Genomic DNA, 56,364 nt, shown 5'->3' on the forward strand with positions numbered 1-56,364 from the left:
GCCGTAGGTGTAGCTGCTTTTGTCCAGCCAGCGCCGCTCGCGCATGGCGGCTACATTCGGGAACACCACCGTCGACGCCTTGTGCACCGCGGGCTGCAGCGCCACGAAATCGGCGGGTGGCTGATAGGGATGGTGAATGAGGTGCGTGGTCAGGTCGGGCGCGGCTTGGTTCATGGGGCTATGGTAGCGCCCCACGGGTGCGGCGCCAACGAGAACAGCGCTGTGCGGGCGCGTATCAGTGCAGCGGCTGCCACCATGTGCAGCGCCCCTTGCCTCGGGCAATGGGGCTCGGCCGGACAGGCCCGGCCGCGTCCCACCACCCCTTATCTCACGGAGCCTTGACGGTCAGCAGGTTGTTGACTGCCACCACGCCCTTGACGGCCTTGGCGATGTCTTCGGCGCGGGCCTTGGCCTGCTCGCTGGGAGCCACGCCATTGAGCGTCACGGTCGAGCCCTTGGTGTCGACGTTGATCTGCAGCGCGCTCAGGTCCTTGTCCTTGACCAGGCCGGCCTTGATTTCGGCGGTGATGGCTGCATCGCCAGCCACATCCATCGCGGAGCTGGCCACATTGCTGGCCGCATCACCGACTTTGGCGGCTTCCTGCTCGATCTTGGCGCCAGCCGATTTGGCGGCTTCTTCCGCGCGCATCTTGGCGTCTGCAGCGGCCTGCTCGGTCTGCGAAACCGCGGCATCCAGCTTCTGGCCCGCGGTTTTCTCTTCGTTCTTGTTGCAAGCGGCCAAGCCCAGCGCCAGAGCGCTCACTGCCAAGACCTGAAGAATTCGTTGAGGTAGCTGGATCATTCTGATTTCTCCTTGTCGCAGGGAATGCCCTGCGTGTTAGTCGTAGTCAAAATGTAAATGGCACATGTACCGCGTCCCCGTAGGACAAGCGCCCAAGCGTTCCACGGCTGTTGCACGGCCTCACAATATGCGGATGCTCTCTTTAAGCCGTTGGTTTCCTTTTCTCGCCTGGCCTCGCCCCTCCCGTGAGCTGCTCCAAGGCGAGCTATGGGCAGGCATGACGGTCGGCCTGATGCTGCTGCCCCAAGGCGTGGCCTACGCCGCGCTGGCCGGCATGCCCCTGGTCACCGGGATTTACGCTTCGCTGGTTCCGGCCCTGGTCGCCGTGCTGTGGAGTGCCTCGCCGCGCCTGGGCGTGGGCCCGACGGCGCTCACCAGCCTGCTGATCGGGACTTCGCTGCTGGGCCTGGCAGAACCCGGCAGCGCCCACTGGGTCGGTCTGGCGGTCTGGATCGCGCTGCTGTCCGGCCTGCTGCAATGGAGCCTGGGCGCCTTGCGCGCCGGCTGGCTGCTCAATCTGGTCACGTCGCCCGTGCTCAACGGCTTCACCCAGGCCGCAGCGCTGCTGATCCTGGCCTCGCAGCTGCCCGCGCTGCTGGGCCTGCGCACCACCTGGAATGCGGTCTTCAGCGCGCCATCGGTACACCATTTCGACCTGCGCGCAGCCGCCATAGGCCTGGGCAGCGTGGCCCTGCTGATGGCATTCAAGCGCTGGCGCTCGGGCTTTCCCTCGGCCATCGTCGTCGCCAGCCTGGCCGGCGTGCTGAGCTGGGCCACGGGCTTCGCCGACAGCGGCGGCAGCGTGATCGGCAACCTGCCGGCCGGCCTGCCCATGCTGCACTGGCCGGGCTGGCTCTCGGGCGACGAGTTTTCCGCCCTGATCATGCCGGTGCTGGTGATTTCGCTGGTGAGTTTTCTCGAAACCGCCTCCAGCGCCCAGGTCGAGCACCGGCTCGCCGGCACGCGCTGGAACGAAAACCAGGACCTGATCGCCCAGGGCATGGCCAAGGTCACCGCCGGGCTGTTCGGCAGCTTCGCCACCAGCGCCTCGTTTTCGCGCTCGGCCGTGAACCTGATGGCCGGCGCGCGCACCGGCTGGGCCACGATTTTTGCGGTGGGCCTGGTGTTTCTGGTGCTGCTGTGGCTCACGCCGGCGCTCTACCATGTGCCGCAATCGGCCCTGGCGGCGATCGTGGTCACGGCCGTGCTCAACCTCATCAAGCCACAGACCATGTTCAGCCTGTGGCGCATTTCACGCACCGAAGCCTGCATAGGCCTGTCCACGTTTGCGCTCACGCTGGCGACCGCGCCACGCCTGTACTGGGGCGTGCTGGCCGGCATCGTGATGGGCCTGTGCCATTTTCTGTACCAGCGCCTGCACCCCCGCATCATTGAAGTCGGCCTGCACCCGGACGGCAGCCTGCGCGACCGCCACCTGTGGCAGTTGAACCACTGGGCCGACGGCGTCGTGGTGCTGCGCATGGATGCCGAGCTGGACTTTGCTTCGGCCTCCGCGCTGGAGCGGCGCATCGCCGACCACTTGGCCGAGCACCCCGAAGTACGGCATCTGTGCCTGCTGGCCCAGCCCATCAACCGCGTCGACGTCACCGGCGTGGAAACTTTCGTCCGCGTCCGCGCCCTGCTGCGCCAGCGCGGTGGCACACTGCACCTGAGCGGACTCAAGCTGCCGGTCGAGGATTGCCTGCGCCGCGCCCGCGCCCTGGACGCGGGGCCGGATCTGGTCCTCTACCGCACCGATGCCGAAGCACTGGCCGCACTGCGGGAACTTTGCGCAGCTTCCGTAACCCCACTCAATCCAGCCCACCCTGGCGCTGATACACTCTGACCACACTGTTTTGCAATTTGTGACTGGTTCCCCGGCCCATCAATCTGTCTTCTTGCGCGACTTGCGCCTGTCTACGGCCCACACCCTGGTAACCCAGTCTGGTGCGCCGGGACTGGTGCTGCCCAACGAGACCCCAACCCACTACCTTCAGGCAGTGATTGATGGCCTGTGCGAGCTTTCTTTGCGCGATCCGCTGACTGGCCTGGCGAATCGCCGGCATTTCCGCACCGTGCTGGAACGCGAAATAGACCGCATGGCGCGCTCGGGCGAAGCCGCCCTGCTGCTCATGCTCGACATTGACCATTTCAAGAAAATCAACGATACGCATGGCCATATCGCCGGCGACATCGTGCTGCAATCGGTGGCCAGAACCCTGCACAGCTGCGTGCGTCCCATGGACACCCTCGCGCGCTACGGCGGCGAGGAGTTCGCCATCGTCCTGCCCTCCTGCCAGGCGGCTTTTGGCCGCTCGATCGCCGAGCGCATACGCGAGGCTGTCGAGTCCACCGTGGTCCGGGTCTCCCCCGCGCTGGACCTGCATGTGTCCGTGAGCATTGGTGGCGCCTATGCATTGCAATGGATTCGCAGCACCACCCAACTATGGATCGAACGTGCCGACAACCAGCTCTACCAAGCCAAATCCGCCGGCCGCAACCGCATCAGCATCGAAGAACAACCCGACAGCACCGTGAGTGCAGAAGAAAAAAGCATGTTGTTTGGTTCCTCGTACCCCCCCCTCCATGGGGAAGACCCGTCGGCTGTGACTGGCGGCAAGTCCGTAGGTCCGAGCAACGGCCTGTGAAAGCCATGCGATGAGCAACGCCGTGCTGCCCCCCCATCCCTCCATTTCGACCCATATTCCCCTGGGCGACGCGGTGCGCGCGCGCCCACAGCACAGAGCCCAGATCATTGCCGTGACCAGTGGCAAAGGCGGCGTCGGCAAGACATTTGTCTCGGCCAACCTCGCCGCCGCGCTGACCCGCCATGGACTCAAGGTACTGGTTCTGGACGCCGACCTGGGCCTGGCCAATCTGGACGTGGTGCTCAATCTTTTCCCCAAGATCACGCTGCACGATGTGTTCACGGGCAAGGCTTCGCTCGAAGACGCGGTGCTGCCCGCGCCCGGCGGCTTCTCGGTGATCCTGGCCGGCTCCGGCATGATCGAGTATTCGCACCTCACGCCGGAAGTGCGCAGCAAGTTCCTCGAAGTCGTGGAAACCATGGCGCCGCGCTTCGACGTGGTGCTGCTGGACACCGGCGCGGGCATTTCCGATGTGGTGCTGTTCTCCGTGTCCATGGCCAATGAAGTGATGATCGTGGCCACGCCCGAGCCCACTTCGCTGACCGACGCCTATGCCGCCATCAAGGTCCTCACCACCCAGCAAAAGCGCCAGCACATGCGCCTGGTCATCAACCAGGCCGTGCGCCCCGGCGACGGGCGGGCGATCACGGGGCAGTTGCAGCAGGTGCTCAACCGCTTCGTGACCACCGAAAGCGGCCAGCCCATGCGGCTGATCCACATGGGCGACATCCCTGCCGACCCGGCCGTGCGCGAGTCCGTCATGCGCCGGCAATTGCTTCTACAATCGACGCCCGGCTGCGCCGCCGCGCTCGCCGTGGCGCAGCTGGCCAACAAGATCAAAGCTATGCTGGTGGCGTGAGAGGCTCTGCCCCTGCGCTGCCTGCCCCAGGCGTTTTCCCGTGACCGATATTCTCAACATTTCCTGCTACAAGTTCGTGGCGCTGCCGGATGCGCAGGCGCTGCGCGAGCTGCTGCTGGCGCGCGCGCTGGCTGAAGACCTCAAGGGCACCATCCTGCTCGCCGAAGAAGGCATCAACTTCTTCCTCGCCGGCCCGGCCGAGCGCGTGCACGCCTTTGTCGATGCGCTGCGCTGCGATGCGCGCTTTGCCGACCTCGCGCCCAAGGAGAGCTGGTCGAGCACCGTGCCGTTTCGCAAGATGCTGGTCAAGGTCAAGCGTGAAATCATCCGCATGGACCACCCGGCCATACAGCCCGCCGCCGGCCGCGCGCCATCGGTCAGCCCGGCCCGGCTGCGCCAGTGGCTGGAGCAAGGCCATGACGACGAAGGCCGGCCCGTGGTCACGCTCGACACGCGCAACGACTTCGAAGTCGACGCCGGCGCATTCGACTCGGCCCTGGACTGGCGCATCAGCAAGTTCACCGAGTTTCCCGCGGCCCTGCAAGCCCACCAGCAAGAGTTGGCCGGCAAGACCGTGGTCAGCTACTGCACGGGCGGCATACGCTGCGAAAAAGCCGCCATCCTGATGCATGAGCAGGGCATTGAGCATGTCTACCAGCTCGAAGGCGGCATCCTCAAGTACTTCGAGGAGACCGACGGCGCCCACTACCACGGCGGCTGCTTTGTGTTCGACGAACGCCGCGTGTTGGACCCTGCGCTGGATACGGTCCCGACCAGCGAGTTGCCCCCTTCGGCGGGCTGACCGCCTCCTCCAGCGCAGGATGAGAGGGGAAGCCGCGGGGGGCGGCCCCCGACGCCAAGCGGCTTTGAGGCTGCTTTATTTCATTCTGCGCGCATCCACGCTCAGGCCGCCTGGGCCGAAGGCCGCAAACGCCAGCAAGCCGCCGACCACGGCGATGTTCTTGTAGAACAGCAACTGCTGCATGAACGCTTGCTCAGCAGGCACGCCCCAGAAGTTGTGGAAGAAGACGCTTGCCACCAGGGTGAAGAAAGCCAGGGCCAAGGCTGCCCAGCGCGTACCCCAACCCAGCAGCAGGGCCACACCACCGACAAGTTCAATCAGCAAGGCAATGGCCGTCGCCACTTCCGGCATGGGAATGCCGCCCGATGCCGTATAGGCCACGTTGCCGGCAAAGCCGGTGAGCTTGCCCACGCCGGTAGGAATGAACAGCAGCGCCAGCAGGATACGGCCCACGAGCGCCAACGGATTTTGCAAAGAAGTCCACATATAAATACCTCCTAGGTGAAGTCCAAAGGGGAAATTTCCCGTTCACGCCGCCAGATCGAATACCAGCACTTCGGCGCCGACACCCGCGTCCAGTGTCAGATGAGGCTCATTCTCCAGAAGCGCCGCATCTCCGCTTGTAAGCGTTGTTCCATTAATTTGCAAACTGCCGCGCACCAGGTGCACGTAGCATTTGCGCCCCGCGGGCAGGGCCGCGTGGTGGCGCTCGTCCCCATCGAACAGGCCGGCCCACAGGCGCGCATCGGCATGGACCTGGACCGAGCCTTGGGCGCCGTCGGGCGACAGCACCAGGCACAGCCGCCCGCGCTTGTCGGCGTCTTCGAATCGCTTTTGCGCATAGCCGGGCGCAATGCCGGAGCGTGAGGGCAGCAGCCAGATCTGGAAGAAATGCGTCTCCTGTCCGGGCGCCTGGTTGCGCTCGCTGTGCACCACGCCGGTGCCCGCACTCATGCGCTGCACGTCGCCGGGAACGATGCGCGCCACGTTGCCCATGTCGTCCTCGTGGGACAGCTCGCCGCTGAGCACATAGCTGATGATTTCCATGTCGCGGTGGCCATGCGCGCCAAAGCCCGTGCCGGCGGCGATGCGGTCTTCGTTGATCACGCGCAGGTTGCCAAAGCCCATGTGCGCCGGGTCGTGGTAGCCGGCAAACGAAAAGCTGTGAAAGGACTTCAGCCAGCCGTGGTCGGCATAGCCACGGTCGCCGGATTTGCGCAGGGTCAGCATGGGGAAACTCCTTGATATCTCTATGCTTTCACTGTAGCGCCGACCGCCTGCGGGCGGTTGCAGCCAGATTGATGGCATCATTCAAACCCTTTGAACCTTCGCCGCCTCCACCACCCATGTCCAGCCCCCGCGACGCACTGACTCCCGACAGCCTGGCCATGCTGCAGGTGATTGCCGACACCGGCAGCTTTGCCGCCGCCGCCCGTTCGCTGGGCCTGGTGCCCAGCGCCCTGACCTACCGCGTGCGGCAAATGGAAGATGCGCTGGATGTGCTGCTGTTCGACCGGCGTTCGCGCCAGGCCCAGCCCACCGAAGCCGGCATGGAATTGCTGCGCGAAGGCGCCCGGCTGCTGCAGGACATCGACAGCCTGGCGCACCGCGTGCGCCGCGTCGCCACGGGCTGGGAGCCGCAGCTGACCATCGTCACCGACGGCGTACTGGCGCGCGGGCCGCTGTTCGATCTGGTCGAGGCCTTTTACGCCATCGCCCCGCCCACGCGCCTGAAGCTGCGCGAGGGCATTCTCAATGGCACGCTCGAGCCGCTGACCAACGGCCGCGCCGATCTGGCCATAGGCGTAGCCGTCAACGCCAGCAACGTGGCCGGCATTCAGCTGCAGGACCTGGGGGACCTGGCCTTCATTCTGGCCGTGGCCCCCCACCACCCGCTGGCCCAGGAAGTCGAGCCCATCAGCGACGCCACCCTGCTCCAGCACCGGGCGATTGCCGTGGCCGACTCGGGGCTGCGCGACACCACCAGCGTGGGCCTGCTCGACGGCCAGCAGGTGCTCACGGTGGACAGCATGGCCGCCAAGATCGAAGCCCAGGTGCGCGGACTGGGCTACGGCTTCCTGCCCCAAGGCATGGTCCGAGCCTATGAGCAGGCCGGCAAGCTGGTCGTGCGCCAGGTCGTGCGCCCCGCGCGCAGCCTGCGCGTGCACTATGCCTGGACCACATCGGGCCATGCCAGCCCCGGACGGGCATTGCAGTGGTGGCTGGAAAAGTTGTCCAGCCCCACGACGCGGGCGGCTTTGCTGGAAAACCATCAGGACTGTTGATGCAAGCTTCGCCCGCCAAGCTGCCGCGCGGGTGTAGAGTCAGTGCAGGCCGCCGTCCAGGCTGTGGCTGTGCGAGAACCCCGAATCTGCTCCCCCGCTTTCCGAAAGGCATGCCATGACTGCTACACGCACGCTCCGCACCCCTGCCCCCTCACCCATGACCGCACTCCATCCGCGCCGCGCGCGCCATCGACCCCAGACCATTGCCGTGATCGGTGCCGGCATCGCCGGCCTGGCCTGTGCCCGCACGCTGATGCAGGCCGGCCACCATGTCACGGTGTTCGAGCAGGCCAGCGATGTCGGCGGCCGCATGGCCTCGCACAACACATTGCACGGCAGCTTCGACTCCGGGGCGCAATATTTCACCGTGCGCGATCCGCGCTTCAAGCAGGTGCTGGACATGCACCCGCAGCTGTGCCGCCCCTGGAGCGCCACCACCATCCGCGTGCTCGACAGCGCCGGGCGCATCGCCAGCGCCGCGCCGCCACCGCGTGAATCCCACTGGGTGGCCACACCCCATATGCAAAGCCTGCCGGCCGCCTGGGCCCAGCCACTGGCCGATGTCGGCCGTCTGCTGACCCAGACCCGCGTCAGCGCCCTGCAGCGCGACCGGCTCGACCCCACGCTGTGGCAGCTGCAAACCGAGAACACGCTGGACCCTTCCCAGCAAACAGTGCATGCCGGCTTTGACACGGTGCTTGTGGCCCTGCCCGCGCCGTTGGCCCGCGCCCTGCTCTCGCCCACCGGCTGCGCCGACCTGCATTGCCACGCCCTGGACAACATCGACATCGCGCCCTGCTGGACGCTGCACCTGACCTACGCCAATGCACCGCACCCCGGGCTGATCTCGCTGGGGCCGAACTGGAATGCGGCGCGCAGCACCCACCACCGCGTCGCCTGGTTGGCACGCGAATCGTCCAAGCCCGGGCGCGCGGCGCTGGAACGCTGGACCGTGCAGGCCAGCCCGGCCTGGTCGCAGGAGCACCGCAACGACGATGCGGCGCGCATCGAGGCCAAGCTGCAAAAAGCTTTCGCCGAAATCACCGGCATCCGCGCCACGCCCACCTACACCAGCAGCCGCTTCTGGCCGCATGCGCAAACCATGCACCCCCTGGGCCATCCCTTCCTGTGGAACCGCAAGACCGGTCTGGGCGCCTGTGGCGACTGGTGCCTGGGCGCGCGCGTGGAAGACGCTTTTGTCTCCGGACTGGAGTTGGCGTTGAAAGTGGCATGAGCGGTTTGCAGCGGACTCCTTCCTCTTATGTCGGGCGCTTTGCGCCCTCTCCCACGGGCCCGCTGCATGCGGGCTCGCTGGTTGCTGCCCTGGCCAGTTGGCTCGACGCGCGCGCCCACCACGGGCGCTGGCTGGTACGCATCGAAGACATAGACCCGCCGCGCTGCATGCCCGGTGCCGACGAACTGATCCTGCAGCAGCTCGCCGCCTGCGGCCTGCTGCCCGACGAAACGCCGCTGTGGCAATCCGCGCGCAGCGATTTTTACGCACAAGCCTTGCAGCTGCTGCTGGAGCGGCAGCTCGCCTACCCCTGCGCCTGCACACGACGGGACATCGAAGCCGCCTGGCAGGCCCAGGGCCTGGCGCGCGAGCGCCATGTCGAGCGCCCCTACCCCGGCACCTGCCGCGCGGGCCTGCAGGGCCGCCCGGCCCGCGCCTGGCGCTTTGCGACCGACAAGATGGCCCATCTTGCGCGCAGCTTCGACGGCCCGGGCGCCCCCACCTGGGATACGGCCAGCGGCCTGCTGCTGTGGCAGGATCGCCGGCTGGGCGCCCAATCGCAGGACGTGGCGGGCAGCGTGGGCGACTTCGTGCTGCGCCGCGCCGACGGCCTCTGGGCCTACCAGTTGGCCGTGGTGGTCGACGACGGTGCACAGCAGGTCAGCCATGTCGTGCGCGGCGCGGACCTGACCGACAACACGCCGCGCCAGATGCTGCTGCAGCAGGCCCTGGGCCTGCCCACGCCGGCCTATCTGCACACGCCGCTGGTGCTGCGCGCCGACGGCGAAAAACTCTCCAAGCAGCACGGCGCGCGCGCCGTCGATGTCTCCACATCCCAGGCCTGCCGCGCCGCGCTGGACGCCGCCGCGGCCGCCCTGGGCCTTCCCGCCGCCGATTGCACCCACAAATCCCTGGCCGATGCACTGGCCCTGTGGGTCGCAGCCTGGCGGGCAAATTACAATCTGCCCCGTGACTGAACACCAAACCCATGATGCGGCCGCTCCCGGCCCTGACGCCCCCCAAGACGCAACGCCCGGCACAGCAGCCCCCGCCGGCGTGGCTTATCCCAAAACCATCAAAAGCTATGTGCTCCGCGCAGGCCGCACCACGACCGGTCAGGCCAAGGCCTTTGCCGAAGTCGGCCCCCAGTTCCTGCTGAACTACCAGGCGGCCCCGCTGGATGCAAATGCCGCGTACGGACGCAGCGCCCCGCTGATCCTGGAAATCGGTTTCGGCATGGGCGAAGCCACGGCGCATATCGCGCGCGTGCGCCCCGACGACAACTTCCTGTGCTGCGAAGTGCACGAACCTGGCGTCGGCGCGCTGCTCAAGCGCATCAGCGAGCAGGACATCCAGAACATCCGCATCCTGCGGCACGATGCCGTGGAAGTCATTGACAACATGCTGCCCGAAGCCAGCATCGATGGCGTGCACATCTTCTTTCCCGACCCCTGGCACAAGAAGAAGCACAACAAGCGCCGCCTGGTGCAGGCGCCGCTGATCGCCAAGCTGGCCTCACGCCTCAAGCCCGGCGGCTACCTGCATTGCGCGACCGACTGGGAGCCCTATGCCGTGCAGATGCTGGAAGTGCTGTCGGCCGAGCCGCTGCTGGAAAATACGGCCCAGGCCTATGCACCCCAGCCCGACTACCGTCCGCTGACCAAGTTCGAGAACCGCGGCATCAAGCTGGGCCACGGCGTCTGGGATCTGGTGTTCCGCCGCAAGGCCTGAACCTACCAAGCGGCTTTCGCCGCTTGACTAGCGCCCCCGCTTACTGCACGGACTTCTTGCCCGCGCCGCGGTAGCGTTCCAGCCAATGCGCGTAAGGCGCGGGCAGCGTCCAGTCAGGGCGCGCCTGTTTGAGCGCCTGCGCCAGCACATAGGGATAGTGGGGGTTGGCCAGCATCGCGCGGCCAATCATCACCAGCGACATCTGCTGCTCGGCGACCGCGCGTTCCGCGATCTCGGCGTCATCGATGCCCCAGCTCGACGCGACCGGCAGGCCGGCCTCGCGCGCCACGCGCTGGGCGATGGGCGCGAGAAAAGCCGGCGTGCCCCAGGGAATCTGCACGTCGGGAATCACGAAATTGACGCTGACATTGAGCAGGTCCAGGCCGCCTTGGCGCATCTGCTTGACCAGCTTGATCGACTCGGCCAGCGTCTCCTCGTCCTTGCCGTCGTACTCGATCACACCGAAGCGCGCCGTCAGCGGCAGGTTCTGCGGCCAGACTTCGCGCACCGCCGCCAGCGTTTCCAGCAGAAAGCGCGCGCGGTTGTCGAAGCTGCCGCCGTAGGCATCGGTGCGCTGATTCGAGTGCGCCGAGAAAAAGCTCTGCGCGAGATAGCCGTGAGCGAAGTGCAGCTCCAGCCACTGGAAGCCCGCGTCGCGCGCGCGGCGTGCTGCGGCGACGAAGTCGGCCTTGACGCGCACGATGTCGGCCAGCGTCATTTCGGTCGGAACGCGCGGCAGGCCACCACCGAAAGCAATCGCCGACGGCGCGATAGGCTGCCAGCCACGCGCGTCGCCCGCGGGAATATGGTCGTCGCCTTCCCAGGGACGGTTGGCACTGGCCTTGCGGCCCGCATGGCCGATCTGGATGCCGGGCACCGCGCCTTCGGCCTTGATGGCCGCCGCGATGCGCGCCAGGCCTTGGGCCTGGGTGTCGTTCCACAGGCCCAGACAGGCCGGGGTGATGCGGCCTTCAGGCGAAACCGCCGTGGCTTCGACGATCACCAGCCCGGCGCCGCCGCGCGCGATCGACGGATAGTGGACCTGGTGCCAATCGGTACTGAGGCCGTCGACGGCGCTGTACTGGCACATGGGCGGCACGGCGATGCGATTGCGCAGCGTGACATCTTTGAGGGTGAACGGGGAAAACAATGCGGACATGTTGATTTTCTTGCTGGCAAAAAAGGAAAGAAAGCGGCGCCAACGACGAGCGCCTGGGACCCACCTCAGCAGATGGTGATGCTCGTGGAATAAATCAAATGCTATAAATTTATGATTTACATCACCTGAATTGATATCAGCGGCAATGCACCGCCGGCTATCTGCGGTCGGCGCAAGTCTTGAACAACAGCTCGCGCAGCCAGCGGTGCGCGGGGTCATGGTGGGTGCGCTCATGCCAGACGGCGGTCTTGCTGAAGCCGGGCACTTCGAGCGGCGGCGCCGAGACCACCAAACCTTCCATGCCCGCGACCAGCCGGCTGGGCAGGATGGCCACCATGTCGCTGGCCCGCAGAATATCGGGCAGGATCAGAAACGATTTGACCGACACCGTGACTTCGCGCCGCATGCCGAGCTTTTCCAGCGCCTCGTCGGTGACGCCGTGAAAGCCGCCGCCCTCATAGGAAGCCAGCGCATGGTCGAGCGCGCAGAACTGCTTGAGCGTGAGCTTGCGCCCCTTGGCCACGGGGTGGCCTTCGCGCAGCACGCAGACATAGCGCTCGCGAAACAGCTCGCGCGCATGCAGATCGGGCGGCGTGTTTTCCGGGCTCAGCAAAGCCAGGCTGATCTGGCCGCGTTCCAACTGGGCCTGCACCTGTCCGTTCTTGACGGGGACCAGCGCCACGCGGATATGCGGGGCCAGCGGCTTGAGCGCCGACAGAAAGGGCACGGCAATCGCGTGCAGCGCGTAGTCGGTGGAGGCGATGGTGAAGGTCAGACGCGCGGTCGTGGGATCGAACACCGGCGGCTGCAGCAGCGCGTCGATCTCGGCCAGCACCTGCTTGATCGGCAAGCCCAGGTCCAGGGCGCGCTGCGTGGGCACCATGCCGCGCTGGGCGCGCGCGAACAGCGGATCGCCAAAGCTCTCGCGCAAGCGCGTCAACATGCCGCTCATCGCCGGCTGGGTCAGCCCCAGGCGTGTCGCAGCCCGGGTCACATTGCACTCGTCCAGCAAGGCGTCAAGCGCCTTGAGCAGGTTGAGGTCCATGCTCCTGATATCTTTCATTCTTATCACTACCTCGCTACAAACCAACTTGGTTTATATCGCAATCGCGCCCGGAATGAAGGCGGTCGGGGAAGCGGCCCGCTTCAGGCCAACCAGCTGGCCAGCAGCACCAGCAGCAGCGAAGTGACCGAGGCCATGGAGGTCACCATGGTCAGCGTTTTCAGCGTGCCTTTGGTGGACAAACCCATCAGCCCCTTGAACATCCAGAAGAAGTTGCTGTTGACCTGCACGGCAAACAGTGAACCCGAGGCAATCGCCAGCCCGATGATGACCGGCGAGGTGGAAAGCTGCGCGGCGACGGGGCCGATGATGCTGGCGGCAGTCAGGGCCGCCACCGACACCGAACCGATGGCCACATGCAGCACCGCGGCGACAAACCACGCCAGCACAATGCTCAGCAAGACAGGGGCACTGGCATCGGCGGAAAACAGCTTGCCCAGCTCCGCCCCCATTCCGGAAGCGGTGATGATGGCGCCCAGCGAGCCCCCCACCCCGGTGATCAAGAGGATTTCGCCGCTGGTCTTGAAACCATCGGTCAAGGCCTCGCCGGTACGCTCTGTGCCAATCCAGTGCCGCGCCATCAGATAGGCGCCGAGCAAGCCAACGAACAAGGCCAGATTGGCATTGCCGATGAAGCTGATCACGTCGTTGGAGATGCCGGCGAGCTTGGCAAAGGCGCCAAACGCAATCATCAGCAATGGCACGACGATGGGCGCGCTGGCGAGCAGCAGTCCCGGCCCTGCATCGGCCGCCGGCGCCTGCGCGTCGCTGGCTTCGGTCTCCAGCATGGCTTCGCTCGCTTCCTCGTCGGTCTCGGGCTTCCAGTAGTTCGTGCGCAGCAACCGGCTGAACAGGAACGTGGTCAGCAGCGCCGTGAGCAGGCCGATGCACAGGCCGCCGATCAGCCACGACCCCAGGCTCACATTCATCTGCCCGGCAATCAGAATCACGGCCAGACCGGGAACGACAAACACGTAGCCCGAGAAGATGCCGGTGCCGATGGCGCCCGCGAGCAGCGGCAGACCGTTGCGCAGCAGCAGCGGCGCTGCGGAACGCGCCACGGGCGCGCCCAGCACCACCTGCACATCGACATAAATGGAAGGAAAGATGGTCGACATGGCCCCTGCCATCGCATAGGGCAGGCGCTTGGCGCCCACCGCCGAGACCAGGGCCTGCACCATGCGCCCGAACGCGCCGGTCGCATGCAGCAGCGAGCCGATCACCACGCCGAAGCCGATGAGCAGACCCACCTTGCCCATGATTTCACCAAAGCCACCGGTGATGGCCGTGAGCGTACCGACAAAGCCCACGCCGCTGGCGAGGCCCAGATAGAGAGAGCCTAGCACCAGGGAGATGACCGGCTCCACGCGCAACCAGATGATCAGGCCAATAACCAGCACGATGGCCACAGCGGTGTGCAGAACGACCATGTCGCCTCCTTGGGGAGTCAAGTTTCTCTTCTCGAATCCAGGTGCGCCCACGGGAGGCGCACCTGTGGAGAGCGTTCGCTCAGAGGCGTTCAGTCACCCAGGCCTGGACCGAGGCCAGTGCCGCGGGCAAGGCCGCTGCATCCGTGCCGCCGGCCATGGCCATGTCGGGCTTGCCGCCGCCCTTGCCGCCCACTTGCAAGGCCACATGGTTGACCAGCTCGCCGGCCTTGAGCTTGGCAATGCAGTCCTTGGTCACGCCCGCTGCCAGCTGCACCTTGTCGCCGTCGACCGCGGCCAGCACGATCACCGCACTGCCCAGCTTGTCCTTGAGCTTGTCCATGGTGTCGCGCAAGGTCTTGGCATCGGCGCCTTCGAGCTTCGCGGACAGCACTTTCACGCCCTTGATCTCGACGGCCTGGGTCAGCAGTTCGTCGCCCTGGCTCGATGCCAGCTTGCCCTTGAGCGCGGCAACTTCCTTTTCCAGCGTCTTGATCTGTTCCAGCGCCTGGCCGATGCGGCCGGTGAGTTCAGCCGTCGGGGCCTTGAACGCGCCTGCGGCCTGGGACACGGTGTCTTCCAGCGACTGCAGATAGGCCAGCGCGTTGACACCCGTCACCGCTTCGATGCGACGCACGCCCGCGGCCACGCCGCTTTCGCCCACGACCTTGAACAGGCCGATGTCGCCCGTGCGCTGCACATGGGTGCCGCCGCACAGTTCACGGCTGCTGCCGATGTCCAGCACGCGCACGGTTTCGCCGTACTTCTCGCCGAACAGCATGGCGGCGCCGGTCTTCTGCGCGCTCTCGATGTCCATCACCCGGGCTTGCGTGGTGCTGTTGGCCAGGATCTCGGCGTTCACGCGGCGCTCGATCTCGCGGATCTGGGCGTCGGTGACCGGGGCGTTGTGCGTGAAGTCAAAGCGCGTACGGTCGGCGTTGACCAGGCTGCCCTTTTGCTGCACGTGATCGCCCAGCACTTCGTGCAAGGCCTTGTGCATGATGTGCGTCACCGAGTGGTTGCGCATGGTCGCGGCGCGCACATCGGTGTTGACGGCCGCAGACACGGCATCGCCCACTTTCAGGCTGCCGGTTTCCAGCGCGCCGTGGTGGCCGAACACGTCGGCCTTGATCTTTTGCGTGTCCTGCACGGCAAAGCGCACGCCATCGGCCGTGATCAGGCCTTCGTCGCCCACCTGGCCGCCCGACTCGGCGTAGAACGGCGTGCGGTCCAGCACCACGACACCGTTCTGGCCGGCGGCCAGCGACTGCACGCTGGTGCCGTCGGCATACAACGCGACCACGGTCGCTGGCGTGGCCAGTTGCTCATAGCCGGTGAAGGCATTGGCCGCGCCGCTGTATTCCAGCGCACGGTCCATCTTGAACTTGCCGGCCGCGCGGGCCTTGTTCTTCTGCTCTTCCATGGCCGCACGGAAACCCGCCTCGTCCACACTCAGGCCGCGCTCGCGCGCCACGTCGTTGGACAGGTCCAACGGGAAGCCATAGGTGTCGTGCAGCTTGAAGGCCACGTCGCCCGGCAGCACCTTGACGTCACCGGCGAGGGCGCTGTCCAGGATTTCCATGCCGTTGGCCAGGGTCTCGAAGAAACGCTCTTCCTCGGCCTTGAGCACTTCGGTGATGCGCGCTTCCTGGATGCGCAGCTGGGGATAGGCGTCGCCCATCACGGCGACCAGGTCCTTGACCAGCTTGTGGAAGAACGGCGTCTTCTGGCCCAGCTTGTAGCCGTGGCGAATGGCGCGGCGCACGATGCGGCGCTGCACATAGCCCCGGCCTTCGTTGGAAGGAATCACGCCGTCGCTGACCAGGAAGGCAGTGGCGCGGATGTGGTCGGCGATCACCTTGAGCGAAGGCGTGCTCAGGTCTTCGATATGGGTCTCACGGCCCGCGGCCTTGATCAAGGCCGCGAACAGGTCGATTTCGTAGTTGCTGTGCACATGCTGCAGGATGGCCGCCAGGCGCTCCAGGCCCATGCCGGTATCCACGCAAGGCGCGGGCAGCTTGGTCAAACGGCCCTGCTCGTCCATGTCGAACTGCATGAACACGTTGTTCCAGATCTCGATGAAGCGATCGCCGTCTTCGTCCGGGCTGCCCGGAGGGCCGCCGGGAATATGGTCGCCGTGGTCGTAGAAGATTTCCGAGCAGGGGCCGCAAGGGCCGGTGTCGGCCATCATCCAGAAATTGTCGGACTTGTAGCGGCCGCCCTTGTTGTCGCCGATGCGGATCACGCGCTCGGGTGGCAGGCCGATTTCCTTGGTCCAGATGTCGTAGGCCTCGTCATCCTCGGCGTAGACGGTGGCCAGCAGGCGTTCCTTGGGCAGCTTGTAGACTTCGGTCAACAGCTCCCAGGCCCACTTCAGCGACTCGCGCTTGAAATAGTCGCCGAACGACCAGTTGCCCAGCATTTCGAAGAAAGTGTGGTGGCGGGCGGTATAGCCCACGTTTTCCAGGTCGTTGTGCTTGCCGCCGGCACGCAGGCAGGCCTGCACCGACGTGGCACGCGTATAGGGGCGCTTGTCCGTGCCCAGGAACACGTCCTTGAACTGCACCATGCCCGAATTGGTGAACATCAGCGTCGGGTCGTTGCCCGGCACCAGCGAACTCGACGGCACGATGGTGTGGCCTTTGGAGGCGAAAAAGTCCAGAAACGACTTCCGGATCTCGGCAACGGAAAAAGTGGGTTGGCTCATGGCGTATATGTTGGAAGTGCGCAGCGCCTGCACGCTCGCATCAAAAGGCGCGCCGCCGTGCAGCGGACAATCTTCCATTATAGATTTGCGCAGCGCATTTTTTACGCCGCCAGGGTTTGGCGCAGCTCTGGAAAGGAAAGCAGCCCTTCGGCAAGCTCATGGTGAACGGTCTTTGGCACAGTTCACTGCGCTTGAAACCGGCGCGACCCAGCAAGGAGACACCGAGCAAGGGCCGCCCCGCAGCGATGGTGTCGTCCCTGGCCGGGCGCCCCCCTCCACCGAAGGATGAGAGGGGAAAGCGGCGGCCCGCGCAGGGGGGCCGGCCATCCGGCGTCAGCCGCTCAGGGGGTGCCTATAGGTCATCCCGGGTTTCAATAGCCCGATTGATAGCCAGTGCCGCCAGCGTGCACAGACCGCCCGACAGCAGGTAAAAGCCCAGACCGGCCAGGCCGAAGCGCGCCGACACGGACAGCGCCACCAGCGGTGCGAAGGCCGCGCCCACCAGCCAGGCCATGTCCGCCGACAGGGCAGCGCCCGTGTAGCGAAAATGCGGCGTGAAGTTCGCGGTCACCGTGCCCGAGGACTGACCGTAGGACAGGCCCAGCAGGATGAAGCCAATGATCAGGAAGGCGTTATTGCCCGCCTGGCCGTTGCCCAGCATCCACGGGCTGACCAGGCTGAACACGCAGATCAATGCCGCCATCGTTCCCAGCGTATTGCGCCGGCCAAACCGGTCCGCCAGCCAGCCGGAGGCCACCATGGCGATACAGGCCAGCACCGCGCCCAGCATCTGCACGCGCAGCACATTCGTCACCGGCTGATCGGAATAGATCTCGATGTAGGACAGCGGGAAGATGGTCACGAGGTGGAACAGCGCGAAGCTGGCCAGCGCCGCAAAGGCACCAATGATGACGTTGCGCCCTTCGGAGCCCATGACTTCCGAGGCCTTGACCGGCTCGAGCTCGTTCTGGTGCAACAGGTGCGAGTACGACTGGCCCACGACCAGCCGCAGCCGGGCGAACAAGGCCACGACGTTGATCGCGAACGCGACGAAGAAGGGATAGCGCCAGCCCCAGGCCATGAACTCCTCGGGCGTCGACTGGTCATGCACGAAGGCGAACAGGCCCGCCGCCATCAAAAAGCCCACCGGCGCGCCCAGCTGGCCCAGCATGGAGTACCAGCCACGACGCCCAGGCGGAGCGGAGATGGCCAGCAGCGAGGGCAAGCCGTCCCAGGATCCACCCAAGGCCAGGCCCTGACCTATGCGCAGCACGGCAAACAGAACTATGGCCCAGATACCCAGGCTCTGGTAGCCGGGCAGGAAGGCCATGCCCACCGTGCACGAGCCCAACAGGAACAGGGCAATGGTCAGCTTGGTCGCTCGACCCCAGCGCCGCTGCACGGCCATGGAGATCGCCGTGCCGAAGGGGCGCGCGATGAAGGCCAGCGAAAAGATCGCAAACGAGGCCAGGGTACCGTCAAGTCGGGAAAGCGAAGGAAACAGCAATGCGGGGAAAACCAACACGCAAGCGATGCCAAAAACAAAAAAATCGAAGTATTCCGACGATCGACCAATCACCACGCCGACCGCGATATCTCCAGGAGTGACCTCTTCGTCCGTGTCCGCGCGGGACAGTGCTTCCGGACTTTCCAAGCCGCCAGCAGGCAATGCTGTGTAACCGGTTCCGCTCATAAGAGATGGCTCCCATTTCTGTTGACTAGCTCTTTCTACGCCGGTCAGCGACCTGGTTCGGTACGGCTTTTGCGCTTGCGCGCGTCAGCTAAGAACTACAACCAGCCCTCCGCCAGCCCCTACTACCCATCCTCTACTCCTACCTACCATCCATCCTCTTCTCCTACCTACTGCCTGTCAACTGACGTGCTCTCAGCCTTCACGCCTACATCGAAATCCGCCATAGCACCAAGAATGGCGCAATACACCTATTTCGTTGACGTAGGACAAAATGTCCAATCGACAAATTGCTCCTTTTTATTACATTTGAGCCAATTCCAATCTCACGTTTACACCTAAGCGCGTTCCGGCGCGCCCATAGCATGCTTCAATCCAAGGAAATCCGTGGGCCTGCGTGGCTCACAGCTACGGCCCTGATTGCCGCCCTTACAGGCTGCAGCGAGACCGTAGTTCTCAACCCCGCAGGCGATGTCGCCGCTCAGCAAGGCGACCTGGTCATGCTCGCCACCGGGCTGATGCTGATCATCATCATTCCGGTCATTTTGCTGACGTTCTTCTTTGCCTGGAAGTACCGTCAGTCGAACACGGAAGCGGAATACGATCCCGAGTGGCACCATTCGACCAAGCTGGAACTGATCATCTGGACCGTTCCACTGATCATCGTGATCATCCTGGGCGCCATCACCTGGATCAGCACCCACAAGCTCGACCCTTACCGCCCACTGGACCGCATCGATGCCCAGCGCGCGCTGGCCCCCGACGTCAAGCCGCTGGAAGTGGAAGTCGTGGCCATGGATTGGAAGTGGCTGTTCTTCTACCCCGAGCAAGGCATTGCCACGGTGAACGAACTGGCTGCGCCCGTCGACCGCCCCATCCATTTCAAGCTGACATCGACCACCACGATGAACGCCTTCTACGTGCCTGACCTGGCCGGCATGATCTACACCATGCCCGGCATGCAGACCGAGCTGAACGCCGTGATCAACAAGGAAGGTGTCTACAAGGGCATGTCCTCGCATTACAGCGGCGCTGGTTTCTCCGGCATGACGTTCAAGTTCCACGGCCTGAGCAACGAAGGCTTCGAGCAGTGGATTGCCAAGGCCAAGACCGAAGGCAAGACGCTCGATCGCACGAGCTACCTGGATCTGGTCAAGCCCAGCGAACGCAATCCAGTGGAGCGTTTCGGCAAGGTCGACCCCAAGCTCTACCACACGGTTTTGAACCGCTGCGTCGAAGAAGGCCAGATGTGCATGCACACCATGATGGCCATCGACAAGGCAGGCGGCGAGTCCTATGCACGCGCCAAGGGCCTGAACCTTTCGCCTGACATGTGCACGACGGAAGACGCCGCCAAACTGACGGCCGCCCTGGAAGCAGACGCCTCGACCCCAGCGGTTATCCAGCAATAAGCAATTCGGTGGACAGGGTGCGGGCTCAGGCCCGCTACCCCGTCCACCTCACAAGAGACCATTTATGTCTGACCAATTTGATGCAGCGCGACTGATCTTCGGACGGTTGAGCTGGGAATCGATACCCCTGCACGAGCCAATTCTGCTCGTCACCTTTGCTGGCGTGATCTTCGGTGCGCTGGCCGTTCTCTTTCTGCTGACGCGCTACAAGCTCTGGGCGCCGCTGTGGAACGACTGGATCTGCAGTATCGACCACAAGAAGATCGGGATCATGTACATGATCCTGGGCATCGTGATGCTGCTGCGCGGCTTCGCCGACGCGCTGATGATGCGCGCCCAGCAGGCCATGGCCGCCGCGGATGGCGTGGGCTTCCTGCCGCCGCACCATTACGACCAGATTTTCACGGCCCACGGCACCATCATGATCTTCTTCGTGGCCATGGCCATGGTGACGGGTCTGATGAACTACATGGTTCCGCTGCAGATCGGTGCACGCGACGTGGCTTTCCCGTTCCTGAACAACTTCAGCTTCTGGATGACCACGGCCGGTGCCATCTTGGTGATGGTCTCGCTGTTCGTCGGCGAGTTCTCCACTTCGGGCTGGCTGGCTTTGTCCAATCTGGGTCACAACCCTGAAGGCGTGGGGCTGGATTACTACATCTGGGCCTTGCAGATCGCCGGGGTCGGCACGACGCTGTCCGGTATCAACCTGCTGGTGACCATCGTCAAGATGCGCGCGCCCGGCATGACGCTGATGAAGATGCCGGTGTTCGTCTGGACCTCGCTGTGCACCAATGCACTGATCGTGGCCTCGTTCCCCGTGCTGACGGCCACCCTGGTGCTGCTGTCGCTGGACCGCTACCTGGGCACGCACTTCTTCACCAACGACATGGGCGGCAACGCCATGTTGTACGTCAACCTGATCTGGATCTGGGGCCACCCCGAGGTCTACATTCTGATCCTGCCGGCGTTTGGCGTGTTCTCCGAAATCACCGCCACGTTCAGCCGCAAGCGCCTGTTCGGCTACACCTCGATGGTGTATGCCACGGTCGCGATCACCATCCTGTCCTACCTGGTCTGGCTGCACCACTTCTTCACCATGGGCTCCGGCGCCAGCGTGAATTCGTTCTTCGGCATCACGACCATGATCATCTCCATCCCGACCGGGGCGAAGATCTTCAACTGGCTGTTCACCATGTACAAGGGTCGCATCCGCTTCACCGTGCCCATGATGTGGACGGTGGGCTTCATGGCCACCTTCGCCGTCGGCGGCATGACCGGCGTGCTGCTGGCCGTTCCTCCGGCCGACTTCGTGCTGCACAACAGCCTGTTCCTGATTGCTCACTTCCACAACGTGATCATCGGCGGCGTGGTGTTCGGCATGTTTGCCGCCATCAACTACTGGTTCCCCAAGGCCTTTGGCTACAAGCTCGACGAGTTCTGGGGCAAGTGCTCGTTCTGGCTGTGGCTGGTCGGCTTCTGGGTGACTTTCACGCCGCTGTACGTGCTGGGCCTGATGGGTGCCACACGCCGCGTGAACCACTTCGAAGACGCTTCCTACACCATCTGGCTGAACATCTCCATGGTCGGCGTGGTGCTGGTCGCACTGGGTATCGCTGCCTTCCTGATCCAGTTGTACGTCAGCTTCCGCAACCGCGAAGCCCTGCGCGACACCACAGGCGACCCATGGGACGGCCGTACGCTGGAATGGGCCACGGCCTCGCCTACGCCTGACTACAACTTCGCCATGACCCCCAAGGTCTACGAAATTGATGCCTGGTGGGACATGAAGAAGCACGGCTATCAGCGCCCTGTGGCTGGATTCAAGTCCATCCACATGCCCAAGAACACCGGCGCCGGCTTTGTCATCGCCATGGTCGCCACGCTGTTCGGCTTTGCCATGATCTGGCACATGTGGCTGGTCGCTGGCGTGTCGTTCGCGGCCGTGGTGCTGATCTCCATCGTCCATACCTTCAACTACAAGCGCGACTTTTACATTCCAGCATCCGAAGTTGCTGCGACTGAAAATGCCCGCACTGAACTGCTCGCTCGCAATGTCTGAACTCCGCATGAACGCCGGCGCCGCGGGCGCCGTAGCCCCCCGCGACTACCATCTGGCCGAGGAACCCCATCCGGCCAATGGCACGGCCCTGGGCTTCTGGCTCTACCTGATGAGCGATTGCCTCATCTTCTCCGCCCTGTTCGCCACCTATGGCGTGCTGGGACGCAACTACGCGGCCGGCCCGACCGGTGCTGACCTGTTCGACCTGCCGCTGGTGGCGATGAACACGGCTTTCCTGCTGTTCTCGTCGATCACGTTCGGCTTTGCCATGCTGAAGAAGCAACAGAACAAGGTCAACGCGACCCTGGGCTGGCTGGCCGTGACCGGCGTGCTGGGCCTGTGCTTTCTGGGCCTGGAACTCTATGAGTTCCACCACCTGATCCACCAGGGCGCGGGCCCTGGCCGCAGCGCTTTCCTGTCGTCGTTCTTCACCCTGGTGGGAACGCACGGTCTGCACGTGACTTTCGGCCTGATCTGGCTGGTCGTGCTGATGCTGCAGATCAAGAAACACGGCCTGACCCGTGAAAACAACCGTCGCCTGATGTGCCTGTCCATGTTCTGGCACTTCTTGGACGTGATCTGGATCGGCGTCTTCACCTTTGTCTACCTGATGGGAGTGCTGTAATGAGCGCACACGACATCCACGCCGGCGCTGCGCACGACGCGCATGACGACCACGACCACCACGACGGCGCGCCGCACAGCAGTTTCTCGGGCTACATGACCGGCTTCGTGCTGTCCATCATCCTGACGGCCATTCCGTTCTGGCTGGTGATGGCCAAGGTCATCGAAGGCCGCACCACCACCGTGATGATGCTGGGCCTGTTTGCCATCGTGCAAATCCTGGTCCACGTGTACTACTTCCTGCACCTGAACAGCAAGGTCGAAGCCGGCTGGACGCTGGTCTCCACCATCTTCACGGTGATCTTCGTGCTGATCGGCCTGTCCGGAACGCTCTGGGTCATGTACCACATGAACGTCAACATGATGCCTTCGCACGATGTGCCGGTAGCTGTTGTCCAGCACCACGCGTCTTGAACTCCGCAGACGTCAATGCACTGAACGCCGGGCGCACGCGCCCGCGTTCAATCGCCATCAAGGCCATGCTCACGCTGTTGGGCGTGGCTTTGTTCGTTGGTTTCCTGGCTTTGGGCACCTGGCAGGTCGAGCGCCGCGCCTGGAAGCTGGCCCTGATGGAACGCGTCACCGATCGCGTGCGCGCCAAGCCCGTCGCCGCCCCCTCGCCTGCGCAATGGCCTCAAGTCAACGCAGCGCAATACGAATACCTGCCCGTCACCGTCTCCGGACAATGGCTGCCGCAAAAGACCGTACTGGTCCAGGCAGCCACCGAGCTGGGTGCGGGCTTCTGGGTCGTCACGCCTTTGCAGGCCGCGGACGGCAGCCAGACCCTGATCAACCGCGGCTTCATTCCGGCCAGCGAGCGCCAAGCCTGGCTGCCCGCCGCCGGCGCCCCCGCCGACACCCCCGATACCGCGCCCCAGACCGTCACCGGCCTGCTGCGCATGACCGAGCCCGCAGGCGGCTTTCTGCGCGATAACGACCCCGCCAACCAGCGCTGGTACTCGCGCGACGTAGCCGCCATCGCGGCCGCCCAGGGCCTGGAGCAGGCCGCGCCCTACTTCATCGACCAGGGCCTGCCTGCCCGGCCCGGCAGCCCAGCGGCACAGACCTGGCCGCGCCCGGGCATGACGGTGATCAGCTTTCACAACAGCCATCTGGTCTACGCCTTGACCTGGTACGGCCTGGCGCTGATGGTGCTGGTCGCGGCCTATGTCATCGTGCGCTGGGAAAAGCGCCAGGCACGGCTGCCGCACAAGACCCCGTCAGCCGAGTGATTTGCCGGCTGCGGCACAATCGCAGCGGTGACTCGTCCCCTTCGCCCCGCTCTTCCCTCGGACCCGCTTTCCCAGGTAGATCTCACCACCGAACGCAAGAACATGCAGCTGTTGATACAGCTGCGCTGGCTTGCCGTCGTGGGGCAGGTGATCACGATGGCCGTCGTGCATTACGGCCTGGGCATTCCCCTGCCCTTGCCGGAAATGACGGCCGTGCTGATGGCCTTGATCGTCACCAACCTGGGCTATCTGTACTGGTTCAAGTGGCGCCGGCGCAATGTCACCAGCCTGGGCCTGTTCTGCGCCCTGCTGGCCGATGTGGCCGCGCTGGCCGTGCAGCTGTACTTGAGCGGCGGCGCCAGCAACCCCTTCATCTATCTGTTCCTGCTGCAGGCCATCCTGAGCGCCGTGCTGCTGCCGCCCGCCTACACCTGGGTGATCGCGGTCATCACTTCGCTGTGCGCCATCGACCTGGCCGGCTCCTCGCGGCCGCTGGCCGTGCAGCTCGACACCCACAACGGCCTGTCCAGCCTTTACGTGGTCGGCCTGCTGACCTGCTTTTCGCTGACCACGGTGCTGCTGGTGATCTTCATCACGCGCATTGTCGGCAACCTGCGCCGGCGCGATGCCCGCCTGGCCCACATGCGCCAGCGGGCCAGCGAGGAAGAGCACATCGTTCGCATGGGCCTGCTGGCCACGGGCGCCGCGCACGAGCTGGGCACGCCCCTGGCCACCATGTCGGTGATCCTGGGCGACTGGCAGCGCACACCGGAGATCGCCCGGAATCCCGAACTGCTGCAAGACCTCGAGGAAATGCAGCAGCAACTGCTGCGCTGCAAGAGCATTGTCACCAACGTGCTGCTGTCGGCCGGCGAAGCCCGTGCCGATGCACCCAAACCGACCACCCTGTTCCAGTTCATGGACCAGCTCATCGCGCAGTGGCAGCAGACGCAGCGCCCGGCGCGCTTTCGCTACCGCAACGACATCGTGCAGGACCTGGCCATCATTTCCGACACCGCGCTGCAGCAAATGGTCTGCAACGTGCTCGACAACGCGCTTGAATCCTCGCCCGACGAAGTCGATCTGCGGCTGCAGTGCGAAGACAAGCAGCTGGTCATCACCGTCAGCGACCGCGGCGCGGGCTTCGCGCCGGAAATCCTGCGCAACTTCGGCAAGTACCAGCAATCCAACAAGACCGACCGTGCGGGGCGCGGCGTGGGCCTGTTCCTGGTGACGAATGTGGCCCGCTCGCTGGACGGCACGGTGTCGGCGCACAACCGTGACGATGGCGGCGCCCGGGTCCGCATCCAATTTCCGCTGTCGGCCATCACGCTAGGAGAAACAGACCATGGACACACGCCTGCTGCTGCTGGTTGAAGACGATGCGGCATTTGCGCGCACCCTGGCCCGGTCGTTCGAACGGCGCGGCTACCAGGTGCTGCGCGCGGCCAGCGCCGAGGAAGTCGAGTTGCTGCTGCAAAGCCACAAGCCCGGCTATGCGGTGATGGACTTGAAGCTCGCCGGCAATGCCTCGGGGCTCAGTTGCATACAGATGCTGCACCAGCACAATCCGGCGGCGCTGATCGTCGTGCTCACGGGCTATGCCAGCATCGCCACGGCCGTGGAAGCCGTCAAGCTCGGCGCCTGCCACTACCTGGCCAAGCCCTCGAACACCGATGACATCGAAGCCGCTTTCGGGCGCATCGCCGGCACCACCGACGTCGAGCTCACCACCCAGACCAGCTCCATCAAGACGCTGGAGTGGGAGCACATCCACGAAGCCCTGGCCGACGCCGACTTCAACATCTCCGAAGCCGCCCGCCGCCTGGGCATGCACCGCCGCACCCTGGCCCGCAAGCTGGAAAAACGCCAGGTCAAGTAAAAAACACCCCCTGAGCGGCTTCGGCCTAGGCGGCCTCCCCGCTTCCCCCTCTCAACCTTCGGTGGAGGGGGACGACAGCCTCGCTGCGCGGCGGCGCTTGCTCGCTGTCCCCTTGCTGGGGCGCGCCAGTTTCATAGGCTGCGGTGGTGCGAGCGCCAGGGATAACTGATGCCTGTTACGTTTTTTACATGAACATGTAATGGTCGACCAGCAGCGCGGCAAACAGCAAGCTCAAATGCACCAGCGAAAAGCGGAACGTCCGCCAGGCCAGCGCATCGGAGTAGGCGCGGCGCAGGCGCCAGGCGTATGCGCAAAAGCCCGTGCTCAGGATCACGGCCACAACCAGGTACAGCCATGAGCTCATGCCGTACGCAAAAGGCATCATGCAGGCGGCAAACAGCACCAGCGTATAAAGCCAGATCTGCAGGCGCGTGTGTTCGCTGCCGTGCGTGATAGGCAGCATGGGCAGGCCCGACTTGCGGTAGTCCTCGACCCGGTACAACGCCAGGGCCCAGAAATGCGGCGGCGTCCAGAGAAAGATGATCAGGAACAGGATCAGCGCTTCAGGGCCGACCTGGCCGGTCATGGCCGCCCAGCCCAGCACCGGCGGCATGGCGCCCGAAGCGCCACCGATCACAATGTTCTGCGGCGTGCGGGGCTTGAGCACCACGGTGTAGATCACCGCATAGCCGATGAACGTGGCCAGCGTGAGCCACATCGTCAGCGGGTTGGTGCCCAGCCACAGAATGGCCGCGCCCAGGCTGCACAGGATGGCGGAAAACACCAGCGCCTGCGGGCTCGACAATTCGCCGCGCGCCGTGGGCCGCCAGGACGTGCGCTGCATGCGCGCGTCGATGTGCTTCTCCACCAGGCAGTTGAAAGCCGCGGCCGCGGCCGCCACCAGCCAGATGCCCAGGCAGGCCACGGCCATGTGGCGCCACTGCTCCAGCGTGGGCCAGCCGGGAACGGCCAGCACCATGCCGATCAGCGCGCAGAACACAATCAGCTGCACCACCCGCGGCTTGGTCAAGGCGTAGAACTGGGAAATCCGCGAAGCAGATGAAAACGTGGTGTCGGTAGTCATGCGCTTGCAATGGCTTTCTTGGAGAGGGGGTGGCGCAGGTCCTTGCCGGCGCGCGAAGTGGTGCTGGCGGCCAGACTCCAGACCAGCACGCCCACCAGGGCGGCTGCGCCTCCAGTGTGCAGCACGGCGGTAGCCAGCGGCCAGTCCAAAAGAACATTCGACAAGCCAGTCAGCACCTGCAGCACCAGCAGGCCGACCAGGCACAGGCGCTGGCGCGGCAGCACCTGGGCACGGCGCAATGCCAGCACCAGGGCCGCCAAGGCGAGCACCACGACATAGGCCGCGAGCCGATGCAGGTAATGAATGGCCGTCAAGGCTTCAAAAGCGATGTGCGATCCGTCGGACAGCACGCCCAACGGTCGCCAGATTTCAAAGGCCTGCGCAAAATCCATGGCCGGCCACCAGCTGCCCTGGCAGGTCGGGAAGGTGGTGCAGGCCAGCACGGCATAGTTGGTACTGACCCAGCCACCCAGCGCCACCTGCAGCGTCAGCAGCACCAGGCCGCCCACCAGCGCCCAGCGCAGGCGGGGCGACAAGGCTTGGGGGCTGCGATTTTGCACGGCCAGGCCGCGGCCGACCGCCGGCACGCACAGCAGCGCCAGCAGGACCGTGCCGCCGAGCAGATGCAGCGTGACGATGGCCGGAAACAGTTTGTGGGTGACCGTCCACGCGCCGAACGCGCCCTGGATGCAGACCCAGACCAGGCTGGCCGTGGGCCACCAGGGGCTCAGCGCGCCGCGCTGGGGCGTTTTGCGCGCCAGGCGCCAGGTCAGCAGCGTCAGCGCGATGATCAGCACGCCCACGCCTGTCGCCAGGTAGCGGTGCACCATCTCCACCCAGGCTTTGCCATGGGTCACGGGGCCGGTGGGCATGGCCAGCTGCGCCTGGCTGATTTCCAGGTGGGCGCCCAGCGGGCTGGCATTGCCATAGCAGCCAGGCCAGTCGGGGCAGCCCAGACCCGAGTCCGTGAGCCGCGTGAAGGCGCCAAACATCACCAGATCGAAGGTCAGGAACAGGGTGAACACGCCCAGCGCATGCAGGCGCACGGCCGGGCCGTGCTGGCGGTTGCGGCACCAGACCCAGGCCAGCGGGCCCAATGCAATCACGGCACCCATCAGCATCAGTTGCAACAGGGGCGCCAAGTCATAAAGAGGCTGGCTACTGGTCATTACACGCTTTCATGCTCTGCGCCCGGCAGCGCCCCATGGGCCGCCGCCAGGCAGATTGCCAGCATTTCAAGATTGACTGAAATATCTGAAAACTCTCAATAAAAAAATGCCCGCTATGGCCGGTCACCGCAGTCCTGCGCCTGCGGGCAGCATGGGGCAAGGAGAGCCCGCAAGACATTGCGGGGCGGGCAGGGCCGCACGCGCATTGGCGATGGCGACGGGCACAGCCGCGTAATTCTATCGGGGCCTATTCGCCGCCACAGGGGCGCGGCAAGTGACCCTATGGACGATGTGCCCGCGCCAGGGGAATTTGCCCCTACAGTCGGGCCCGCAACAGCCGATATCGAGGGCTTCAAGAAAGCCCCCATGACTTACATCGCCGATATCACCCAAATGTCCGACCTGCCCTTGCAGGCCAATGAACGCGGCTTTGGCTGTTTCTCCTGCGGTCAGCCGCTGGAGACTTCGGCCGTGCGCTATGACGGCAAGGGCGGCAGCGTGCTGCTGCACCTGCGCTGCGCCAACGAAATGGGCCAGCGCCTGATCGTCGACTCCTGGACTCATAGACGCAAGCACGAGCAGGCGCCGAGCTGATCCCGCCGCACGGGCGCCGATAATGGGAACAAGGAATCACCATGCCCACTCTCTCTTGCACATCTTGCCACCAGGCCCTGACCGACAGCGCGGCCCCCTGCCCCCACTGCGGAAAAACCCCAGCCATCGCTGCGCCTGCGCGCAACCGGCTGGTTCCCTGGCTCATCGGACTGCCCGTTGGCGCCTTTGCACTGCTGTTGATTGGCGGCTCCTTGCTGTCCTCGCCAGAGAGCAAGGATCAATGGGTGGCACGCGAAGCCATCAAGGTCTGCAACAAGGAAGTCGCGCGGGCACCGGAAGACCGCAAGCGCCCAGACCTCACGCCCAAGGACTGCGCCGACCTGGAAGCCGCTTTCCGCGCCACATATGGAAGCACCCCCTGAGCGGCTGCGCCGCCTCCCCCTCACAACCTGCGGTGGAGGGGGACGGCACCCTCGCTGCGGGGCGGCCCTTGCTCGGCGCCCCTGGCTTGGGGCGCGCCAGTTTCGCTGGTAGTGGGCATTGCAGGCGTCATTGTGCAGTGGCCGGACATTACTTTCAGACTAAACGCCTTGCTACATGCGGCGGTAATCTGTAACAATCAATCACGACATTCGCATTGCGCGCCCCGCTTCGTCCTTGTGGCGACGTTTGCGCTTGTAGGACAATACTGCGAAACGGTTGCCTTCTACGAAATGCATAGCAAAATGCCTACACAGACCGGCCTCCCGCACGAACGGCCTGCCAGAAGTGGGTAACCATTACCGCCGGTGCTGACCGTACCAGAACGCAGGTCGACCACGCACAGGCATCTGCTTGATTTGCTTTTTACACCCGGAGCCCAGACGCTGGGAGCCCCGTCATGAATATTGTCATCCTCGACGACTACCAAGACGCTGTACGCAAGCTGCATTGCGCCACCCGCCTGGATGCGCTCAATGCCAAGGTGTACACCAACACGGTCAAAGGTCTGGGCCAGCTGTCCGTGCGGCTCAAGGATGCCGACATCATCGTGCTGATACGTGAGCGCACGCCCATCAGCCGCCAGTTGCTGGAGAAGCTGCCCCGGCTGAAACTGATCGCCCAGACCGGCCGCGTGGGCGCCCATGTCGATGTCCAGGCTTGTACCGATCATGGCGTCGCCGTGGCGGAAGGCGTGGGCTCGCCGGTCGCTCCCGCCGAGCTCACCTGGGCCTTGATCATGGCCGCCATGCGCCGCCTGCCCCAGTACATATCCAACCTCAAGCATGGCGCCTGGCAGCAGTCGGGCTTCAAGGCCGCTTCCATGCCGTCCAATTTTGCCCTGGGCAATGTGCTGCGCGGCAAGACGCTGGGCATCTGGGGCTACGGCCGCATCGGCCAGTTGGTGGCCAGCTACGGCCGGGCCTTTGGCATGAGCGTGCGCATCTGGGGGCGGGAGACTTCGCGCGCCCAGGCACTGGCCGACGGCTACCAGGCCGCCAACACGCGCGAGGAGTTTTTCTCGCAGTGCGATGTGATCAGCCTGCACCTGCGCCTGAACGAGGCCACCGAGCACATGGTCAGTCTGGACGATTTGTCGCAGATGAAACCCACGGCCTTGCTGGTCAACACATCGCGCGCCGAACTCATCGCGCCCGATGCGCTGGTCGCGGCTTTGCAGCGCGGCCGCCCGGGCATGGCCGCCGTGGACGTCTTCGAAAGCGAGCCGATACTGCAAGGCCATGCCTTGCTGCGCATGGAAAACTGCATTTGCACGCCGCACCTGGGCTACGTGGAGCAGGACAGCTATGAGCTGTATTTTGGCGCGGCGTTCGACAACGTCGTCAACTTCATCCGCCACACGCCCACGCACATCGTCAACCCCGACTACCACCTGGCAGCCGCCGGGCGCTAGCCCGGCCAGGCATCAACGTGGCGCGGACTGTTCCAGCTCCTGCGCCACGGCGTCATGCACCGTCTGGCGCACCACCGACTCCAGCTCTTCCTGCAGGCGCAGCGTGATCGAGCGTGTCTGCTCCTGCACCACCTGGGCGATGCAGGCCTGCAGCCGCTGGTCGAGCGCCAGTTCCACCCGCTGCAGCAAACGCTGCACCAACTGTTCTTCGACCACGGCCATATCGGCGGCCGTGGGCACGGCCGGGGCTTCGAAAAGCACGGCCGGGGCCGCCTCCAGCGGCGCGGCAGCAGGCAGCTCGGGAGCCGCCTGCGCCACCCAGGCCTCAGGGGCCACCGGCTCCAGGCCGGTGACGACTTCGGTCAGCGTGGGAACATAGCGCGGCGGCACTTTGGCTTGCGGCGAGTCCATCGTCATCCTTTCAGCACCAGATCATGGCGCACGATGGTCAGGCCCAGCCCCGCATAGTGCTTCCAGCGCAGCCGGGCCTGGGCCCGGTCCTGCTCATCGTGCGCACTCACCACTTCCACCACGCGGGCAAAAGCAGCGAAATGCGCGGGCACGCTGTCCCACAGGTTGAGCAGCACGTCCTGGTGCGGTGCGCAGCGCTCGTCCTGCACCAGCACCACGGGCGAAGCCGCGAACACCTGTGCGTCATCGCCTTCGCAGGCATGGGCCAGGAAGTCGGTGGGCGGCATCTTCCACAGCATGGCGGACATCGCCTGCGTCACCGCAAGCGGGCCCGTCACCACCACCCGTGCGTCGTTGCGCAAGGCCTTGCGCACGAACCGGCAGACATAAGCCAGCTTGTCCGGCGCATTGAAGTGAAACGCAACTTCGGTCATGGCAGACAGCGAGCGTTCAAAGCAGCGGCCCGGTGGCAGCCTTGGGGGCCTTGGCCGAAGCCGGAGCTCCAGGGGCATTCACTGCCGGCGCCGTTTCAGCCGTTGCAACCGGCTTGGCCACCTTGGCAGGCTTGTCGGCCTTGACGGTTTTTTCCGCCTTCACCGGCTTGGCCGCCTTGACCGCTTTGGCCTTGACGGGCGCTGCCTTGGCGGCGTCCAGCAGGTAGTGCACCAGCAAGCCCACGGGACGGCCCGTGGAGCCCTTGGCCGCGCCGCTCTTCCAGGCCGTGCCCGCGATGTCCAGGTGGGCCCATGGCAGGTCGCCCACAAAGCGCTGCAGGAACTTGGCAGCCGTCACGGCGCCACCGGCACGGCCGGCCACATTGCCCACATCGGCAAAATTGCTCTTAAGGCCTTCAGCGTATTCCTCGTCCAGCGGCATGCGCCAGCACAGATCCTGGGCCGCGTCGCCGGCGCTTTGCAAGGCCTGGGCCAGCGCTTCGTCGGTGGAGAACAGGCCGCTGCGCAGTCCGCCCAAAGCCACCACACAGGCGCCCGTGAGCGTGGCGATATCGACCACGGCACGCGGCTTGAAGCGGGCCACATAGGTCAGCGCATCGCACAGCACCAGCCGACCTTCGGCATCGGTGTTGAGGATTTCAATGGTCTGACCGCTCATGCTGGTCACCACATCGCCGGGCTTGACCGCACGGCCGTCGGGCATGTTTTCGCAGGCCGGGATGATGCCCACCACGTTGATCGCCGGACGCAGTTCGGCCAGGGCGCGGAACACGCCCAGCACGCTGGCCGCGCCGCCCATGTCGTATTTCATCTCGTCCATTTCGGCCGCCGGCTTGAGCGAGATGCCGCCGGTGTCGAAAGTGATGCCCTTGCCCACCAGGGCCACGGGCGCGTCGCCCTTGGCGCCGCCCTGGTAGTGCAGCTCGATCAGGCGCAGGGGCTCATGCGAGCCCTGGGCCACGGCCATGAAGGCGCCCATGCCCAGCTTGGCCACTTCGGAAGGTCCATGCACCTTGCATTCGATGCCCGGCAGCTTGCCCAAGGCCTTGGCGGCGTCCGCCAGCAGGCTGGGCGTCGCATGGTTGGCCGGGCGGTTGGCCCATTCGCGCGCCGTGCCCTGGCCCAGCGCCAGCGCCACGCCGCAGTCGAAAGCCGACTGCACGGCGACCTTGGACGGCACGCCCAGCACCAGCTTTTCCAGGCTGCAAGGCTTGGCCGAAGGCTTGGTGGTGGAAAAAACATAGGTCGCATCGGCCGCGGCCTGCACGGCGGCCGTCACGGACGCTGCAGGGACATCAAAACTGAAGCACACTACAGCGCGCTTGAGCGCAGGCGTGTTCAGCGCCGGACCGGCAGCGGCCAAGGCCTTGCGAACCGACCTGGCAGAGCCATCGCCAGCGCCGACAAGCAGGATGCGACGCGCGGCAACGGCTGGCACCTGGTAGAGCGACAATGACTTGCCGGCTTCGGTCTGCAGGTCGCCATGCTTGAGGGCCAGGGCCACCAGCGAGGACAGGGGATCGACAGCCACGGGCAGGGGCTCGGCAACGAGCACCACCAGCAGGTCACATTTTTCGTTGGCAGCCGCCGCAATGGTCAGTGCCTTGAGATCAAAGTTCATAATCGGCGTTTTCCTTTCAGCCAATGTTATTCGATTCATCCATACGCAAAGAGCTGGCCCGCAGCTTTGGCGCCACCTTGGTGGTGCTGGTCACTGTCGTCATGACCATGATGCTGATTCGCACCCTTGGCCAGGCATCCCGCGGCAATGTCAACCCATCCGATGTGATCATGGTGATGGGCTTCACCGTATTGGGCCAGTTGCCCACCATTCTGGGTCTGAGTCTGTTCGTGTCAGTTGTGGGGTCTCTGTCGCGCATGTATCGCGACAGCGAAATGGTCATCTGGTTTGCCAGCGGGCGCGGACTGGTGTCGTTTCTGCCACCCATGCTGCGCTTTGCCTGGCCGGTGGTGGCGGTGATCGCCATCCTGGCCACGCTGGTCTGGCCATGGTCCAACCAGCAGGTGGAGCAGCTCAAGACGCAGTACGCGCAGCGCAGCGACATCGACCGCATCGCACCCGGTGAATTCCAGGAGTCGTCCGACGGCTCGCGGGTGTTCTTCATCGACAAGGAAACGCCCGGTGCCGAGGCGGCGAACAACGTGTTCATCGTCACCAACGACGCGGACACCGAATCGGTGACGTCGGCGCGCAGCGCCCGCCTGGAAGTGCAGAACGGCCGGCGCATGGCCATTCTCAGCGACGGCCAGCGTGTGGAAACGCAGATCAGCAAGCCCGGCGTCAAGATCAGCGAATTCAAGGAATACGGCCTGCAGATCGACGCCAGCACGGCCGCCGCCGAAGAAGAGCAGTCGGCGCGCAGCATGTACACCCACAGGCTGTGGAACGAAGATCAGCCGATCTTTCAGGCGGAACTGGGCTGGCGCCTGGGCCTGCCGCTCGCCGCCTTCAACTTCATCGTGCTGGGTCTGGCCGTGGCCAGCGTCAACCCGCGGGCCGGCAACAGCTCCAGCCTGATGATCGCCCTGTTCGCTTTCATTGTTTACTACAACCTCATGACCTTGGGACAAAGCTGGGTCGGCGCGGGCCGCATCGGCGCGCTGGGCTTCATGGCATTGCTGCATGGCGGCACGCTGCTGAGCGCTTTGGGCGTGCTGCTCGCGCGCCACCACCGCTGGTCGATACGCTCGCTCTGGCAGCCCAAAAACAAGGTCTCTGCCCCATGAAAGTCCTGCGCCGCCTGATCTATCGCGATGCCATTTCCTCCGTGGCCTTCGTGACCCTGGCTTTCCTGGCCCTGTTCTTCTTTTTTGACCTGATCGACGAGCTGCGCTGGGTCGGCCGTACCGGCGGCGAAGTCTACAAGCCTTCGCACGCCCTGCTGTTCGTGCTGCTGAGCCTGCCCAGCCATCTCTACGAGCTGCTGCCCATCACCGTGCTCATCGGCACGATTTACGTGATGGCCCGACTGGCCCAGAGCTCTGAATTCACCATCATGCGCACCAGTGGCATGGGGCCCTGGATGGCCTTGCGCACCCTGCTGGTGCTGGGCTGCGGCTTCGCCGTGCTGACCTTTGCCGTCGGCGACTACATTGCGCCGGCCGCCGAGCGCACGGCGCAACTGATCAAGGCCGCCCAGTTGGGCCGCCTGTCGACGGGCGCCACCGGTGCCTGGCTCAAGGAGCGCCAGGGCGAGCATTCGTTTGCCGTCAACGTGAACTCCCTGGGCAAGGGCGGCGAGCTGACTGGCGTGCGCATTTTCGAGTTCAATGCCCAGGGCCGCATGGCTTCGCAAACCCATGCCGACTCGGCCACGGTGGATGCCGACAAGGATGTCTGGACGCTGCACGATGTGGCGCGCAGCACCTATGTGCAAAAGAACGGCCAGGCCCGGCTCGAACGCATGCAGCAGGAGAGCCTGGACTGGCCTACGCGCATCAGCGCGGAAATGGTCTCGGCCTCGCTGCTCAAGCCCGACCGCATGGCGACCATCGACCTGTTCCAGTACGTGCGGCACCTGGAGTCCAACGGACAATCCGCGCAGAAGTACGAAATCGAGTTCTGGCGCAAAGTCTTCTACCCGCTGAGCTGCCTGGTGATGGTGGTGCTGGCCCTGCCGTTCGCCTATCTGCATTTCCGCTCCGGCGGTATTGCTGCCTACGTGTTCGGCGGCGTGATGGCCGGCATCAGCTTCTTCTTGCTAAACAACGTCTTCGGCTACGCCGGCAATCTGCAGAACTGGTCGCCCATGCTCACGGCTGCCGCGCCCGGCTTCATCTACAGCCTGCTGTCGCTGGGGGCCTTTGCCTGGCTGGTGCTCAGACGATGACCCCGACCGACAACACCACTCCACTCCAAGGCGTGATCCTGCTGGGCCACGGCTCGCGCGATCCGTTGTGGCGCGCGCCGCTGGAAGCCGTGCTGGCGCGCATACAGCAGACGCAGCCGCAGCTGCCTTGCTGCTGCGCCTACCTGGAACTCACCGCTCCCAGCTTTGCAGAGGCCGCCGACCAGTTGATCGCGCAAGGCGTGCGGCAATTGCGCGTCACGCCCATGTTCCTGGGCACGGGCAAGCATGCGCGCGAAGACATTCCACGGCTGGTGGCCGATCTGCGCGCACGGCACCCGGACGTGACGGTCGAAGTCCAGGATTCCGTGGGCGAAGATGCACGCGTCACGGCCTTGCTCGCGCGGATTGCAACAGAGCGGCCTTGAAGCAGCGTTTTTGTGCAGCATAAAGGCTGGATTTCTTAGATGAATACTGCATAATGACAGACATCTTTAGCAGAAATCAGATATGAACCTGCATCAATTCCGCTTCGTTCAAGAAGCCGCGCGCCGCAACCTCAACCTCACCGAGGCCGCGAAAGCCCTGCACACCTCGCAACCCGGGGTCTCCAAGGCCATCATCGAGCTCGAGGAAGAGCTGGGCGTGGACATTTTTGCGCGCCACGGCAAACGCCTCAAGCGCATCACCGAGCCGGGCCAGCATGTGCTGCAAAGCATTGAGCTGATCATGCGGGAAGTCGGCAACCTCAAGCGTATCGGCGAGCAGTTCAGCGCCCAGGACAGCGGCACGCTGAGCATTGCCACCACCCACACCCAGGCGCGCTATGTGCTGCCGCCATCGGTGGCCAAGCTGCGCGAGGCCTATCCCAAAGTCAACATCAGCCTGCACCAGGCCACGCCGGCCGAAGTCGCGCGCATGGTGATCGACGAGGTTGCCGAAATCGGCATGGCCACCGAGTCGCTGGCCGATTACCCCGAGCTCGTGACCCTGCCCTGCTACGAGTGGCAGCATGTGCTGGTCGTACCGCCGGGCCACCCGCTGGCCCACAAGGAACGCATCAGCCTCGACGACATCGCGCACGAGTCGCTGATCACCTACCACCCCTCGTTCACGGGCCGCGGCAGGATCGACCAGGCTTTTGCCACACGCCGCCTGCAGCCGCGTGTCGTGCTCGAAGCCATAGACTCCGACGTGATCAAGACTTATGTGCGCCTGGGCCTGGGCATAGGCATCGTGGCCGAGATGGCCATGCGCGAAGACACGGCCAACGATCTGGTGGTGCGCCCCATGGGCCATTTGTTCGGCCAGAACGTGACCCGCGTGGCCTTCAAGCGCGGCGCCTACATGCGCAACTTCGTCTACAAGTTCGCCGAACTGCTCAGCGACCGCCTGAGCCGTGATCTGGTGATCCGTGCGATGAACGGCCATGTGGCCGATTACGAACTGTAATTCCCACCGCTTCTTCCCCGCCGGCCCGCCCGTGGCCGGCGCTTTCTTGTTTACTTGCTGCACCCATGACCTCTGACACTGCTGCAACGCTTCCCGCCGCCCGCACTCCCACCTTCCCGAGCAAGCTGCCGGCCGTGGGCACCACGATTTTCAGTGTCATGTCGGCACTGGCCGCCGAGCACCAGGCGGTGAACCTGGGCCAGGGCTTCCCCGACTTTGCCTGCGACCCGGCGCTGATAGACGCCGTGCACCAGGCCATGCAGGCCGGCCACAACCAGTACCCGCCCATGCCCGGCGTGCCCGCGCTGCGCCAGGCCGTGTCCCGCAAAATCGCGGCCCAGCACGGCCGCACCTACCATCCCGACAGCGAAATCACCATCACCGCCGGCGCCACCCAGGGCATTCTCACGGCCATCCTGGCCTGCGTGCACCCGGGCGATGAAGTCATCGTGCTCGACCCCTGCTACGACAGCTACATTCCCAACATCCTGCTGGCCGGCGGCGTGCCCGTGCGCGTGCCGCTGACTCCCGGCACGTTCCGGCCCGATTTCGGCAAGATCTCGGCCGCCATCACTGCGCGCACGCGACTGCTGATCATCAACACGCCGCACAACCCCAGCGCCACCGTCTGGTCGGCCGAGGAAATGCGCACGCTGGAAGAGCTGCTCGCACCCACCGATGTGCTCTTGATCAGCGACGAAGTCTACGAACACATGGTGTTCGACGGCGCCGAGCACCAGAGCGCCGCGCGCTTTCCCGGCCTGGCCGCGCGCGCCTTCATCAACTCCAGCTTCGGCAAGACCTTCCACGTCACGGGCTGGAAAGTCGGCAGTGTGGCCGCGCCCGCCGCGCTGACGGCCGAGTTCCGCAAGGTACACCAGTTCAATGTGTTCACGGTGAACACGCCCATGCAGCACGGCCTGGCCAATTACCTCGCCGACCCGCAGCGCTATCTGGGCCTGCCGGCCTTCTACCAGGCCAAGCGCGACCTGTTCCGCGCCGGCCTGGCCGGCTCGCGCCTCAAGCTCATGCCTTGCACCGGCAGCTTCTTCCAGTGCGTGGACATTTCGGCCGTGAGCGACTTGAGCGAAGCCGACTTCTGCCTGTGGCTCACGCGTGAAATCGGCGTGGCCGCCATTCCGCTGTCGGCCTTCTACGGCGACGGCTTCGACCAGCGCGTGGTGCGCTTTTGCTTCGCCAAGGAAGATGCCACGCTGCACGCGGCGCTGGAACGCCTGCGCAAGCTGTAGGTCGCGCCAGGCGCGCCGGCCGGCTTAACTGCCCTGCGACTTCAGGAGCGCGCCGAAGCGGGCGATGCTGTGTGTGACCAGCGCCTGCGCACCGGGCGACCATCGGCCCATGTCGAAGAACCCGTGGATCATGCCAGGGCCGGGAATCAGATCGGCTTGCCCGCCCGCGGCATGCAGCGCCGCGGCGTAGGCCGCGCCCTGGTCGCGCAGCGGATCGAACTCGGCAGTCACGATCACGGCGGGAGGCAAGCCCGTCAGGTCGTCGGCCTGCAGCGGTGCCAGACGCGGATCCATGGGGTTGGCATAGCCGCCCACGTAGTGGTTGTAGAACCAGGCCATGGTCTCCGCTTCGAGGAAGTAACCCTTGGCGTTCTGTTCGGCGCTGGGATACACCGCGGCCACATGATCCACCGCCGGATAGATGAGGAACTGCGCGGCCAGCCTGATGCCCTCGTCGCGCAATTGCTGCGCCACCACGGCGGAAAAATTGCCGCCTGCACTGTCGCCCGCCACGGCCACGGTGGGGCTGCCCCCCAGTTCGCGCGCATGGGCCACGATCCACTTCGCGGCAGCCACGGCGTCTTCAATGCCTGCGGGAAACGGGTGCTCGGGTGCAAGCCGGTAATCCACCGACACCACCACGGCCTGCGCGCTGCGGCAAATTTCGCGGCACATATTGTCGTGCGTTTCCAGATTCCCGATGACGTAGCCACCCCCGTGAAAGTACGCCACGGTGGGAAAGGGGCCCTGGCCTTCAGGCCGGTAGATGCGCGCGGGAATACGGCCCGCGCCACCGGGAACGGTGGTGTCCTGCACGCCGGCCACCGGCACGCGCTGCTCAGGCGTAAGCGAGCCGGCGGTCAGTGCCAGATAGCCGGCGCGGCCTTCTTCGGGCGTGCCTTCGGCAGTGGGTTTCGCTTTGGCGGCGGCCAGCATTTGCAGGGTGCCGGCGAGGTGCGGATCAAGGGCCATGTTCAAAGTCTCCTTCGGGTGGTTCAGCGGTAGCTCAAGGCTTCTTCCTGGGGGGAAACAGCAGGCAGGACGGTGCGCTCCTCGCCATATTCCAGCAACTGCCGCCAGGGCGAGCGGTCGCCCTGGCGTACCAGCCTGTCCTGCGCGCGCAGCATGTAGCCGGCATTGATGTTGTCCGGATCCACCCAGGACAGACGCGGCATGTCGGCGTCTTGCGCGCCCAGCCTGGGCTCGACCACGCCATGGCCGTGCTCACGCATGTGGGCCATCACGCGGCACACCAGGTCGCTGACCAGGTCGGCGCGCAGCGTCCAGCTCCAGCGGAAGTAGCCCTGGGTATAGGCCAGGTTGGGAACGCCCTGCACCATCACCCCGCGCCAGGTCACGTGCTGGGTGAAGTCCACGGGCTTGTCGTCCACGCTGAACGGCACGCCGCCCAGGAACCGCATGTTGAAGCCCGTGGCGGTGACAATGATGTCGGCATCGAGGTGTTCGCCGCTGGTCAGCTGGATCCCTGTGGCGTCGAAGCATTCGATGGTGTCGGTGACCACAGACGCGCGGCCAGCGCGGATGGCGGCGAACAGGTCCCCATCCGGCACCACGGCAATCCGCTGCTGCCAGGGCTTGTAGCGCGGGTTGAAGTGCTTGCCCAGGTCGTAGCCTTCGGGCAGATGGGCGCGGGTCTGCTCGATCAGGAAGGCACGCAGCTCCTCGGGCTGTGCATAGGCCGTTTGCACCACCGCGTCGGTCTTGGCGATGTGGGCGCGGCGCATGATTTCGTGCATCCACGCATCGGGCAGCTGCAGCGGGCGCAGTTGGGCTTCGAGCGGGTGCTCTCGCGGTTCGGCGGAAAAGAACGTGGGCGAGCGCTGCAGCATGGTCACGTGCGCCGCGGCGCCTGCCATGCTGGGAATCAGCGTGGCCGCCGTAGCGCCCGAGCCTATGACCACCACGCGCTTGCCCGAGTAGTCCAGATCCTGCGGCCAGTGCTGCGGGTGCACGATAGGCCCCTGGAAATCCTGCATGCCGGGCCACTGCGGCGTGTACGCCTTGTCGTGGTCATAGTAGCCGGCGCACATCCAGAGAAAGCCCGCGGTGACGCTCAGGGACTCGCCCCTATCGCTGCGCGTGGCCTGCACTGTCCAGCGCTTGTCCTGCGACGACCACTGGGCCGAGGTGACCCTGTGCCCGTAACGGATGTGCGGCATGAGCTCGTTTTCCGCAATCACTTCGGCCAGGTAGGCGCGGATTTCATCGGCCGTGGCGATGGACTGGCCGCGCCAGGGCTTGAAGCCATAGCCATAGGTGTACAAATCACTGTCCGAACGCGCACCGGGATAGCGGTGCGTCCACCAGGTGCCGCCAAAGCCCTCCATGGCTTCGAAAATGGCAAGGCTGCTGCCTGGCAGGCGCTGGCGCAGATGACAGGCCGCGCCCAGGCCAGAAATACCGGCACCGATGATGAGTACGTCGAAGTGCTGTGCCATGCGAGCTGTCTCCTGAAGGTGTGATTCGACCCCATGCTAGGTCTAACCCCCTGACGGCACTTGTGTTTGCACGACAGAATTCTGATGTCGCACGACATACCGTACATACCCTATGCCTGCCGATCTCCCTGCCATGCGCTTTGTCCGCGCCGCCGCGCTCGCGGGCTTCGAGGCGCTGGTGCGCACGCTCGGGGGCGACCCTGCCGCTGTCCTGCGTACCTGCGGCCTGGAGCCGGGCGACCTGGTCGACCCGGAGCGCTACCTGCCCCACCACACCGTGATCCTGGCCATAGAGGAAGCCGCCCGCACGCTGGGTGCGCGCGACTTCGGCCTGCGCCTGTGCGCGCTGCAGGGTGTGGAAACCCTGGGCCTGCTCGGACTGGCCATCCAGACCGCGCCCACCGTGCGCGAAGGGCTCATCCAGGGCGCCAAGTACGTGCACCTCCACAACCCCGCGCTGGGCTTCCTGACTTTCATGGCGCCCGACACCGGGCTGGAGTGCGTGGAAGTGTTCCAGCGCCAGCCGTCCGTGCCCGACACGCCGCAGGCGACTGAGCTCTGCGTGGCCTACCTGTGCCGCCTGGTCGATGTGCTGTCCGAAGGCGCGCTGCGTCCCGCGGCCATCCACCTGCGCCATGCCCCCGTAGGCAGCAGCGCGCAGTACCGCCAGCACCTGGGGCAGTTGCCGCATTTTCACGCCGCATTCGACGGCATTGCCATCGATCCGCTGGCCTGGCGCCAACCCATGCCGGGCCATAACCGGCTGCTGCAGCAATTTGTAGCCCGCTTCCTGCTCGGAGCGTCTTCGGGGCGGGATGCCAGCGCCGCGGACCAGGTCCATAGCGTGCTGCACAACCTGGTGCGCGTGGGCATGGCGAATCTGGCCGCCGTGGCGCGGGCCCTGGGCCTGCACCCACGCACCTTGCAGCGGCGCTTGCAGGCCGAAGGCTCGGTGTTCGAGGACCTGCGTGACAAGGCCCGCAAATCCTGGACCCGCCAACTGCTGGCACAGCCCAGCCTGAGCCTGGGCCAGATTGCGCAACTGCTGGGCTATGCAGATCAGTCCGTGCTCACCCGCGCCTGCCAGCGCTGGTTTGGCGCCACGCCCCGGCAACTGCGCCGACGGCCCCCGGCGCCGCTGTAAGCCTTCGCTCAATCGCAAGATGCGGCAGCTCCCCCTACGCCGATCTTCGGTCGGCGCCGTGGTACGCTTTTGCTCTACGCTTCCTGGGCCTGTCGCGCCCGCTTCGCCCCTCTCTTCGAAAGCCGTCGTCCCATGGATCTGGACCTGCAGGCCACCGCCACCGCAATTTCTCCCACACCCCGCGATGCGGACTCCATCGCCCTTGAACTGATCGCCCGCGGCAAGGCGCAGCTGGACCAGGATGCCTTCGCCGAGGCCTTGCACAGCTTTGTGCAGGCCCAGGCCAGCCTGGCGGAGCATGCCCCGGCAGGCCTGCACATCCAGTGCGGCAACGGCCAGATGGGAGCCTTGCACGGCCTGGGGCGCTCGCCCGAAGCGCTGGCCATGGCGGATGCTCTGATCCGGCGCCATGGCGACGACGCCACGCTGACCACGCGCCAACAGTTGATCAAGATTTTTTTCCGCCAGTCCTACATCTTCGATGAACTGAAACAGCCCGAAGCCGAGATGGCGGTGTTCGATGCCATGGAGCAGCGCTATGGCAACGACTTCGACCCCGAAGTCCGCGAACGCCTGGCATCCGCGCTGTTCAACCGCGCCATCTCCCTCAACTGGCTGCAGCGCATAGACGACGAAATCGCCTCCCACGCCGCGTTCGTCCGACGCTTTGGCCAGGATACGGACCTCAGCATCCAGCAGATGTGCGCGCAAAGCCTGCTGGACTGGGGCAATCGCCTGGACTGGCAGGATCATCTCCAGGCCGCGCTGGACGTGTACAGCCAACTGGTACGCAGCGTGGGCGAGCACAGCGACGACGAGCTGCGCCGCCTGACCGCCCAGGCCTTGTACAACAGCGGCGACGTGCTGGCCCAGATGCAGCGCATGGACGAGGAAATGGCGGTCTGCGCGGATATCGCGCGGCGCTACGCATCGGACGATGCGCCCGTGCTGCGCCAACTGGTGGCACGGGCCCTGATCAAGTGCGGGGCACAGTTGATCAAGCTGGAGCGGCTGGAAGAAGCCCTGGCCGCCTACGAGCAGGTGGTGCAGGCCTACGGCCAGGACCCCAGCCCCGAGCTGCGCATGCAGGTGGCACGGGCCCAGCTGAGCAAAGGCCTGAACCTGGGCATGCAGGGCCGCATCGAAGAGGAAGTCGCGGCCTACGCCGTGCTGGCCCGGCGCTTCTCGCCCGACGATGCGCCCGAGCTGCAAAACCTCGTGTGCCAGGCGCACAACAACCTGGGCATTCGCCTGGGCAAGCTGGACCGCCTTGAAGACTCGCTGGCCGAGCTGGTCTGCGTGGTCGAGCGCTTTGGCGAGGTCGATTCCTACCCGCTGCGCGAGAAAGTGGCCCATGCGCTGCAGCTGCAAATCCAGCGCCTGAATCAGCTCCACCGCACGGACGAGGCACTGGCCGTCTTTGCCGACATCGAACGCCGTTACGCCGCGGACATCAGCCCCGCCATGCGCCTGCGCGTGGTGGACGCACTGCTGGACAAGGCCAGCATGCTGGCCGCGCTGTTGCGCACGCCAGAGGAAATCGAGACCTACCAGCAGGTGGTGCAGCGCTACGGCCAGGACCCCGACCCCGCGATGCGCGAATTCGTGGCCCGCACCCTGTTCTTCATGGCCATCACCCACGGCCAGCAAGACCGCCCCGAACAGGAACTGGCAGGCTACGCCCAGATCCTGGAACGCTACAGCGGCGATACCTCGTCCACCGTGCGCTACCTCATCGCCCGCTGCTTGCTGATGCAGACCGCCACCTACAACAAACTGCAGCGCCCTGATGAAGCCATCGCCGCCTGCAGCCGGCTGATTGCGGACTACGAAACCGACGCCGCGCCCGAGATGCGCGAAATCGTGGCCCGTGCCCTGTTCCACCTGGCCGTCACTTACGCCCGCCAGGACCGCAGCGAGCTGGAACTGGCCGTCTACACCCGGATCGTGGAACGCTGCGGCGACGATGAATCGCCCGAAATACGCCAGATCACCGCGCGCAGCCTGCTGTTGCAGGCCTCCACCTTCGACAAGCTGGGACGCCCTGCCGCCGCCATCGCCGCCTATGCCGAAGCGGATCGTCGCTACGGCCAGGACGACACCCCCGAGATGCGCGAAATGCTCGCCAGGGGCTTGCTGATGGACGCCATCGTCCTGGGCCAGATGGGCCGGCATGCGCAGGAAATCGCCGCCTACGACCGGCTCATCGCCAGGTACGAGACCGACGCCAGCCCTGTGCTGCGCGAAGTGGTCGCCAAGGCCTTGCTGTACCAGGGCCTGACGCCGCCGCCGCCGGGCCAGGCGCCGCATGCGCTGGCCTGCTATCGCAGCATCTCGCGGCGCTACGGCGACGCCTTGGAGCCCCCGCTGCGCCTGGTGGTCGCCAAGGCCCTCTACTACCAGGCTCGGGAGTTGTTCTGGGAAAGCGCCCCGAAAGAAGGCCGCAAAGCCGCTGGCGAATTGCTGCAGCTTTTCGCAAGACACCCCGCGCCCGAATTGCAGGAGTGGGTGGACAAGGCCCGGACACTGCTGCGGGAGCGGCAGCAGCAGTAGCCCAGGCCTTTCGGCCTGGTACGGCGCAGTCTCGAAGACACCACTGTAGGCGTCTTAGCGACCGCGCGCGTACCGCGGGCCCGCCCTCGAAACTGGCGCAGAATGCGGCCACGCCTGCGCAATCCGCGCCGACGATATTCGCAATTCATCGAAATTCCCATGCGCATCAGCGACAACTTGAAGGCCTGGGCCAAGCGCATCAAACGTGACGGCGTGACGCTTTGGTTTGCCGGCAAGAACCCGGGAACGCCTTGGTATGCAAAGGCCCTGGGCGTGTTTGTGGTGGCCTACGCGCTGAGCCCCATCGACTTGATTCCTGACTTCATCCCCGTGCTGGGCTATGTCGATGATGTGCTGCTGCTTCCCGGCCTCATCTGGCTGGCCATCAAGCTCTTGCCGCCCGCGGTCCTCGCGCAATGCCGCAGCCAGGCCGACGAGTGGATGCAAATCCAAGGCGCCAAGCCCAGCAGCCGGATCGGCGCGGTCTGCATCGTGCTTCTGTGGCTGGCCGTGGGCGCGGCGGCCTGGGTTGGGCTGCGATCGCGATAAGGTGGCTGTGGCGCCGGAAGGCGTCAACGCCCCCTGGTCACGGCCGCGCGCCATCTTGGGGGCGCTAGGCCCCCTGATTTTCCTGGAGCCGGACCAGCCCGGCATTGCGCTTGGCAAAGTAGTCGCGGGTGAGTTGCACGATCACCGGTGACAACAGCAGCAGCGAAATCAGGTTGGGAATCGCCATCAGCGCGTTGAGCGTGTCGGCCACCAGCCAGGCAAAGTCCAGCGTGGCGACCGCCCCGAAGTACGCGGCCAGCGTCCACAGAATGCGAAACGGCTTCTCGCACACGGATCCGACCAGGTAGGTCCAGCACTTCTCGCCGTAGTATGCCCAGCCCAAAATGGTGGTGAACGCAAACACCGCCAGCGACATCGCCAGCAGGTACTTGCCCACGCCGGGCAGCGCCGCTTCGAAACTCTGGGAAGACAGCACCGCGCCCGTCGCGCCCGAGTCCCAGACACCACTCACCACAATCGCCAGGCCCGTCATGGTGCAGACGATGATGGTATCGATGAAGGTGCCCATCATGCCCACCAGACCCGAGAACACCGGGTCCTTGCTCGCACCTGCCGCCTGCGCGATGCCGGCGGTACCCAGGCCGGCTTCGTTCGAGAAAATGCCGCGGGCCACGCCCATGCGCAAGGCCATCAGCACGGTAGATCCCAGGAAGCCCCCCGTGGCCGCCGTGGGGTTGAAGGCCTGCGAAACGATCAGCACCAGCGCATCCGGAATGCGGTCGACAAACACCCACAGCACGCACAGCACGCAGGCGATATAGACCAGGCACATGGCGGGCACCAGTTTCTCGGCTACCGCACCGATGCGGGTGATGCCGCCCAGCACCACCGCGCCTACCAGCACCGCCAGCACGATGCCCGTGACCCAGTTTTCCAGCCCGAAAGCGCTGTGCATGGCCGAGGCAATCCCGTTGGCCTGCACCATGGAGCCGATGCCAAAGCCGGCAAAGCCGCCAAAGATGGCAAACAGCGTGCCCATCCAGCGCCAGCGCGGGCCCAGGCCGTTCTTGATGGCGTACATGGGGCCGCCGACCCATTGGCCCTTGGCATTCTTTTCGCGGTACTTCACCGCCAGCACGACTTCACCATACTTGGTGGCCATGCCCAGCAGCGCGGTCATCCACATCCAGAACAAGGCGCCGGGCCCGCCCACCGCAATGGCCGTGGCCACACCGGCGATATTGCCCGTGCCCACGGTGGCCGACAGCGCCGTCATCAATGCGGCATAGGGCGAGATGTCGCCATCGGCCCGGTCGTCCATCTTGCGGCTGCGCCAGATCGTCCGAAAGCCGTGCACGATGTTGCGCAAGGGCATGAAGCCAAGGCGGATCTGCAGATAAAAACCCGTACCCAGGATCAACACGATCATGGGTACGCCCCAAACGATGTTGTTCAAGGTGGTGAAAATGTCGTTCAAAAATTCCATGGATTTTCTCGTTCGCGATTCATTGGCCCAAGCGCCAAAGCGCTGCCCCCGGAATCGACACCATCAACGGATGGCTGTGGCCTGCCTCACAGCAACACGATGTCGTACTGCTCCTGCCCCATCGCGGCCTCGGCCTGCAGCGAAATCGGCTTGCCGATGAAGTCCGACAGGCTGGCCAGGTGCGGGCTTTCCTCGTCGAGGAACAGGTCCACCACCTTGGGCGAGGCGATCACGCGGAATTCCTTGGGGTTGAACTGGCGCGCTTCGCGCAGGATTTCGCGCAGCACGTCGTAGCAGACGCTGCGCGACGTCTTGACGCTGCCCTTGCCCTCGCACAGTGGGCAGGGCTCGCACAGCATATGGGCCAGCGATTCGCGCGTGCGCTTGCGCGTCATCTCGACCAGACCCAGCTGCGAGAAGCCCCCCGACATCATGGTCTTGACCCGGTCGCGTCCCAGTTGCTTGCGGAACTCGGCCAGCACCGCTTCCTGGTGCTCTTCGCGCACCATGTCGATGAAGTCGGCGATCACGATGCCGCCGAGATTGCGCAGGCGCAGCTGGCGTGCAATCGCCTGGGCGGCTTCGAGGTTGGTCTTGAAGATGGTGTCGTCGAAATTGCGCGCGCCGACAAAGCCGCCGGTGTTGACGTCGATGGTGGTCAGCGCTTCGGTCTGGTCGACGATCAGGTAGCCCCCCGATTTGAGGTCCACGCGCCGGCCCAGCGCCTTGGCGATTTCCTCGTCGATGGAGAACAGGTCGAAGATCGGGCGCTCGCCCTTGTACAGCTGCAGCTTGGGCACGGCGGCCGGCATGAACTCCAGGCCGAAGGCCTGCAGCTGCGCGAACTGCTCGCGCGAGTCGATGCGAATGGTCTGGGTCTGCTCGCCCACCAGATCGCGCAGCACGCGCTGCAGCAGGTTCAAATCCTGGTGCAACAACGATGTCGGCGGCAGGCGCAGCGAAGACTCCTTGATCCGGGCCCAGGTCTTGCGCAGGTAGGCAATGTCTTCCGACAGCTCCTGGTCGTTGGAATCCTCGCCATTGGTGCGCAGGATGAAGCCTCCGCCGCCGCCACTGGCCTTGTCGCCGACCAGGGCCTGCAGGCGCCCGCGCAAGACATCGCGTTCGGCCGGCGGGATTTTCTGCGAGACGCCCACATGGTCGTCCTGGGGCAGGAACACCAGCAGGCGCCCGGCAATGCTGACCTGGGTCGACAGACGAGCGCCCTTGGTGCCTATCGGGTCCTTGATCACCTGGACCATGATGGCCTGGCCTTCGAAAATCTGCTTTTCTATGGGCTTGAGCGGCAAATCCTTGCGCGCGAACATGGGCGCATCACCGTTTTCCTGGCGCTGCCAGACATCGGCCACGTGCAGGAAGGCCGCGCGCTCCAGGCCGATGTCGATGAACGCCGACTGCATGCCCGGCAGCACCCGCGCCACCTTGCCCAGATAGACGTTGCCGACCAGGCCGCGCTCCAGCGGGCGCTCCATGTGCAGTTCCTGCACGGCGCCGCTTTCCACCACCGCCACGCGCGTTTCCTGGGGCGACCAGTTGATCAGAATGTCTTGTTGTATGTTCATTGCTTGCGCCATCAAATTCAGAGGGACCAGCCGGCCTGCCGCAGCAGTTGGGCCGTCTCGAACAAAGGCAGGCCCATGATGCCGGTATAGCTGCCTGCCAGGTGGGCGACATGTACGGCGGCCGCGCCCTGGATGCCGTAGGCGCCGGCCTTGCCCATGGGCTCGCCCGTGGCCACATAGGCCGCGATCTGGGAAGGCGTCATGGGCGCGAAGCGCACCAGCGAGACCGACAGCGCCGCAAAGCGCTGCGCGCCCGATTGCAGCGCCACGGCCGTCAGCACTTCGTGTTCCTGGCCCGCCAGCAGCGCCAGAATGCGCGTGGCGTCCTGTGCGTCCTCGGGCTTGCCCAGAATCTGCGTGCCCAGGGCCACGGTGGTGTCGGAACACAGCACCGGCGCGGGCGGCAGGCCGCGGCGCGCCAGGCGGGCCACGGCCGCATCGAGCTTGAGGCCGGTGACGCGCTGCACATAGTCGTGCGGCACTTCGCCAGGCAAGGCCAGCTCCATGGCTTCGGCGTCTTCGGCCACATCGCCTGGCACATTGGGCAGCAGCAACTCATGGCGCACGGCGATCTGTTCGAGCAACTGACGGCGGCGAGGGCTTTGCGAGGCGAGGTAGATGAAGTCGGACATGGCTTGCGTAAAAGAGTGCCTGCAGCGCTTGCATTGCAAGGACTGCAGGCTATGAAAAAGATAGTACCACGGGCCTTCCGGGGTGGCTGTCACGGCGCCTGCCCCGGGATTCTTAACGAAAAAAGCAGCCAGAGGCTGCTTCTTTTTTAGCACCAGACCGCGCAGGCGGGCCGGGAATCACTCCCGATGATAGGGGTGGCCGGCATTCACCGACCAGGCGCGGTACAGCTGCTCGATCAGCAGCACCCGCACCATGGCATGGGGCAGCGTCAGGTCCGAGAGGCGGATGCGCTCATGCGCGGCCTGGCGAAATGCCGGGTCCAGCCCGTCGGGGCCGCCGATGACCAGGGCCACGTCGTCACCTTCGAGCTGCCAACCCTGCAGGCGCTGGGCCAGCGCCTTGGTGGTCAGGTTGGTGCCACGCTCGTCGAGCACCACGATGCGCATGCCACGCGGTATCGCCGCTTCGATGCGCTCGCGCTCGGCGGCGTACAGCGTTTCCAGCGTCTTGGAGCCGCGGGGCTCGGTCTTCACCGCCTTGAGCTCCACCTTGAGTTCCGGCGGAAAGCGCTTGGCGTAATCGTCGTAGGCCGTCTGCGCCCAGTCGGGCACGCGCAGGCCCACGGCCACTATCAACAGCCGCATCGCTCAGGCTCTCAGGAAGCCTTGCGGGGAGCGCGCTTGGCAGGCGCCGCGACAGGCTTGGCGGTGCGGGGCACCGAAGCCTTGATCACAACGGTCTGGACCTTGGCTGCATCCTTCTTGACGGCGGGCTTCTTCGCGGCTGCGGGCTTGGCTGCGGCCTTGGCGGCAGACTTGGCTGCGACCTGGGCGGCTTCCTTGGCCACGGCGTTGGCGGCCGTCTTGGTCGCGGTCTTGGCGCTGGCGGCGGGAGCTGCCAGGGCCTTGGCCACGGCCTTGGCGGCTGGCTTCTTCACTGCGGGCTTCTTGGCCGCTGCCTTGGGCTTGGCCTTCACGCCGTCTTCGGCCTTGGCCTTGGACTTTGTCTTGGGCGCTGCCTTGGCATCGGCCTTGGCGGCCTTTTGCGCGGCCTTCTTGTCGGCCAGCAGATTGGCAGCCGAAGCGGCAGGCTTGGCCGCGCCCAGCTTCAGGCGCACCGGCTTGTCACCCCAGAGTTCTTCCAGGCGGTAGTACTGGCGAATGGCCGGCTGCATGATGTGGGCCACGGCGGAGCCGCAGTCGACGATGATCCACTCGCCGTTTTCTTCGCCTTCGATGCGGGGCTTGCCGAAGCCGGCTTCCTTGACGGCGTCGCGCACGCTGGCCGCCAAAGCCTTGGTCTGGCGATTGGACGTGCCCGATGCCACGATCACGCGTTCGAACAGGGGCGACAGGTGTTCAGTGTTGAAAACCTGGATGTCTTGCGCCTTGACATCCTCCAGGCCATCGACGATGGCGCGCTGGAGCTTGGTGACGTCTTTTTTAGCGGCGGTTTCCGTTTGGGGAGTGGTGGTCATCAGGCGATGTATAGAAAAGGGTTGGTCAATATAGCGCGCATGGGGGCAGAGCGCCTTCAGCGGCTGCCCCCCGCGGTGTACCGCAGACCGGGCTGTTGCATTGTTTTTGGAATGATGTGCGTACCGCATTCACGCGGACAGCTATCTAAATTATAGTTTTTTGCAGCATAACCCCGCTGCGCGCAAATCAAGCCCGTTACAAAGGCGGGCATAGGCGGATGAAAAACCGGCGCCAGCGCCCGTTTTTCATCCTTGCAAGGCTTCACAGCCAGTCGCGCCGGACCAGGAAATCCTGCGCCAAAAGCGCTTCGGGCGTGCCGGGCGCGTCTTCGCGCTGGTAGCTCCAGCAGGCATGCGGAGGCATGGACAGCAGGATGGACTCGGTGCGCCCTCCCGACTGCAGGCCGAAATGCGTGCCGCGGTCCCAGACCAGGTTGAACTCGACGTAGCGGCCGCGCCGATAGCGCTGGAACGCCACTTCACGCTCGCCATAGGCCATGTCCTTGCGGCGTTCCACGATGGGCAGATAGGCCTTGAGCAAGGCATCGCCCACGGAACGCAGCATGGCAAAGCTGCGTGGCTGCGCGAATTCGCTGAAATCGTCGAAGAAGATGCCGCCCACGCCGCGCTGCTCGTTGCGGTGCTTGAGAAAGAAATACTCGTCGCACCAGGTCTTGAAACGCGGATAGAGGTCGGCGCCAAACGGCGCCAGCGCATCGCTGCAGCTGCGGTGAAAGCCCTGGGCGTCTTCTTCAAAGCCGTAGCATGGCGTCAAGTCCATGCCGCCGCCGAACCAGCAGACCGGTTCCTGGCCGGGATGGCCCGCGGAAATCATGCGCACATTCATGTGCACCGTAGGCACATAGGGATTGCGCGGGTGAAACACCAGCGACACGCCCATGGCCTCGAACGGCGCACCGGCGAGCTCGGGGCGGTGCTGGGTGGCCGAAGGCGGCAATTGCGCTCCACGCACATGCGAGAAGCCGCAGCCGGCGCGCTCGAACACGCGCCCGCCTTCCATGATGCGCGTGACGCCTTCGCCCTGCAGGCGCTCCTGCGGGCCCTTGTGCCAGGCATCGGCCAGGAAGCGGCCGCCGCCCTCGCCTTCAACGGCTTCCAGCGCCGCGCAGATCGCGTCCTGCAGGCCTGTCAGATAGGCGCGCACATTCTCCACGCTGGCAGGCGTCTCGGTGATTGCATCCACAGGCCGCACCTCAGCTCTTGATGGCGCGAAAGCCGATGTCGCGGCGGTACTGCATGCCATCGAAATGGATGCTGCGCGCCACGTCATAGACGCGCACCTGGGCCTGCTTGACGCTGTCGGCCAGCGCGGTCACGCACAGCACGCGGCCACCGGTGACCTGGGGCACGCCATCGACGAGTTCAGTGCCGGCATGGAAGACCATGGCGTCATCGGCTTCAGCCGGCAGGCCGGTGATCACGTCACCCTTGCGCGGCGCTTCAGGGTAGCCAAAGGCCGCCATCACCACGCCCAGGGCCGTGCGGCGGTCCCATTCGAGTTCGACCTGGTCGAGCTTGCCGTCCACGGCCGCGCTCATCACGTCCACCAGATCGCTCTTGAGGCGCATCATGATGGGCTGGGTTTCAGGATCACCCATGCGGCAGTTGAATTCCAGCGTCTTCACATGGCCCGTGGGATCGATCATCAGACCGGCGTAGAGGAAGCCCGTGAACGGGATGCCGTCGCGTTCCATGCCGCGGATGGTCGGCAGGATGATTTCGCGCATGGCACGGGCGTGCACGTCGGCCGTGACCACGGGGGCGGGCGAGTAAGCGCCCATGCCGCCGGTGTTCGGGCCTTCGTCGCCGTCCTTGAGACGCTTGTGGTCCTGGCTGGTGGCCAGCGCCAGCACGTTCTTGCCGTCGCACAGCACGATGAAGCTGGCTTCCTCGCCTTCGAGGAATTCCTCGATCACCACACGGGCGCCGCCGTCGTTGTGGCTCACGCCGTACTTGTTGTCGACCAGCATGAAGTCCACGGCATCGTGGGCTTCCTGGGCCGTCAGTGCCACGACCACGCCCTTGCCGGCGGCCAGACCGTCGGCCTTGACCACGATGGGCGCGCCCAGGCGGTCGATGTAGGCATGGGCCAGCACCGGGTCGGTGAAGGTGTCGTAGGCCGCCGTGGGGATGTTGTGGCGTGCCATGAAGGCCTTGGAGAAGGCCTTGGAGCTCTCCAGCTGGGCTGCGGCCTTGGTCGGGCCGAAGACCCGCAGGCCATGGGCGCGGAATTCATCGACCACGCCAGCGGCCAGCGGTGCTTCGGGGCCGACCACGGTCAGCCCCACTTTTTCCGCCTGCGCCCATTCGCGCAGGGCGACCACATCGGTCAGGGCCAGGTTTTCGAGCTTGCCGCCCGCCAACGCCGTACCACCATTGCCCGGGGCAACATACACCTTGGTGGACTTGGGCGATTGCGCCAGTTTCCACGCCAAGGCGTGCTCACGGCCTCCGCCGCCAATCACAAGAATTTTCATCACAGGTCTGCGTTGTGGTAGACGTCTTGAACGTCATCCAGGTCTTCGATCATGTCCAGCAGCTTTTGCATGCGGGTCGCGTCATCGCCTTCGAGGGCGACGGTATTTTCAGGGCGCATCGTCACTTCGGCCATATCGGGCTTGAGGCCCGCGGCTTCCAGTGCGTTGCGCACAGCTTCAAAATCAGCCGGCGAAGTCAGCACCTCGATGGCACCCTCCTCGTCGCTGACCACGTCTTCGGCACCCGCTTCCAGAGCCACTTCCATGACCTGGTCTTCCGGGGTGCCCGGGGCAAAAACAATCTGACCGCAGTGCTTGAACTGGAAGGCCACCGAGCCTTCGGTGCCCATGTTGCCACCGTATTTGCTGAACGCATGGCGCACATCGGCCACCGTGCGCACGCGGTTGTCGGTCATGGTGTCGACAATGATCGCCGCGCCGCCAATGCCGTAGCCTTCGTAGCGGATTTCCTCGTAGTTCACGCCTTCGAGGTTGCCCGTGGCCTTGTCGATGTTGCGCTTGATGTTGTCTGCGGGCATATTGGCAGCCTTGGCCTTTTCAACCGCCAGGCGCAGCCGGGGGTTGGCATCCAGATCGCCGCCGCCGGCGCGCGCCGCCACCATGATTTCGCGAATGATACGGGTCCAGATCCGGCCCCGTTTTTCATCCTGGCGACCTTTACGGTGCTGGATGTTTGCCCATTTGCTGTGTCCTGCCACAGGAAGTCCTTTGGTATTGATTTAATCTACTGGTGGCGATTTTACTTTTGACAGCACGCAGCCCCCGAGGAAACCCGATATGGCCCCACCGCTCCTGATCGCTCAGCACTCTGCCACAGAATGCGCACTGTTGCCCGCACTGGCCAATCGTCATGGTTTGATCACCGGCGCCACCGGCACCGGCAAGACCGTGACCTTGCAGAAATTGGCCGAAAGCTTCTCCCAAATCGGCGTTCCGGTCTTCATGGCCGACGTCAAGGGCGACCTCGCCGGCATCAGCCAGACCGGCAGCATAGGCGACAAGCTCGCTGCCTCGCTCAAGGACCGCGGCATCGCCCTGCCCGAGCCCATGGCCTGCCCGAGCACGCTGTGGGACGTATTCGGCGAGCTGGGCCACCCCGTGCGCGCCACCGTCTCGGACATGGGCCCGCTGCTGCTGGGCCGCATGCTGGCGCTCAACGAGACGCAAATGGGCGTGCTCAACCTGGTCTTCAAGATCGCCGACGACAACGGCCTGTTGCTGCTCGACCTCAAGGACCTGCGCGCCATGCTGCAGTATGTGGGCGACAACGCCAAGCAATTCACCACAGAATACGGCAACATCAGCGCCGCCAGCGTAGGCGCCATACAGCGCGGCCTGCTGCAGATTGAAAGCCAGGGCGGCGAGCAGTTCTTCGGCGAGCCCATGCTCAACATCCAGGACCTGATGCAGACCGATGCCGGTGGCAAGGGCGTGATCAACATCCTGTCCGCCGACAAGCTGATGAATGCGCCCCGGCTGTACTCCACCTTCCTGCTGTGGATGCTGTCCGAGCTGTTCGAGCAATTGCCCGAAATCGGCGACCCCGAGAAACCCAAGCTGGTGTTCTTCTTCGACGAAGCCCACCTGTTGTTCGCCGACGCCCCCAAGGTGTTGCTCGAACGCATCGAACTGGTCGTGCGACTGGTGCGTTCCAAAGGCGTGGGCGTGTACTTCGTCACCCAGAACCCGCTGGACATTCCCGACAGCGTGCTGGCCCAGTTGGGCAACCGCGTGCAGCACGCGCTGCGCGCCTTCACGCCGCGCGACCAGAAGGCCGTCAAGGCCACGGCGACCACCATGCGCCAGAAGCCCGGCCTGGACATAGAAAGCGCCATCACCGAGCTGGCCGTGGGCGAAGCGCTGATCAGCTTCCTCGATGAAAAAGGCCGGCCCAGCGTCACCGAACGCGTCTACGTGATCCCGCCGGGCAGCCAGATCGGCCCTATCACCGCCGCCCAGCGCCAGGCCTTGATGCAGTCCTCCCTGGTGGCCGGCGTCTACGACAAGCCCGAAGACCGCGAGTCGGCCTACGAAATTCTCAAGCAGCGCACCGGGCAGGCCGCCCAGACCGCCCCCGGCAGCCTGCCCGGCGCTCAACCCGCCGACCAGCCCCAGGGCTCGAGCATGATGACCGGCCTCAACGACCTGCTGTTCGGCACCACCGGCCCGCGCGGCGCCAAGCACGACGGCCTGGTACAGACCATGGCCAAGTCCACGATGCGCACCATGGGCAGCTCGCTGGGCCGGCAAATCCTGCGCGGGGTGCTGGGGGGGATCATGGGGAAGAAGTAAGGCCCCCACGCTTGCTCGCTTCGCGTAGCCGCTGCCCCCCCGAGGGGGCCGGCCGCCGCCTTGGGGCGGCCCGGCGGCGGCGGAGGGATCTTCTCGGGCGCTCTGCTGCGTCTAGCAGTGCCCTCCTCTTGCGCCGTGTTGAAGCGCCCAGATGACAAAAACCCCGCCGACATCGCTGTCGGCGGGGTTTTTTATGCACGCCGGTCGGCCGTTGGGCCTCGCCGGCGCTGCCGCTTTTCTTACTTCGCAGCCTTGGCGTCAGGCAGCGCGAACACGAACAGCGAGTGGCCGCTGTCGTTGACGTTCTTCAGCTCGGGGTTCACGGCCACGGCCGTAGGCGTCTGGGCGTGGGGGCCCGTCGTGATGGCGATGTATTGCTTGCCGTTGACGCTATAGGTCATGGGATTGCCCGACACCGAAGTGTTGAGCTTGCTGTTCCACAACTGCTTGCCCGAAGCTTGCTCGAACGCTGTGAAGTTGCGCATGCTGTCGCCCACGAACACCAGGTCGCCCGCCGTGGTCAGCGCCGACGAAGTGAACAGCGCGGCCTGCTTCTTGACCCATTCCATCTTGCTGGTCTTCACGTTGAACGCGTAGAAACGGCCTGTGTTGGTCTCGCCGGGAGCTGCCTTTGCAGGGCCCGACTTCTGGAAGCCCAGCGCGCCGCCAGTGACATATTCACCGGGATTGGGCGTCAGGTCACGGCACGATTCGGCCATGGGGAAGTAGAACGAGTTGGTCTTGGGGCTGTACGCGCCGGCTTGCCACAGCTTGCCCAGCGAGCGGCCGCCGCAGACGTGCACGGTCTGGTCGATGGTCTTGGAGATCAGGTCGGCGTTGGGGATGGTCTTGCCATCCTTGGTGAAGCCCTTGATCACGTTCTGGAATGCGGTGTCACGCGCCCACAGCAGGTCGCCCGAATCGCGGTCCAGCACGAAAGCCGTGCCGTACTTGCCGGGAACCGTCACGATGACGTCGTACTTCTTGCCCGGCTTGACCTTGGTGCTCATGTAGCGCACTTCCTTGGCTTCGGGAGCGATTTCCGACTCGACCAGCACGCGTTCGAAGACGCTGTCCAGATCCCAGTCGTCACGGCCCAGATGCTGGTAGTACCACTTGACCTTGCCGGTCTTGGCGTCGATGGCCAGCGTCGAGTTCGTGTACAGCGTCGCGCCGCCGGTCGTACCGCGCACGGACTCGGCCCAAGGGATGGGCATGCCCACGCCCCAGAACAGGGTGTCGCGCTTGGCATCGTAGGCGCCGGTGATCCAGGCCGAGCCGCCGTAGCGGTTTTCGGGAGGAATGCCGTTCCACGAAGCTTCCACTTCCTTGCGGGTCTTGTCGGACAGCGTGTTGACGCGCCAGACTTCCTTGCCGGTCTCGGCGTCGTGGGCCATGATGAAGCAGCCACCGCCGGTGTCGGCGATCGAGCAGCCCGACATGCCGGTGTAGATCAGGCCGTTGACGACCATGGCGCCAGCGGTGTAGCTGAAGCCCTTCTTCCAGTCGGCAACCTGGCTTTCCCACAGCGACTTGCCGGTCTTGGCGTCCAGGGCCACGATCTTGGCGTCGGGCGTGGTCAGGTAGACCTTATCCTTGTACAGCACGATATTGTTGCGCTGGCGATCGGCCTGGCTGGCATGGTAGCCGCCGGTCCACTCGGGGTTCTTGTGCTTGTATTCCCAGATCAGGTTGCCATTGGTGGCGTCCAGGGCTTGCACCACAGCGCGGTTCATGCCGACAAACATCACGCCGTCACGCACCAGGGGAGCGACTTCGGTCAGGCCGCCCACGGGCAGCGACCACGACCATTCCATGCGCAGTTCGCCCACGTTCTTGGCGTTGACCTGTTCGAGCGGGCTGTAGGCCTGGTTGTCGACCGTGCGGCGCCACATCAGCCATTCACCGGCTTCGGGGTTGAGCACGTTGGCGTCCGTCACGGGGCGGTAGGCGGCCATGTCGGCATGTGCTGCTGGCACGAGAGTGGCGCTGATCGCAGCAGCCAGGGCG

Annotated in this window: 52 protein-coding genes (2 of these 52 running past the window's edge); 27 read left to right on the forward strand and 25 right to left on the reverse strand. The window is 65.0% G+C overall.

Annotated elements, in window-relative coordinates; all coding sequences use genetic code 11:
- Both N0K08_RS15055 and N0K08_RS15060 read right to left on the reverse strand, forming a co-directional pair.
- Positions 1–174: the start of a PLP-dependent transferase gene (locus N0K08_RS15055; protein ID WP_261501206.1), read on the reverse strand. Its footprint begins 1,059 nt before the window's first position; 174 of the gene's 1,233 nt are visible here — the first part of the coding sequence; its start codon is at positions 172–174; its stop codon lies beyond the left edge, outside the window.
- Between the two features lie 154 nt (positions 175–328).
- Positions 329–802: a BON domain-containing protein gene (locus tag N0K08_RS15060; protein ID WP_261501207.1), complete on the reverse strand. Its 474-nt coding sequence runs from the start codon at positions 800–802 to the stop codon at positions 329–331.
- 133 nt (positions 803–935) lie between these two features.
- Between N0K08_RS15060 and N0K08_RS15065 the strand changes: the two genes are divergently transcribed.
- The 4 genes from N0K08_RS15065 to N0K08_RS15080 are packed head-to-tail and all read left to right on the forward strand — an operon-like array spanning position 936 to position 5,111.
- On the forward strand, positions 936–2,648 hold the full coding sequence (locus tag N0K08_RS15065; protein ID WP_261501208.1) for a SulP family inorganic anion transporter: 1,713 nt from the start codon (positions 936–938) through the stop codon (positions 2,646–2,648).
- A 19-nt stretch (positions 2,649–2,667) separates the two neighbouring features.
- Complete coding sequence (locus N0K08_RS15070; protein WP_261501539.1) at positions 2,668–3,450, forward strand: GGDEF domain-containing protein; 783 nt, start codon at positions 2,668–2,670, stop codon at positions 3,448–3,450.
- Positions 3,451–3,460: 10 nt separating this feature from the next.
- Complete coding sequence (locus N0K08_RS15075) at positions 3,461–4,309, forward strand: MinD/ParA family protein (RefSeq protein WP_261501209.1); 849 nt, start codon at positions 3,461–3,463, stop codon at positions 4,307–4,309.
- Between the two features lie 40 nt (positions 4,310–4,349).
- Entirely contained in the window at positions 4,350–5,111 is a 762-nt protein-coding gene (locus N0K08_RS15080) for a sulfurtransferase (protein ID WP_261501210.1), read from the forward strand.
- Between the two features lie 75 nt (positions 5,112–5,186).
- Here N0K08_RS15080 and N0K08_RS15085 read toward each other — a convergent pair whose 3' ends face one another.
- Positions 5,187–5,597 carry a DoxX family protein gene (locus N0K08_RS15085; protein WP_261501211.1) on the reverse strand — a complete coding sequence of 137 codons (411 nt, stop codon included), beginning with the start codon at positions 5,595–5,597 and terminating at the stop codon, positions 5,187–5,189.
- Between the two features lie 42 nt (positions 5,598–5,639).
- Positions 5,640–6,341: a pirin family protein gene (locus N0K08_RS15090; RefSeq protein ID WP_261501212.1), complete on the reverse strand. Its 702-nt coding sequence runs from the start codon at positions 6,339–6,341 to the stop codon at positions 5,640–5,642.
- A 116-nt stretch (positions 6,342–6,457) separates the two neighbouring features.
- On the opposite strand from N0K08_RS15090, the gene N0K08_RS15095 reads away from it, so the two are divergent.
- The 4 genes from N0K08_RS15095 (at position 6,458) to trmB (ending at position 10,361) form a co-directional block, all read left to right on the forward strand.
- Complete coding sequence (locus N0K08_RS15095) at positions 6,458–7,396, forward strand: LysR family transcriptional regulator (protein ID WP_261501213.1); 939 nt, start codon at positions 6,458–6,460, stop codon at positions 7,394–7,396.
- Between the two features lie 157 nt (positions 7,397–7,553).
- On the forward strand, positions 7,554–8,630 hold the full coding sequence (locus tag N0K08_RS15100; protein WP_261501214.1) for an NAD(P)/FAD-dependent oxidoreductase: 1,077 nt from the start codon (positions 7,554–7,556) through the stop codon (positions 8,628–8,630).
- Positions 8,627–9,607 carry a tRNA glutamyl-Q(34) synthetase GluQRS gene (gene gluQRS, locus N0K08_RS15105; RefSeq protein ID WP_261501215.1) on the forward strand — a complete coding sequence of 327 codons (981 nt, stop codon included), beginning with the start codon at positions 8,627–8,629 and terminating at the stop codon, positions 9,605–9,607. The genes N0K08_RS15100 and gluQRS overlap by 4 nt, the downstream gene beginning before the upstream one ends.
- Entirely contained in the window at positions 9,600–10,361 is a 762-nt protein-coding gene (gene trmB / locus N0K08_RS15110; RefSeq protein ID WP_261501216.1) for a tRNA (guanosine(46)-N7)-methyltransferase TrmB, read from the forward strand. Before gluQRS ends, trmB begins: the two co-directional genes overlap by 8 nt.
- Positions 10,362–10,401: 40 nt before the next feature.
- On the opposite strand, the gene N0K08_RS15115 is transcribed toward trmB, so the two are convergent.
- From N0K08_RS15115 to N0K08_RS15135, 5 genes are all read right to left on the reverse strand, one after another.
- Positions 10,402–11,520 (reverse strand): NADH:flavin oxidoreductase/NADH oxidase, encoded by a 1,119-nt coding sequence (locus N0K08_RS15115; RefSeq protein ID WP_261501217.1) that lies wholly within the window; start codon positions 11,518–11,520, stop codon positions 10,402–10,404.
- 157 nt (positions 11,521–11,677) lie between these two features.
- Entirely contained in the window at positions 11,678–12,583 is a 906-nt protein-coding gene (locus tag N0K08_RS15120; RefSeq protein WP_261501218.1) for a LysR family transcriptional regulator, read from the reverse strand.
- Between the two features lie 83 nt (positions 12,584–12,666).
- On the reverse strand, positions 12,667–14,013 hold the full coding sequence (locus tag N0K08_RS15125) for a GntP family permease (RefSeq protein ID WP_261501219.1): 1,347 nt from the start codon (positions 14,011–14,013) through the stop codon (positions 12,667–12,669).
- Between the two features lie 79 nt (positions 14,014–14,092).
- Positions 14,093–16,717, reverse strand: a complete 2,625-nt coding sequence (gene alaS, locus N0K08_RS15130) for an alanine--tRNA ligase (protein WP_261501220.1) — start codon at positions 16,715–16,717, stop codon at positions 14,093–14,095.
- A 352-nt stretch (positions 16,718–17,069) separates the two neighbouring features.
- The gene (locus N0K08_RS15135) at positions 17,070–18,410 is read right to left on the reverse strand and encodes an MFS transporter (RefSeq protein WP_261501221.1); all 1,341 of its coding nucleotides are present in this window, start codon (positions 18,408–18,410) and stop codon (positions 17,070–17,072) included.
- Positions 18,411–18,772: 362 nt separating this feature from the next.
- On the opposite strand from N0K08_RS15135, the gene cyoA reads away from it, so the two are divergent.
- The 7 genes from cyoA to N0K08_RS15170 all read left to right on the forward strand — a co-directional run bounded on the left by cyoA (position 18,773) and on the right by N0K08_RS15170 (position 25,619).
- Positions 18,773–19,819 carry a ubiquinol oxidase subunit II gene (gene cyoA, locus N0K08_RS15140; protein ID WP_261501222.1) on the forward strand — a complete coding sequence of 349 codons (1,047 nt, stop codon included), beginning with the start codon at positions 18,773–18,775 and terminating at the stop codon, positions 19,817–19,819.
- 64 nt (positions 19,820–19,883) lie between these two features.
- Positions 19,884–21,881 (forward strand): cytochrome o ubiquinol oxidase subunit I, encoded by a 1,998-nt coding sequence (cyoB, locus tag N0K08_RS15145; RefSeq protein WP_261501223.1) that lies wholly within the window; start codon positions 19,884–19,886, stop codon positions 21,879–21,881.
- On the forward strand, positions 21,874–22,506 hold the full coding sequence (cyoC, locus tag N0K08_RS15150) for a cytochrome o ubiquinol oxidase subunit III (protein WP_261501224.1): 633 nt from the start codon (positions 21,874–21,876) through the stop codon (positions 22,504–22,506). The genes cyoB and cyoC overlap by 8 nt, the downstream gene beginning before the upstream one ends.
- Positions 22,506–22,919, forward strand: coding sequence for a cytochrome o ubiquinol oxidase subunit IV (cyoD, locus tag N0K08_RS15155; protein ID WP_261501225.1), 414 nt, complete (start codon positions 22,506–22,508; stop codon positions 22,917–22,919). The genes cyoC and cyoD overlap by 1 nt, the downstream gene beginning before the upstream one ends.
- Before the next feature lie 65 nt (positions 22,920–22,984).
- Entirely contained in the window at positions 22,985–23,737 is a 753-nt protein-coding gene (locus N0K08_RS15160) for an SURF1 family protein (RefSeq protein WP_261501540.1), read from the forward strand.
- Positions 23,738–23,839: 102 nt separating this feature from the next.
- The gene (locus N0K08_RS15165; protein ID WP_408642965.1) at positions 23,840–25,114 is read left to right on the forward strand and encodes an ATP-binding protein; all 1,275 of its coding nucleotides are present in this window, start codon (positions 23,840–23,842) and stop codon (positions 25,112–25,114) included.
- Complete coding sequence (locus tag N0K08_RS15170) at positions 25,086–25,619, forward strand: response regulator transcription factor (RefSeq protein ID WP_261501227.1); 534 nt, start codon at positions 25,086–25,088, stop codon at positions 25,617–25,619. Before N0K08_RS15165 ends, N0K08_RS15170 begins: the two co-directional genes overlap by 29 nt.
- Positions 25,620–25,803: 184 nt before the next feature.
- Here the strand turns inward: N0K08_RS15170 and cyoE are convergent, their stop codons facing one another.
- Positions 25,804–26,703, reverse strand: coding sequence for a heme o synthase (cyoE, locus tag N0K08_RS15175; RefSeq protein WP_261501228.1), 900 nt, complete (start codon positions 26,701–26,703; stop codon positions 25,804–25,806).
- On the reverse strand, positions 26,700–27,872 hold the full coding sequence (locus N0K08_RS15180) for a COX15/CtaA family protein (RefSeq protein WP_261501229.1): 1,173 nt from the start codon (positions 27,870–27,872) through the stop codon (positions 26,700–26,702). Before N0K08_RS15180 ends, cyoE begins: the two co-directional genes overlap by 4 nt.
- Positions 27,873–28,238: 366 nt before the next feature.
- Here N0K08_RS15180 and N0K08_RS15185 point away from each other — a divergent pair, with 366 nt between their 5' ends.
- The 3 genes from N0K08_RS15185 (at position 28,239) to N0K08_RS15195 (ending at position 30,321) form a co-directional block, all read left to right on the forward strand.
- On the forward strand, positions 28,239–28,466 hold the full coding sequence (locus N0K08_RS15185; RefSeq protein WP_261501230.1) for a hypothetical protein: 228 nt from the start codon (positions 28,239–28,241) through the stop codon (positions 28,464–28,466).
- Positions 28,467–28,507: 41 nt separating this feature from the next.
- A complete protein-coding gene (locus N0K08_RS15190; RefSeq protein ID WP_261501231.1) occupies positions 28,508–28,849 on the forward strand; it encodes a hypothetical protein in 342 nt (113 codons plus the stop codon).
- 458 nt (positions 28,850–29,307) lie between these two features.
- Positions 29,308–30,321, forward strand: coding sequence for a D-2-hydroxyacid dehydrogenase family protein (locus N0K08_RS15195; RefSeq protein WP_261501232.1), 1,014 nt, complete (start codon positions 29,308–29,310; stop codon positions 30,319–30,321).
- 12 nt (positions 30,322–30,333) lie between these two features.
- Here N0K08_RS15195 and N0K08_RS15200 read toward each other — a convergent pair whose 3' ends face one another.
- The 3 genes from N0K08_RS15200 to N0K08_RS15210 are packed head-to-tail and all read right to left on the reverse strand — an operon-like array spanning position 30,334 to position 32,808.
- Positions 30,334–30,732: a hypothetical protein gene (locus N0K08_RS15200; protein WP_261501233.1), complete on the reverse strand. Its 399-nt coding sequence runs from the start codon at positions 30,730–30,732 to the stop codon at positions 30,334–30,336.
- A 2-nt stretch (positions 30,733–30,734) separates the two neighbouring features.
- Positions 30,735–31,166, reverse strand: coding sequence for a DNA polymerase III subunit chi (locus N0K08_RS15205; protein ID WP_261501234.1), 432 nt, complete (start codon positions 31,164–31,166; stop codon positions 30,735–30,737).
- Between the two features lie 16 nt (positions 31,167–31,182).
- Positions 31,183–32,808, reverse strand: a complete 1,626-nt coding sequence (locus tag N0K08_RS15210; RefSeq protein WP_261501235.1) for a leucyl aminopeptidase — start codon at positions 32,806–32,808, stop codon at positions 31,183–31,185.
- 23 nt (positions 32,809–32,831) lie between these two features.
- Between N0K08_RS15210 and lptF the strand changes: the two genes are divergently transcribed.
- From lptF to N0K08_RS15235, 5 genes are all read left to right on the forward strand, one after another.
- Complete coding sequence (gene lptF / locus N0K08_RS15215) at positions 32,832–33,935, forward strand: LPS export ABC transporter permease LptF (protein ID WP_261501236.1); 1,104 nt, start codon at positions 32,832–32,834, stop codon at positions 33,933–33,935.
- A complete protein-coding gene (gene lptG / locus N0K08_RS15220) occupies positions 33,932–35,038 on the forward strand; it encodes an LPS export ABC transporter permease LptG (RefSeq protein WP_261501237.1) in 1,107 nt (368 codons plus the stop codon). The genes lptF and lptG overlap by 4 nt, the downstream gene beginning before the upstream one ends.
- A complete protein-coding gene (locus N0K08_RS15225) occupies positions 35,035–35,424 on the forward strand; it encodes a sirohydrochlorin chelatase (protein WP_261501238.1) in 390 nt (129 codons plus the stop codon). Before lptG ends, N0K08_RS15225 begins: the two co-directional genes overlap by 4 nt.
- Before the next feature lie 82 nt (positions 35,425–35,506).
- The gene (locus tag N0K08_RS15230) at positions 35,507–36,448 is read left to right on the forward strand and encodes a CysB family HTH-type transcriptional regulator (RefSeq protein WP_261501239.1); all 942 of its coding nucleotides are present in this window, start codon (positions 35,507–35,509) and stop codon (positions 36,446–36,448) included.
- Positions 36,449–36,513: 65 nt separating this feature from the next.
- A complete protein-coding gene (locus tag N0K08_RS15235; RefSeq protein ID WP_261501240.1) occupies positions 36,514–37,698 on the forward strand; it encodes a pyridoxal phosphate-dependent aminotransferase in 1,185 nt (394 codons plus the stop codon).
- A gap of 24 nt (positions 37,699–37,722) precedes the next feature.
- Here the strand turns inward: N0K08_RS15235 and N0K08_RS15240 are convergent, their stop codons facing one another.
- The gene (locus N0K08_RS15240; protein WP_261501241.1) at positions 37,723–38,670 is read right to left on the reverse strand and encodes an alpha/beta hydrolase; all 948 of its coding nucleotides are present in this window, start codon (positions 38,668–38,670) and stop codon (positions 37,723–37,725) included.
- A 23-nt stretch (positions 38,671–38,693) separates the two neighbouring features.
- Positions 38,694–40,157, reverse strand: a complete 1,464-nt coding sequence (locus N0K08_RS15245; RefSeq protein WP_261501242.1) for a flavin-containing monooxygenase — start codon at positions 40,155–40,157, stop codon at positions 38,694–38,696.
- 112 nt (positions 40,158–40,269) lie between these two features.
- On the opposite strand from N0K08_RS15245, the gene N0K08_RS15250 reads away from it, so the two are divergent.
- The 3 genes from N0K08_RS15250 to N0K08_RS15260 all read left to right on the forward strand — a co-directional run bounded on the left by N0K08_RS15250 (position 40,270) and on the right by N0K08_RS15260 (position 44,403).
- Entirely contained in the window at positions 40,270–41,301 is a 1,032-nt protein-coding gene (locus N0K08_RS15250; RefSeq protein ID WP_261501243.1) for an AraC family transcriptional regulator, read from the forward strand.
- Between the two features lie 132 nt (positions 41,302–41,433).
- Positions 41,434–43,854, forward strand: a complete 2,421-nt coding sequence (locus tag N0K08_RS15255; protein WP_261501244.1) for a tetratricopeptide repeat protein — start codon at positions 41,434–41,436, stop codon at positions 43,852–43,854.
- Between the two features lie 159 nt (positions 43,855–44,013).
- The gene (locus tag N0K08_RS15260; RefSeq protein WP_261501245.1) at positions 44,014–44,403 is read left to right on the forward strand and encodes a YkvA family protein; all 390 of its coding nucleotides are present in this window, start codon (positions 44,014–44,016) and stop codon (positions 44,401–44,403) included.
- A gap of 64 nt (positions 44,404–44,467) precedes the next feature.
- Here the strand turns inward: N0K08_RS15260 and N0K08_RS15265 are convergent, their stop codons facing one another.
- The 8 genes from N0K08_RS15265 to N0K08_RS15300 all read right to left on the reverse strand — a co-directional run bounded on the left by N0K08_RS15265 (position 44,468) and on the right by N0K08_RS15300 (position 52,760).
- Positions 44,468–45,850: an alanine/glycine:cation symporter family protein gene (locus tag N0K08_RS15265; protein WP_261501246.1), complete on the reverse strand. Its 1,383-nt coding sequence runs from the start codon at positions 45,848–45,850 to the stop codon at positions 44,468–44,470.
- An 86-nt stretch (positions 45,851–45,936) separates the two neighbouring features.
- A complete protein-coding gene (gene rng / locus N0K08_RS15270; RefSeq protein ID WP_261501541.1) occupies positions 45,937–47,427 on the reverse strand; it encodes a ribonuclease G in 1,491 nt (496 codons plus the stop codon).
- Positions 47,428–47,450: 23 nt separating this feature from the next.
- On the reverse strand, positions 47,451–48,065 hold the full coding sequence (locus N0K08_RS15275; RefSeq protein ID WP_261501247.1) for a Maf family protein: 615 nt from the start codon (positions 48,063–48,065) through the stop codon (positions 47,451–47,453).
- A 177-nt stretch (positions 48,066–48,242) separates the two neighbouring features.
- Positions 48,243–48,710, reverse strand: a complete 468-nt coding sequence (gene rlmH / locus N0K08_RS15280) for a 23S rRNA (pseudouridine(1915)-N(3))-methyltransferase RlmH (protein WP_261501248.1) — start codon at positions 48,708–48,710, stop codon at positions 48,243–48,245.
- A gap of 11 nt (positions 48,711–48,721) precedes the next feature.
- The gene (gene rsfS / locus N0K08_RS15285; RefSeq protein ID WP_261501249.1) at positions 48,722–49,543 is read right to left on the reverse strand and encodes a ribosome silencing factor; all 822 of its coding nucleotides are present in this window, start codon (positions 49,541–49,543) and stop codon (positions 48,722–48,724) included.
- A 262-nt stretch (positions 49,544–49,805) separates the two neighbouring features.
- Positions 49,806–50,807, reverse strand: a complete 1,002-nt coding sequence (gene hemF / locus N0K08_RS15290; protein WP_408642960.1) for an oxygen-dependent coproporphyrinogen oxidase — start codon at positions 50,805–50,807, stop codon at positions 49,806–49,808.
- Positions 50,758–52,041, reverse strand: coding sequence for a phosphoribosylamine--glycine ligase (gene purD, locus N0K08_RS15295; protein WP_261501251.1), 1,284 nt, complete (start codon positions 52,039–52,041; stop codon positions 50,758–50,760). The genes hemF and purD overlap by 50 nt, the downstream gene beginning before the upstream one ends.
- Positions 52,041–52,760, reverse strand: a complete 720-nt coding sequence (locus N0K08_RS15300; protein WP_261501252.1) for a YebC/PmpR family DNA-binding transcriptional regulator — start codon at positions 52,758–52,760, stop codon at positions 52,041–52,043. Before N0K08_RS15300 ends, purD begins: the two co-directional genes overlap by 1 nt.
- Before the next feature lie 79 nt (positions 52,761–52,839).
- On the opposite strand from N0K08_RS15300, the gene N0K08_RS15305 reads away from it, so the two are divergent.
- Positions 52,840–54,354 (forward strand): DUF853 domain-containing protein, encoded by a 1,515-nt coding sequence (locus N0K08_RS15305; RefSeq protein ID WP_261501253.1) that lies wholly within the window; start codon positions 52,840–52,842, stop codon positions 54,352–54,354.
- 239 nt (positions 54,355–54,593) lie between these two features.
- Here N0K08_RS15305 and N0K08_RS15310 read toward each other — a convergent pair whose 3' ends face one another.
- A protein-coding gene (locus N0K08_RS15310; protein ID WP_261501254.1) for a pyrroloquinoline quinone-dependent dehydrogenase crosses the window boundary here: on the reverse strand, positions 54,594–56,364 show its 3' portion. The gene runs 17 nt beyond the window's last position; only the last 1,771 of its 1,788 coding nucleotides appear in the window; its start codon lies off the right edge, out of view — the gene reads right to left on this strand; it ends in the stop codon at positions 54,594–54,596.

This window comes from Acidovorax bellezanensis, assembly GCF_025421555.1.
Classification (GTDB): Bacteria; Pseudomonadota; Gammaproteobacteria; order Burkholderiales; family Burkholderiaceae_C; genus Comamonas; species Comamonas bellezanensis.

Excerpts from the sequence above, each read along its gene's own strand:
- N0K08_RS15060 (WP_261501207.1), bottom strand. The coding sequence starts at position 802 with ATGATCCAGCTACCTCAACGAATTCTTCAGGTCTTGGCAGTGAGCGCT.
- N0K08_RS15065 (WP_261501208.1), top strand. The coding sequence starts at position 936 with ATGCTCTCTTTAAGCCGTTGGTTTCCTTTTCTCGCCTGGCCTCGCCCC.
- N0K08_RS15075 (WP_261501209.1), top strand. The coding sequence starts at position 3,461 with ATGAGCAACGCCGTGCTGCCCCCCCATCCCTCCATTTCGACCCATATT.
- N0K08_RS15085 (WP_261501211.1), bottom strand. The coding sequence starts at position 5,597 with ATGTGGACTTCTTTGCAAAATCCGTTGGCGCTCGTGGGCCGTATCCTG.
- N0K08_RS15090 (WP_261501212.1), bottom strand. The coding sequence starts at position 6,341 with ATGCTGACCCTGCGCAAATCCGGCGACCGTGGCTATGCCGACCACGGC.
- N0K08_RS15095 (WP_261501213.1), top strand. The coding sequence starts at position 6,458 with ATGTCCAGCCCCCGCGACGCACTGACTCCCGACAGCCTGGCCATGCTG.
- N0K08_RS15100 (WP_261501214.1), top strand. The coding sequence starts at position 7,554 with ATGACCGCACTCCATCCGCGCCGCGCGCGCCATCGACCCCAGACCATT.
- gluQRS (WP_261501215.1), top strand. The coding sequence starts at position 8,627 with ATGAGCGGTTTGCAGCGGACTCCTTCCTCTTATGTCGGGCGCTTTGCG.
- N0K08_RS15115 (WP_261501217.1), bottom strand. The coding sequence starts at position 11,520 with ATGTCCGCATTGTTTTCCCCGTTCACCCTCAAAGATGTCACGCTGCGC.
- N0K08_RS15120 (WP_261501218.1), bottom strand. The coding sequence starts at position 12,583 with ATGAAAGATATCAGGAGCATGGACCTCAACCTGCTCAAGGCGCTTGAC.
- N0K08_RS15125 (WP_261501219.1), bottom strand. The coding sequence starts at position 14,013 with ATGGTCGTTCTGCACACCGCTGTGGCCATCGTGCTGGTTATTGGCCTG.
- alaS (WP_261501220.1), bottom strand. The coding sequence starts at position 16,717 with ATGAGCCAACCCACTTTTTCCGTTGCCGAGATCCGGAAGTCGTTTCTG.
- N0K08_RS15135 (WP_261501221.1), bottom strand. The coding sequence starts at position 18,410 with ATGAGCGGAACCGGTTACACAGCATTGCCTGCTGGCGGCTTGGAAAGT.
- cyoA (WP_261501222.1), top strand. The coding sequence starts at position 18,773 with ATGCTTCAATCCAAGGAAATCCGTGGGCCTGCGTGGCTCACAGCTACG.
- cyoB (WP_261501223.1), top strand. The coding sequence starts at position 19,884 with ATGTCTGACCAATTTGATGCAGCGCGACTGATCTTCGGACGGTTGAGC.
- cyoC (WP_261501224.1), top strand. The coding sequence starts at position 21,874 with ATGTCTGAACTCCGCATGAACGCCGGCGCCGCGGGCGCCGTAGCCCCC.
- cyoD (WP_261501225.1), top strand. The coding sequence starts at position 22,506 with ATGAGCGCACACGACATCCACGCCGGCGCTGCGCACGACGCGCATGAC.
- N0K08_RS15160 (WP_261501540.1), top strand. The coding sequence starts at position 22,985 with ATGCTCACGCTGTTGGGCGTGGCTTTGTTCGTTGGTTTCCTGGCTTTG.
- N0K08_RS15165 (WP_408642965.1), top strand. The coding sequence starts at position 23,840 with ATGCAGCTGTTGATACAGCTGCGCTGGCTTGCCGTCGTGGGGCAGGTG.
- N0K08_RS15170 (WP_261501227.1), top strand. The coding sequence starts at position 25,086 with ATGGACACACGCCTGCTGCTGCTGGTTGAAGACGATGCGGCATTTGCG.
- cyoE (WP_261501228.1), bottom strand. The coding sequence starts at position 26,703 with ATGACTACCGACACCACGTTTTCATCTGCTTCGCGGATTTCCCAGTTC.
- N0K08_RS15180 (WP_261501229.1), bottom strand. The coding sequence starts at position 27,872 with ATGACCAGTAGCCAGCCTCTTTATGACTTGGCGCCCCTGTTGCAACTG.
- N0K08_RS15185 (WP_261501230.1), top strand. The coding sequence starts at position 28,239 with ATGACTTACATCGCCGATATCACCCAAATGTCCGACCTGCCCTTGCAG.
- N0K08_RS15190 (WP_261501231.1), top strand. The coding sequence starts at position 28,508 with ATGCCCACTCTCTCTTGCACATCTTGCCACCAGGCCCTGACCGACAGC.
- N0K08_RS15195 (WP_261501232.1), top strand. The coding sequence starts at position 29,308 with ATGAATATTGTCATCCTCGACGACTACCAAGACGCTGTACGCAAGCTG.
- N0K08_RS15200 (WP_261501233.1), bottom strand. The coding sequence starts at position 30,732 with ATGGACTCGCCGCAAGCCAAAGTGCCGCCGCGCTATGTTCCCACGCTG.
- N0K08_RS15205 (WP_261501234.1), bottom strand. The coding sequence starts at position 31,166 with ATGACCGAAGTTGCGTTTCACTTCAATGCGCCGGACAAGCTGGCTTAT.
- N0K08_RS15210 (WP_261501235.1), bottom strand. The coding sequence starts at position 32,808 with ATGAACTTTGATCTCAAGGCACTGACCATTGCGGCGGCTGCCAACGAA.
- lptF (WP_261501236.1), top strand. The coding sequence starts at position 32,832 with ATGTTATTCGATTCATCCATACGCAAAGAGCTGGCCCGCAGCTTTGGC.
- lptG (WP_261501237.1), top strand. The coding sequence starts at position 33,932 with ATGAAAGTCCTGCGCCGCCTGATCTATCGCGATGCCATTTCCTCCGTG.
- N0K08_RS15225 (WP_261501238.1), top strand. The coding sequence starts at position 35,035 with ATGACCCCGACCGACAACACCACTCCACTCCAAGGCGTGATCCTGCTG.
- N0K08_RS15230 (WP_261501239.1), top strand. The coding sequence starts at position 35,507 with ATGAACCTGCATCAATTCCGCTTCGTTCAAGAAGCCGCGCGCCGCAAC.
- N0K08_RS15235 (WP_261501240.1), top strand. The coding sequence starts at position 36,514 with ATGACCTCTGACACTGCTGCAACGCTTCCCGCCGCCCGCACTCCCACC.
- N0K08_RS15240 (WP_261501241.1), bottom strand. The coding sequence starts at position 38,670 with ATGGCCCTTGATCCGCACCTCGCCGGCACCCTGCAAATGCTGGCCGCC.
- N0K08_RS15245 (WP_261501242.1), bottom strand. The coding sequence starts at position 40,157 with ATGGCACAGCACTTCGACGTACTCATCATCGGTGCCGGTATTTCTGGC.
- N0K08_RS15250 (WP_261501243.1), top strand. The coding sequence starts at position 40,270 with ATGCCTGCCGATCTCCCTGCCATGCGCTTTGTCCGCGCCGCCGCGCTC.
- N0K08_RS15255 (WP_261501244.1), top strand. The coding sequence starts at position 41,434 with ATGGATCTGGACCTGCAGGCCACCGCCACCGCAATTTCTCCCACACCC.
- N0K08_RS15260 (WP_261501245.1), top strand. The coding sequence starts at position 44,014 with ATGCGCATCAGCGACAACTTGAAGGCCTGGGCCAAGCGCATCAAACGT.
- N0K08_RS15265 (WP_261501246.1), bottom strand. The coding sequence starts at position 45,850 with ATGGAATTTTTGAACGACATTTTCACCACCTTGAACAACATCGTTTGG.
- N0K08_RS15275 (WP_261501247.1), bottom strand. The coding sequence starts at position 48,065 with ATGTCCGACTTCATCTACCTCGCCTCGCAAAGCCCTCGCCGCCGTCAG.
- rlmH (WP_261501248.1), bottom strand. The coding sequence starts at position 48,710 with ATGCGGCTGTTGATAGTGGCCGTGGGCCTGCGCGTGCCCGACTGGGCG.
- rsfS (WP_261501249.1), bottom strand. The coding sequence starts at position 49,543 with ATGACCACCACTCCCCAAACGGAAACCGCCGCTAAAAAAGACGTCACC.
- hemF (WP_408642960.1), bottom strand. The coding sequence starts at position 50,807 with ATGGCATGCAGTACCGCCGCGACATCGGCTTTCGCGCCATCAAGAGCT.
- purD (WP_261501251.1), bottom strand. The coding sequence starts at position 52,041 with ATGAAAATTCTTGTGATTGGCGGCGGAGGCCGTGAGCACGCCTTGGCG.
- N0K08_RS15305 (WP_261501253.1), top strand. The coding sequence starts at position 52,840 with ATGGCCCCACCGCTCCTGATCGCTCAGCACTCTGCCACAGAATGCGCA.